Origin of the sequence: Ferroacidibacillus organovorans, assembly GCF_001642725.1 — a bacterium.
GTDB lineage: Bacteria > Bacillota > Bacilli > Alicyclobacillales > SLC66 > Ferroacidibacillus > Ferroacidibacillus organovorans.
This window is the reverse complement of sequence record NZ_LSUQ01000008.1, coordinates 1-57,671: the sequence shown is the minus strand read 5'-3', so window position 1 is coordinate 57,671 and position 57,671 is coordinate 1. Positions and strand designations below refer to the sequence as shown.

The 57,671-nt window shown below is 47.6% G+C and carries 54 protein-coding genes, 4 pseudogenes and 2 riboswitches (1 of these 60 running past the window's edge); of the genes and pseudogenes, 33 read left to right on the top strand and 25 right to left on the bottom strand.

Annotation, left to right across the window (positions count from 1 at the left end; translation table 11 throughout):
• Together AYW79_RS04485 and AYW79_RS04480 are read left to right on the top strand one after the other, a co-directional pair.
• Window positions 1-677, top strand: partial view of a hypothetical protein gene (locus AYW79_RS04485; RefSeq protein ID WP_067562183.1) — the 3' portion only. 412 nt of this gene lie to the left of the window's left edge; the window shows 677 of its 1,089 coding nt (coding positions 413-1,089); its start codon lies off the left edge, out of view; the stop codon is at window positions 675-677.
• 102 nt (window positions 678-779) lie between these two features.
• Window positions 780-1,457, top strand: a complete 678-nt coding sequence (locus AYW79_RS04480) for a PspA/IM30 family protein (RefSeq protein WP_067562181.1) — start codon at window positions 780-782, stop codon at window positions 1,455-1,457.
• A 1,102-nt stretch (window positions 1,458-2,559) separates the two neighbouring features.
• Here AYW79_RS04480 and AYW79_RS04470 read toward each other — a convergent pair.
• The 3 genes from AYW79_RS04470 to AYW79_RS15800 are packed head-to-tail and all read right to left on the bottom strand — an operon-like array spanning window position 2,560 to window position 4,565.
• Window positions 2,560-3,690 carry an IS91 family transposase gene (locus tag AYW79_RS04470; protein ID WP_067562176.1) on the bottom strand — a complete coding sequence of 377 codons (1,131 nt, stop codon included), beginning with the start codon at window positions 3,688-3,690 and terminating at the stop codon, window positions 2,560-2,562.
• On the bottom strand, window positions 3,683-4,234 hold the full coding sequence (locus tag AYW79_RS15805) for a tyrosine-type recombinase/integrase (RefSeq protein ID WP_197461009.1): 552 nt from the start codon (window positions 4,232-4,234) through the stop codon (window positions 3,683-3,685). Before AYW79_RS15805 ends, AYW79_RS04470 begins: the two co-directional genes overlap by 8 nt.
• 1 nt (window position 4,235) lies before the next feature.
• Entirely contained in the window at window positions 4,236-4,565 is a 330-nt protein-coding gene (locus tag AYW79_RS15800) for a site-specific integrase (RefSeq protein WP_197461010.1), read from the bottom strand.
• A 201-nt stretch (window positions 4,566-4,766) separates the two neighbouring features.
• On the opposite strand from AYW79_RS15800, the gene AYW79_RS04460 reads away from it, so the two are divergent.
• Together AYW79_RS04460 and AYW79_RS04455 are read left to right on the top strand one after the other, a co-directional pair.
• Window positions 4,767-6,107 carry an IS1380 family transposase gene (locus tag AYW79_RS04460; protein ID WP_269449071.1) on the top strand — a complete coding sequence of 447 codons (1,341 nt, stop codon included), beginning with the start codon at window positions 4,767-4,769 and terminating at the stop codon, window positions 6,105-6,107.
• Window positions 6,108-6,519: 412 nt separating this feature from the next.
• Window positions 6,520-7,569 carry a gluzincin family metallopeptidase gene (locus AYW79_RS04455; protein WP_156481898.1) on the top strand — a complete coding sequence of 350 codons (1,050 nt, stop codon included), beginning with the start codon at window positions 6,520-6,522 and terminating at the stop codon, window positions 7,567-7,569.
• 167 nt (window positions 7,570-7,736) lie between these two features.
• Here AYW79_RS04455 and AYW79_RS16360 read toward each other — a convergent pair whose 3' ends face one another.
• Window positions 7,737-8,084 carry a C40 family peptidase gene (locus AYW79_RS16360; RefSeq protein WP_082806773.1) on the bottom strand — a complete coding sequence of 116 codons (348 nt, stop codon included), beginning with the start codon at window positions 8,082-8,084 and terminating at the stop codon, window positions 7,737-7,739.
• A gap of 406 nt (window positions 8,085-8,490) precedes the next feature.
• Here AYW79_RS16360 and AYW79_RS15150 point away from each other — a divergent pair, with 406 nt between their 5' ends.
• The 5 genes and pseudogenes from AYW79_RS15150 to AYW79_RS04435 form a co-directional block, all read left to right on the top strand.
• Complete coding sequence (locus AYW79_RS15150; RefSeq protein ID WP_082806774.1) at window positions 8,491-8,916, top strand: Fur family transcriptional regulator; 426 nt, start codon at window positions 8,491-8,493, stop codon at window positions 8,914-8,916.
• Window positions 8,904-9,773 (top strand): hypothetical protein, encoded by an 870-nt coding sequence (locus AYW79_RS04450; RefSeq protein WP_067562171.1) that lies wholly within the window; start codon window positions 8,904-8,906, stop codon window positions 9,771-9,773. Before AYW79_RS15150 ends, AYW79_RS04450 begins: the two co-directional genes overlap by 13 nt.
• 156 nt (window positions 9,774-9,929) lie before the next feature.
• A pseudogene (locus tag AYW79_RS04445) lies at window positions 9,930-10,390 on the top strand (Tn3 family transposase); the annotation flags it as partial.
• A 312-nt stretch (window positions 10,391-10,702) separates the two neighbouring features.
• Entirely contained in the window at window positions 10,703-11,107 is a 405-nt protein-coding gene (locus AYW79_RS04440; RefSeq protein ID WP_067562165.1) for an NAD(P)/FAD-dependent oxidoreductase, read from the top strand.
• Between the two features lie 647 nt (window positions 11,108-11,754).
• Window positions 11,755-12,186 (top strand): annotated as a pseudogene (locus tag AYW79_RS04435) (IS1595 family transposase); the annotation flags it as partial.
• 1,057 nt (window positions 12,187-13,243) lie between these two features.
• Here the strand turns inward: AYW79_RS04435 and AYW79_RS04425 are convergent.
• The 6 genes from AYW79_RS04425 to AYW79_RS04400 form a co-directional block, all read right to left on the bottom strand.
• A complete protein-coding gene (locus tag AYW79_RS04425) occupies window positions 13,244-13,432 on the bottom strand; it encodes a hypothetical protein (protein WP_067562157.1) in 189 nt (62 codons plus the stop codon).
• A 289-nt stretch (window positions 13,433-13,721) separates the two neighbouring features.
• Window positions 13,722-14,450 (bottom strand): C40 family peptidase, encoded by a 729-nt coding sequence (locus tag AYW79_RS04420; RefSeq protein ID WP_067562154.1) that lies wholly within the window; start codon window positions 14,448-14,450, stop codon window positions 13,722-13,724.
• Between the two features lies 1 nt (window position 14,451).
• A riboswitch (cyclic di-AMP (ydaO/yuaA leader) is annotated at window positions 14,452-14,585 on the bottom strand.
• Between the two features lie 353 nt (window positions 14,586-14,938).
• The gene (locus tag AYW79_RS04415) at window positions 14,939-15,682 is read right to left on the bottom strand and encodes a hypothetical protein (protein ID WP_067562151.1); all 744 of its coding nucleotides are present in this window, start codon (window positions 15,680-15,682) and stop codon (window positions 14,939-14,941) included.
• Window positions 15,682-16,233 (bottom strand): TlpA family protein disulfide reductase, encoded by a 552-nt coding sequence (locus tag AYW79_RS04410; RefSeq protein ID WP_067953270.1) that lies wholly within the window; start codon window positions 16,231-16,233, stop codon window positions 15,682-15,684. The genes AYW79_RS04415 and AYW79_RS04410 overlap by 1 nt, the downstream gene beginning before the upstream one ends.
• A 12-nt stretch (window positions 16,234-16,245) precedes the next feature.
• A complete protein-coding gene (locus AYW79_RS04405; RefSeq protein WP_439097678.1) occupies window positions 16,246-16,938 on the bottom strand; it encodes a cytochrome c biogenesis CcdA family protein in 693 nt (230 codons plus the stop codon).
• Between the two features lie 34 nt (window positions 16,939-16,972).
• Window positions 16,973-17,509 carry a TlpA family protein disulfide reductase gene (locus AYW79_RS04400; RefSeq protein ID WP_067562146.1) on the bottom strand — a complete coding sequence of 179 codons (537 nt, stop codon included), beginning with the start codon at window positions 17,507-17,509 and terminating at the stop codon, window positions 16,973-16,975.
• A 216-nt stretch (window positions 17,510-17,725) separates the two neighbouring features.
• Between AYW79_RS04400 and lgt the strand changes: the two genes are divergently transcribed.
• Complete coding sequence (lgt, locus tag AYW79_RS04395; protein ID WP_067562143.1) at window positions 17,726-18,520, top strand: prolipoprotein diacylglyceryl transferase; 795 nt, start codon at window positions 17,726-17,728, stop codon at window positions 18,518-18,520.
• A gap of 42 nt (window positions 18,521-18,562) precedes the next feature.
• Complete coding sequence (locus AYW79_RS04390; protein ID WP_067562140.1) at window positions 18,563-18,802, top strand: hypothetical protein; 240 nt, start codon at window positions 18,563-18,565, stop codon at window positions 18,800-18,802.
• A gap of 160 nt (window positions 18,803-18,962) precedes the next feature.
• Here AYW79_RS04390 and AYW79_RS04385 read toward each other — a convergent pair whose 3' ends face one another.
• Complete coding sequence (locus tag AYW79_RS04385) at window positions 18,963-19,763, bottom strand: COG4705 family protein (protein WP_067562138.1); 801 nt, start codon at window positions 19,761-19,763, stop codon at window positions 18,963-18,965.
• Between the two features lie 236 nt (window positions 19,764-19,999).
• Between AYW79_RS04385 and AYW79_RS04380 the strand changes: the two genes are divergently transcribed.
• Both AYW79_RS04380 and AYW79_RS04375 read left to right on the top strand, forming a co-directional pair.
• A complete protein-coding gene (locus AYW79_RS04380; RefSeq protein WP_082806775.1) occupies window positions 20,000-20,422 on the top strand; it encodes a Fur family transcriptional regulator in 423 nt (140 codons plus the stop codon).
• A 32-nt stretch (window positions 20,423-20,454) separates the two neighbouring features.
• The gene (locus AYW79_RS04375; RefSeq protein WP_067562134.1) at window positions 20,455-21,279 is read left to right on the top strand and encodes a hypothetical protein; all 825 of its coding nucleotides are present in this window, start codon (window positions 20,455-20,457) and stop codon (window positions 21,277-21,279) included.
• Window positions 21,280-21,344: 65 nt separating this feature from the next.
• Here the strand turns inward: AYW79_RS04375 and AYW79_RS16460 are convergent, their stop codons facing one another.
• Window positions 21,345-21,677 carry a four-helix bundle copper-binding protein gene (locus AYW79_RS16460; protein WP_472341753.1) on the bottom strand — a complete coding sequence of 111 codons (333 nt, stop codon included), beginning with the start codon at window positions 21,675-21,677 and terminating at the stop codon, window positions 21,345-21,347.
• 214 nt (window positions 21,678-21,891) lie between these two features.
• Between AYW79_RS16460 and AYW79_RS04370 the strand changes: the two genes are divergently transcribed.
• The 7 genes from AYW79_RS04370 to AYW79_RS04340 all read left to right on the top strand — a co-directional run bounded on the left by AYW79_RS04370 (window position 21,892) and on the right by AYW79_RS04340 (window position 27,673).
• Window positions 21,892-23,370 (top strand): IS5 family transposase, encoded by a 1,479-nt coding sequence (locus AYW79_RS04370; protein ID WP_067562291.1) that lies wholly within the window; start codon window positions 21,892-21,894, stop codon window positions 23,368-23,370.
• A gap of 111 nt (window positions 23,371-23,481) precedes the next feature.
• Entirely contained in the window at window positions 23,482-23,928 is a 447-nt protein-coding gene (locus AYW79_RS04365; protein WP_067562131.1) for a hypothetical protein, read from the top strand.
• Between the two features lie 43 nt (window positions 23,929-23,971).
• Window positions 23,972-24,496 carry a hypothetical protein gene (locus AYW79_RS04360; RefSeq protein WP_067562128.1) on the top strand — a complete coding sequence of 175 codons (525 nt, stop codon included), beginning with the start codon at window positions 23,972-23,974 and terminating at the stop codon, window positions 24,494-24,496.
• Window positions 24,497-24,535: 39 nt separating this feature from the next.
• Window positions 24,536-24,766 carry a hypothetical protein gene (locus tag AYW79_RS15450; protein WP_156481900.1) on the top strand — a complete coding sequence of 77 codons (231 nt, stop codon included), beginning with the start codon at window positions 24,536-24,538 and terminating at the stop codon, window positions 24,764-24,766.
• 284 nt (window positions 24,767-25,050) lie between these two features.
• Window positions 25,051-26,250 carry a multicopper oxidase family protein gene (locus AYW79_RS04350; RefSeq protein WP_067562123.1) on the top strand — a complete coding sequence of 400 codons (1,200 nt, stop codon included), beginning with the start codon at window positions 25,051-25,053 and terminating at the stop codon, window positions 26,248-26,250.
• A gap of 117 nt (window positions 26,251-26,367) precedes the next feature.
• Window positions 26,368-27,084 (top strand): DUF4396 domain-containing protein, encoded by a 717-nt coding sequence (locus tag AYW79_RS04345; RefSeq protein ID WP_197461014.1) that lies wholly within the window; start codon window positions 26,368-26,370, stop codon window positions 27,082-27,084.
• Window positions 27,085-27,262: 178 nt separating this feature from the next.
• On the top strand, window positions 27,263-27,673 hold the full coding sequence (locus tag AYW79_RS04340) for a hypothetical protein (RefSeq protein ID WP_067562117.1): 411 nt from the start codon (window positions 27,263-27,265) through the stop codon (window positions 27,671-27,673).
• A gap of 18 nt (window positions 27,674-27,691) precedes the next feature.
• On the opposite strand, the gene AYW79_RS04335 is transcribed toward AYW79_RS04340, so the two are convergent.
• The gene (locus AYW79_RS04335) at window positions 27,692-28,693 is read right to left on the bottom strand and encodes a multicopper oxidase family protein (protein ID WP_067562115.1); all 1,002 of its coding nucleotides are present in this window, start codon (window positions 28,691-28,693) and stop codon (window positions 27,692-27,694) included.
• Window positions 28,694-28,852: 159 nt separating this feature from the next.
• Here AYW79_RS04335 and AYW79_RS04330 point away from each other — a divergent pair, with 159 nt between their 5' ends.
• The 3 genes from AYW79_RS04330 to AYW79_RS04320 all read left to right on the top strand — a co-directional run bounded on the left by AYW79_RS04330 (window position 28,853) and on the right by AYW79_RS04320 (window position 31,826).
• Window positions 28,853-29,143 (top strand): metal-sensitive transcriptional regulator, encoded by a 291-nt coding sequence (locus AYW79_RS04330; RefSeq protein ID WP_067562113.1) that lies wholly within the window; start codon window positions 28,853-28,855, stop codon window positions 29,141-29,143.
• A 24-nt stretch (window positions 29,144-29,167) separates the two neighbouring features.
• A complete protein-coding gene (locus AYW79_RS04325; RefSeq protein WP_067562110.1) occupies window positions 29,168-31,546 on the top strand; it encodes a heavy metal translocating P-type ATPase in 2,379 nt (792 codons plus the stop codon).
• 73 nt (window positions 31,547-31,619) lie between these two features.
• Complete coding sequence (locus tag AYW79_RS04320) at window positions 31,620-31,826, top strand: heavy-metal-associated domain-containing protein (RefSeq protein WP_067562108.1); 207 nt, start codon at window positions 31,620-31,622, stop codon at window positions 31,824-31,826.
• A 44-nt stretch (window positions 31,827-31,870) separates the two neighbouring features.
• Here the strand turns inward: AYW79_RS04320 and AYW79_RS04315 are convergent, their stop codons facing one another.
• On the bottom strand, window positions 31,871-32,452 hold the full coding sequence (locus tag AYW79_RS04315; protein ID WP_067562105.1) for a TlpA family protein disulfide reductase: 582 nt from the start codon (window positions 32,450-32,452) through the stop codon (window positions 31,871-31,873).
• A gap of 89 nt (window positions 32,453-32,541) precedes the next feature.
• On the opposite strand from AYW79_RS04315, the gene AYW79_RS04310 reads away from it, so the two are divergent.
• On the top strand, window positions 32,542-33,168 hold the full coding sequence (locus AYW79_RS04310; RefSeq protein ID WP_067562103.1) for a GNAT family N-acetyltransferase: 627 nt from the start codon (window positions 32,542-32,544) through the stop codon (window positions 33,166-33,168).
• 48 nt (window positions 33,169-33,216) lie between these two features.
• Here AYW79_RS04310 and AYW79_RS04305 read toward each other — a convergent pair whose 3' ends face one another.
• Entirely contained in the window at window positions 33,217-34,035 is an 819-nt protein-coding gene (locus AYW79_RS04305; RefSeq protein ID WP_231877882.1) for a C40 family peptidase, read from the bottom strand.
• Window positions 34,034-34,156, bottom strand: a riboswitch (cyclic di-AMP (ydaO/yuaA leader). It overlaps the preceding gene by 2 nt.
• 114 nt (window positions 34,157-34,270) lie before the next feature.
• Between AYW79_RS04305 and AYW79_RS04300 the strand changes: the two genes are divergently transcribed.
• Complete coding sequence (locus AYW79_RS04300; protein ID WP_231877883.1) at window positions 34,271-35,239, top strand: YIEGIA domain-containing protein; 969 nt, start codon at window positions 34,271-34,273, stop codon at window positions 35,237-35,239.
• Window positions 35,232-35,435 (top strand): capping complex subunit for YIEGIA, encoded by a 204-nt coding sequence (locus AYW79_RS04295; RefSeq protein ID WP_067562100.1) that lies wholly within the window; start codon window positions 35,232-35,234, stop codon window positions 35,433-35,435. Before AYW79_RS04300 ends, AYW79_RS04295 begins: the two co-directional genes overlap by 8 nt.
• 23 nt (window positions 35,436-35,458) lie before the next feature.
• Here the strand turns inward: AYW79_RS04295 and AYW79_RS04290 are convergent, their stop codons facing one another.
• From AYW79_RS04290 to AYW79_RS04275, 3 genes and pseudogenes are all read right to left on the bottom strand, one after another.
• The gene (locus AYW79_RS04290; protein ID WP_067562098.1) at window positions 35,459-36,241 is read right to left on the bottom strand and encodes a YwmB family TATA-box binding protein; all 783 of its coding nucleotides are present in this window, start codon (window positions 36,239-36,241) and stop codon (window positions 35,459-35,461) included.
• Window positions 36,242-38,166: 1,925 nt separating this feature from the next.
• A complete protein-coding gene (locus AYW79_RS04285) occupies window positions 38,167-38,835 on the bottom strand; it encodes a Bax inhibitor-1/YccA family protein (RefSeq protein WP_067562095.1) in 669 nt (222 codons plus the stop codon).
• 1,673 nt (window positions 38,836-40,508) lie between these two features.
• Window positions 40,509-41,321, bottom strand: a pseudogene (locus AYW79_RS04275) (cation diffusion facilitator family transporter); the annotation flags it as partial.
• A 503-nt stretch (window positions 41,322-41,824) separates the two neighbouring features.
• Between AYW79_RS04275 and AYW79_RS16050 the strand changes: the two are divergent.
• The 3 genes from AYW79_RS16050 (at window position 41,825) to AYW79_RS16455 (ending at window position 42,498) form a co-directional block, all read left to right on the top strand.
• Window positions 41,825-42,022, top strand: coding sequence for a hypothetical protein (locus AYW79_RS16050; RefSeq protein WP_067562089.1), 198 nt, complete (start codon window positions 41,825-41,827; stop codon window positions 42,020-42,022).
• Window positions 42,010-42,090, top strand: coding sequence for an SHOCT domain-containing protein (locus tag AYW79_RS16355; RefSeq protein WP_418251479.1), 81 nt, complete (start codon window positions 42,010-42,012; stop codon window positions 42,088-42,090). Before AYW79_RS16050 ends, AYW79_RS16355 begins: the two co-directional genes overlap by 13 nt.
• A 201-nt stretch (window positions 42,091-42,291) precedes the next feature.
• Complete coding sequence (locus tag AYW79_RS16455) at window positions 42,292-42,498, top strand: four-helix bundle copper-binding protein (protein WP_335583212.1); 207 nt, start codon at window positions 42,292-42,294, stop codon at window positions 42,496-42,498.
• A 44-nt stretch (window positions 42,499-42,542) separates the two neighbouring features.
• On the opposite strand, the gene AYW79_RS04265 is transcribed toward AYW79_RS16455, so the two are convergent.
• The gene (locus AYW79_RS04265) at window positions 42,543-43,037 is read right to left on the bottom strand and encodes a DUF2938 family protein (RefSeq protein WP_067562086.1); all 495 of its coding nucleotides are present in this window, start codon (window positions 43,035-43,037) and stop codon (window positions 42,543-42,545) included.
• 80 nt (window positions 43,038-43,117) lie between these two features.
• Window positions 43,118-43,549 (bottom strand): MarR family winged helix-turn-helix transcriptional regulator, encoded by a 432-nt coding sequence (locus tag AYW79_RS04260; RefSeq protein WP_067562083.1) that lies wholly within the window; start codon window positions 43,547-43,549, stop codon window positions 43,118-43,120.
• Window positions 43,550-43,982: 433 nt separating this feature from the next.
• Here AYW79_RS04260 and AYW79_RS15125 point away from each other — a divergent pair.
• Window positions 43,983-44,153: pseudogene (locus tag AYW79_RS15125) on the top strand (DUF255 domain-containing protein); the annotation flags it as partial.
• A gap of 294 nt (window positions 44,154-44,447) precedes the next feature.
• Here AYW79_RS15125 and qatD read toward each other — a convergent pair.
• The 5 genes from qatD to AYW79_RS04235 all read right to left on the bottom strand — a co-directional run bounded on the left by qatD (window position 44,448) and on the right by AYW79_RS04235 (window position 50,361).
• Window positions 44,448-45,179 carry a Qat anti-phage system TatD family nuclease QatD gene (gene qatD / locus AYW79_RS16350; protein WP_067562081.1) on the bottom strand — a complete coding sequence of 244 codons (732 nt, stop codon included), beginning with the start codon at window positions 45,177-45,179 and terminating at the stop codon, window positions 44,448-44,450.
• Complete coding sequence (gene qatC, locus AYW79_RS04250; RefSeq protein WP_082806780.1) at window positions 45,176-46,465, bottom strand: Qat anti-phage system QueC-like protein QatC; 1,290 nt, start codon at window positions 46,463-46,465, stop codon at window positions 45,176-45,178. The genes qatD and qatC overlap by 4 nt, the downstream gene beginning before the upstream one ends.
• Window positions 46,462-47,298: a Qat anti-phage system associated protein QatB gene (gene qatB, locus AYW79_RS04245; protein ID WP_067562079.1), complete on the bottom strand. Its 837-nt coding sequence runs from the start codon at window positions 47,296-47,298 to the stop codon at window positions 46,462-46,464. The genes qatC and qatB overlap by 4 nt, the downstream gene beginning before the upstream one ends.
• Window positions 47,285-49,132: a KAP family P-loop NTPase fold protein gene (locus AYW79_RS04240; protein WP_067562076.1), complete on the bottom strand. Its 1,848-nt coding sequence runs from the start codon at window positions 49,130-49,132 to the stop codon at window positions 47,285-47,287. Before AYW79_RS04240 ends, qatB begins: the two co-directional genes overlap by 14 nt.
• A gap of 155 nt (window positions 49,133-49,287) precedes the next feature.
• Window positions 49,288-50,361, bottom strand: a complete 1,074-nt coding sequence (locus AYW79_RS04235; RefSeq protein ID WP_067562073.1) for a helix-turn-helix domain-containing protein — start codon at window positions 50,359-50,361, stop codon at window positions 49,288-49,290.
• Between the two features lie 333 nt (window positions 50,362-50,694).
• Between AYW79_RS04235 and AYW79_RS04230 the strand changes: the two genes are divergently transcribed.
• The 3 genes from AYW79_RS04230 to AYW79_RS04220 all read left to right on the top strand — a co-directional run.
• A complete protein-coding gene (locus AYW79_RS04230) occupies window positions 50,695-51,126 on the top strand; it encodes a hypothetical protein (RefSeq protein WP_067562071.1) in 432 nt (143 codons plus the stop codon).
• A gap of 875 nt (window positions 51,127-52,001) precedes the next feature.
• Window positions 52,002-54,767 (top strand): DrmE family protein, encoded by a 2,766-nt coding sequence (locus tag AYW79_RS04225; protein ID WP_067562068.1) that lies wholly within the window; start codon window positions 52,002-52,004, stop codon window positions 54,765-54,767.
• On the top strand, window positions 54,760-57,671 hold a 2,912-nt coding region (locus tag AYW79_RS04220; protein ID WP_067562065.1), incomplete at its 3' end, for a DEAD/DEAH box helicase family protein. The genes AYW79_RS04225 and AYW79_RS04220, both read left to right, overlap by 8 nt.

Here is a 57,671-nt window from a genome sequence, read left to right as displayed (position 1 = left end):
GCCGCGCAACAGATGAGATGGAATCAATGTTTAAAGAAAGAATGGAACATGCCCGACTAAGAGCAGATTTATACAAGGAAGCAATTTTGCTGTATGAGGAAGCACGTACACGAAGAGGTACCGGTGACGCGACTGTTGGTTCCATCCTCGGGGGACGTCATGTTCCCCGGAGCAGTCATGAGGAGGCGGAAACGCAGTACTGGACTACCTTATCCAGTTATTTGCTCATCGCACAAGGACTTGAAGACCCCTCACTGTTGAAAAACGCATCGCCATCGGGTCAGTATGCTTACTCCAAACTTGACGCAAATGATGTTTGGAAGGTGACCTCTCCGATTGCCATCCGTGAGATTCGCCAAGATGGCGAATGGGACGAGGCCGAACGCGACTTAGAAGAACACTGGAGACAACATCAAGTCACAAATGTCGAGCGGGAGTATGTATCTACCACGGAACAACTCATATCCCGTGGTGAAATACATGAGGATGGCTATTGGGCAAGTTGTCCATTTCAAGCCGTATATCGAGTGACCAAGGGTCCAGTACATGTCTTGAACCATACCATCCCAACGGGGCACGTTTTTGTATGGGACTATGGCGAAGATGGAGAGCCTGGCCGATTCATCACGCAAGCTTCCTTTGGGCGTGCTGATTCTCGTCAGTATTGTGACGATTAGTCAGACCCGAGGCTTTGTTTTGCATTCTCCACACTTTCTCCATGAATTTGTAGTACGTTGTCTGTGGGTTCAATTAAAAAACCGAAAGGGAGATGAACCAATATGTCATTGATAGCGAGAATGAAAGATCTTGTTCGGGCCAACATAAATGACATCATCAGTAAGGCAGAGGATCCCGAAAAGAGTCTAAACCTTTATATTGAGGACGCAACGGATCATTTACGCCAATTCTCTGTCGAGGTGAATCGATTCGAAGCTGAGCGTATCATGATTGAAAAGCAAATTCATGAATGCGAGGCTGCCATTGACGATTGGCACAAACAGGCGAAACTTGCCCTGCAGCAGAACCGAGAAGATTTGGCACACAAAGCGCTCGAACATGAGCAAAAGGAAAAGAATCGTCTTGAAAAACTAAAGCCTGAGTTAGAAGATGCCGGTCAAACTTCCGCTCAGATGAGAGAACAGTATCAGTTGCTACAGGATAAACTAGAAGAAGCCAAGGAAAGGCGCGATGACCTGGTTCGTCGTAATCGTCGGGCTGTTGCGCAGAAAGGCGCGGCGGACGTAATTAGCGGGATAGGTAAGGACGACCCGTTGTCCAAGTTTGATCGGATGGAGGAAAAGGTCGAACGTCGGGAGGCGGAGGGTCAAGCTGCTTATGCGTCGATGACGTCCTCTTTGTCCTATGAAATGAATGAATTGAAAAAGTCGCACGCGAATGCGGAAGTGGAGGACGCTTTGGCCAAATTGAAAGAGGAAATGAACGCGGAATCGAAATAAAGGTGAAAAGCATGAGCCCCGCCTACCTACCCTATGGCGGGGTTTTGTCACTTTAGGAAAGACGACAGGCTTCAAGATCCTCGGAGAATTTGTTGACGGGAAAGGGTGACGTGCAAACAAGTAAATGTAAATGTAATGCCATGTATGAGCCCTGGTTCGAAGGTCTGGTAGAAGACGAGCCTTCCGTTGAGCGGGATTCCAGGAAGCTCTCGTTGCAACAGCAACCGAACGCCCTGAAAGTCTGGGGAACGCATATCTCTTGCTTTTTCTAATACGAATGACGACCACTGTAAGACGAACGATGCTTTACTACCCTGCGAGAATTTCTCTGGGCGCCATGGATCACATTGTCTTGAAGCGATAAACTGTAACGCAGTGCCAAGAGATGGATAGCATAGGTGAGAATCAGTTGGTCGTCGGGTGCAGCGGAGAGAAAAGAAGCGTTATCACCACCCGTCTGCAAACTGGATAAAATTTCAACTGATGCGATTAATATGGGGGCAACAGACCTCTTATGTGCGGGTTTGTGTACGCGTGAACTGAGGCATTGAAGTCGCTGATTTGACTCCTACTCGGATATCAAGACTCCTAAAATGCCATATTTTTAGACAGAAAACAGGGGACACTGCGAAAAGCTATGAATGGGGGGTATTATGTACATCGACTGGATGACATTAACACTTGCGGGGATTTTACTGTACTCCATTATTTCGGGTGTCTTGCATCGGTTTGCTACAGAACTCGTTTATGTCGTGAGTCGGTTCATTTCTACGGCGGTTGGAATTGGGGCTCTATGGTTTACATGGGTAATTAGCATCCAATTCACGAATTATATAACTCAAAATAATGAATAGAGAATTATCGAAAATCGAGTAAAAAGAGGTGGCATTCCGTGAAGGAACGCCGATTTTGGATAATTCTATTGGACTAAACTGCGGTCGCCCGCCACTATGGGGAAAGAAACAGGCTCATGGTGTCTTGATAAACCGATGTTACAGGTTCAGAGAAGAGCTAATTGGCGGGAAACAGGCGGTGATTGGCCGCATGATATGGCAAGCGGATACAGTTTCCCCCTCCCCAATCAAGAGGCGCTCGACCAAGGCTATGCAATTCCTTGTTCTGGTGAAGCTCTGAGATGACCAATACCGCAGCAAGGACAAACGGTGAAATCTCTGCCAGTGAGCTTCTCCAAGAATTCCAGAGCGGACAGCTTGGGGAGTGGAGTTGTTCTTACGGCGGTCTTCGTAAGTCGTTTACACAGTTTCAGCTTGGTTGCTTTATTTCTGGGACTGAGTAGCCCGTAGTGCCGAATCCTCGTAAATCCGGTAGGTAACACGTGAATCAAAAAACGACGGATGAATTCATCTGCGGTCAGACTCATCTCCTTCTGTTGGTTGTCATCCTTGTAGTCCCGCCACTTGAACGTCACCATTCCCGCTTCCAAATTGACAATCCGGTGATTGGAAATAGCCACGCGGTGAGTGTAGCGTCCAAGGTATTCCACAACGTGTCCAGCGTTTTTGAAGGGCGGTTTGCAGTAGACCACCCATTCTTTTTGGTATAGAGAAGACATCCAATCCTGAAACTGGCTCTGCTCTTGCAAGTGCACGATGGAGCCGTAAAATTCAAGCTTCGCCTCTTTCAAATAATGCAGGAACTTGCCTCTGAATTTCCGAGACAGCACCTTCACCGGGATGAAAAACTTCTTTCGCGAGTTCACCCACCTGCCATTGGAAGTCAGTCCGCCGCCGGGCACAATGCAGTGCAGATGCGGATGATGCATCAGGTTCTGCCCCCATGTATGGAGGACTCCTGTGAAACCAATTTGTGCACCCAAATATTTGGGGTCAGCGGCGAGTTCGGACAGCGTTTCGGCCGCTGCCTTGAAGAGAAGGCCGTAGATAGTCTTGGGATTTTGATACGCAACGGAATTTAGTAGGTCAGGCAGAGTAAACACCACATGAAAATATCCAACATTGAGCAAGTCGTCTTTTCGAGCCTCAATCCAACGTTCCTTGGTGAGCGTTTGGCATTTGGGACAATGACGATTACGACACGAATTGTAAGAGACCCGCACGAATCCGCATTCGTCACATTCATCCACATGTCCACCTAACGCAGCAGTTCTACAGTTTCGAATCGCGCGGATCACTTTCTGCTGGTCAGGTGGAAGACGGTGTTTGACTTGATACGCTTCTCCATGCTGCGCAAAGATGTCTTGTAATTCAGGCATGTGAAGAAACCTCAAACTCAGTGCCTGTGGAATGACTGTCCAGCGGACTTACGATACCAGAAGGCATATTCGCTAGATGCAAATAGATTGTCGTGGACTGAACACTGGCATGTCCCAGCAATGATTTGATCTGTAGCAATGTGGCCCCATCTTCCAGTAGGTGTGTGGCGAAGGAGTGTCTTAGAGCGTGGATGGACGCTTGTTTGGCGATGTGAGCTCTTTGGACCGCTTTATTGAAAGCATCGCCGATGGCGTCAGGGGTAATATGGGTCACGTTGTACGTGCCAAGAAACAGCCATCCCTCGGGGTGCTTTGGCCGGTATTCCTTCCAGTACTTGCGCAAAACGTTTAGGCAGGCGTCTGACAGTAAAGTGTAGCGGTCTTTGCCACCTTTACCGTTTTGCACAAACAAACGCATGTTTTTTGAATCAATGTGCTGGATTTTGAGGGCTGCGGCCTCGCTGACCCGTAGCCCTGAGCTATAGACCACCATCAACATGGCCTTGTGTTTGATGTTGTGGCAACTCTCCAAAATAGAGTTCACTTCATCCCTGGTACACTTCAGGCAGGGTCTTGTGTTTTTTCTGACGAGGAATTTGGAGGTAATTCAGCGTACGATTCAAGGTCACAGCAAAGAGAAAACGAATCGCAGCGCTGTAGACGTTTACGGTTCCGGGCGACACCTTCTTTTCATGGATTAAATGTAGCAGAAATCGGCGGATATCTTCTGTATTCAGTTGTTCTATCGGTCGGTGGCCACTAAACTCCAGAAAAATCCGTGCATGCATGGTATAGCTCTCTAGTGTATTCTGCGATAACCCCCGAAGCCGAATATCTTCTGCCAACCGTTTTAACACTTGTCTTTGTTCGTTCATTTCGCATTCTCCTCAAGATTCATTTGCAGTCGAAAAAGGGCTGCATAGCGCGAATCTTAAGGGAATCTCTGGTGCGAGGAAAGTAACCCTGAATCCGTGACACGAGTATTTGAAAAGCTTCGAAATTAATAGAATGATGAAGTAAAATAGAGAGAACGGGAGATATTCCGGGTTATCTAAATTCACCAATGAGGTGATCTCTTGCGCTTCATCATTGAGCAATCTGACGAGACCATGACAACGCATTCAGGCCTGTCCCTTGTCGGACTACTGCTGGATAAAACGAATCTTGGATCGCGTTTGAATCAAACGACCGTGCCCGGGGTGGGTACGCCAGACATCTCCAATCGTGATGTCGCCTACTCATACCTTGGTTTGCTCTGCCAGGGAAAGAGCGACTTCGACCACATCGAGCCGTTTCGTGAGGACGAATTCTTTTTTGCTGCCTTGCAAATTGGCACTGTTCCATCCAGCCCTACGCTGCGCCAACGCTTCGATATGGCCGCCCCAATCTCTGACTGGAAACCTATCATTCTGGAGGAGTCAGCCAATCTCCTGCATGATTTCGGCGTCAGCGTCTCGCCCGTTCACTTAGGACGAGATAAAGAACGTTCGTACGTCCCACTGGATATCGACGTCTCGCCATTTGACAACTCGGGGACCAAAAAACAGGGTGTGTCCAGAACCTACAAGGGCCACGACGGGTACGCCCCGATCTTTGCGTATCTCGGCCATGAGGGTTACGGTGTACACGTCAATCTGCGGGAGGGCAGCACGCATTGTCAAAAGGGCACTGCAAAGTTTCTGGCCGAGAGTATTCGCTATGCGAAGCGCATCACCTCTTTGCCACTTTTACTTCGCATGGATGCCGGGAATGACAGTGTAGATAACCTGGTAGTCTGTCGATCCGAGGGCACGTACGCCGACTTCATCATCAAGCGGAATCTACGGCGTGAGAGTTCAGACGTGTGGCTACTCACTGCCCAGCGTCAAGGCATGTGTTGCGAATCTCGCCCGGGTAAGAAAATCTACCGCGGTTCGATTCTGTCGTCGATGAAGGGACTCAGCAAGCCCGTCCGAATGGTCTTCGAAGTCATTGAGCGTACCATCGATAAGAACGGTCAGATGCTTCTCGTACCCGAGATTGAGGTCGACGTCTATTTGACATCCCTGCCGGATGCGGCTTCAGTGGTGATTGACTTGTACCACGCCCATGGCACAATGGAGCAATTCCATAGTGAACTGAAAACAGATCTCGACGTGGAGCGGCTTCCATCTGGGAAATTTGATACCAATGACCTCGTACTTCATTTTGCTGTACTGGCCTACAATCTCCTGCGCATGATTGGGCAGGAGAGCCTGAAACGAGAGGACGCTCCCCTGAAAAATACGGTGCAGCGTCGCAGGATTCGAACTGTGATCCAAAATCTTATCACGCTGGCCGCCAAGGTGACTACACATGCCCGACGTAGGTATCTTAGATTAGGTAGGCGCAACCCCTGGTTCACTGTGTTCCGTCGTTTGTACTTGGCATTCGGTTGAGAGCTTCATCCCATGCTTCCCCATATCCTGGTAGGCATCGCGCCAGGATTCGTTCGAGTTGGCATTCGGGGCGCCGCCGTCGTTAGAACTCACTGTTCAACTGAAAACAATGACATGCGTTAGTGATCAAAGAGATTAAGAACCGATGTCACGGATTCAGGGTAACTTCAACAGGCACCAGTTAATGGAGGGGACGGTTTTTTACCACCGCGTAGCGGTTTAGTCCAAAAACCATTATCCACTATGGGGAGAACGTGCAGTTCAACTTTGGCAGGGAATTCCAGGGATAGTCCGCACAATAGTATTTTTCATTATTTATTTAGTGATATCGGAGACTTCAAACCATGCACTGCAAAAGTTGACCATATTTATCCCGCGCCAATTACCTGCCTCAATTGGGCGCAGTCGATTGTTGGGCGCCTTGATTGGTTCGGTTGTTGGGGCGGTTCGCGCAGTTGTTTTCGGTGGACTGGTGTTCCTGGTGTTACAACTTGTTTCCATTACTCCGTTGGCCGATATTGTCGAAAAATCCGCTCCCTACCGAATGTTGCAAACCCATGTCTATACACCGTTGAAGAATTGGGTGGCATTGAGTTTATCGAAGCAACCGCAGTTACATAAACAACTGAACAAAGTCGCGGAGCAATGGACACAATTAGGGAAATTCATGGATCCCAATATAACACGTCTGTATAACATCAATCAACTGCCTAATGTAAATCAAGGAAGGACCGTGCATCTTCCAAACGGGGTAAGTATTGCGGCTGGAGACGATCAGGTATCAGAAAGAGAATTGAAACTGGGGGCGAGTATTTTAACACAAGTGTCAGTCTCTATTCTTAAGGAAAATTTAGGCGTTACTCCACAGAATACGAATATTGCCCTGTTTTCTTCAAAGCAAAGTTACGCGGCTGCCTTAGCAATGGCGGGTGTGGGTTCTCAAGACATATTGAGCATGGCTGCAAAAACGGGCGGAATTACAGCTGGTTCTGATATATGGATTAACTGGGCCGCTCTACAGAGCAACTCAGATTTAGCCAATATTTTTACACACGAAGTAACACATGCTGTGTTCAATCAAGAAGGAATAAGCGATTCAGTCCCAACATGGGTGAATGAGGGGACTGCTTGGTTTGATGGTATGGATGCACAAAGGAAGGTCAGTTCAGTGGAGGCTGATCAGATTATACATGCAAATAATGAACAACTGCGGCGGGCTGCACAAAGTGGGCAATTGCTTCCACTCTCCGCCTCGGAAAGGGACATCCTCAATGCATCTTATAATGTGGAATGGGAAGATTACCGCGCTGTTCATGAACTCGTCCAGAGGTACGGGCTAACTAAATATCGGGAATTTATAGAAGGGGCAAAGAATGGGACGGAGAAGAGCTTTCTATCTAATTTTGGAATATCAATGCAGACCTATACGAAGAACTTTGAAGCAGAAATATCACAACGGTAAGTATGATGCCGTGCATGAGGGGCTCTACTGCTGTTCAGATAAGTCTATCCATCTTAGTGGTGAAGATTTATTCAATTGAAGGGAACCACCGGTTTTCCCTCGCCATGGCCTGTCTTCGCACCGACTAACGTCGATATTCGGCCGGCATGAGCCTTATAATAACACCGTTACACAGAATCCGTGATTCGCTTGGCACCAACAAAATAGACCCTCCAGTATGGATTGCTAACGTCCGTAACGCTTACAGCTCTGCCACCAGAATGGACAAAATGGACGTTTCCGATGTAAATGCCGACATGTGATGCGCCAGGTCCGTTCGCATCAAAGAATATCAGAACGCCGGGCAACAAGACGCCACTCCAGGAATAAGGTACGCCTTGAAACTGAGTAGCGTATCTTGCATTGCTATCTCCAAGAACAGCATCAGAAAGACCACTGCTCAAGGATTCGCTGCGCCCGCTTAACGTGGTTGATCGGGTAGTGGTCGTCGAACTACGTGATGTAATCCAACCCATAATTAATCGTTGCCCAATATGGGGTACCGCCAACAAAATAACGCAAAACCCACGCTAAGACAATTTATGGAGTTTGGAAGTTGTCTTTTGAACTCTAAGCATCTTGCTGATGGTGCGAAATATGAAGAAAACGCGGTCATATGTATACCTTCGTATATTCATTCGCATCTATGTGATAGCCGATATTGCACTATCGCACCCGTAAATGCAACAAGGACCCCGCAACGGATACTCCCTCGTTTCGCCAGTAAGTACTCCTCGATGCTACGCTGATAAGACGTGAAATCTTGCGTCTTAACCCGATCACCGGAAATATTGAAAATCATTTTCTATATTGACGACATCAATATTTCCGCTTATATTGTTATAGAAAATTACTTTCTATAAATGAACAAGGTGTGGTCTTATGGATAAATTGCAAATTAAAGAGCTATTAAACGGTCAGAAATTTCGTTTAACTAGCGAACGCGAGAGCCTTTTGGACGTGTTTGCTTCATCATCTTCGATGTTGACCCCAAGTCAGCTATATGAATTGGCGGATAAACACGATATAAATATTGGCCTAACAACAGTTTACAGATTGCTCGAAGTGCTTACCAAGGTGGGTGTCGCGACACCATTTCTTGTAGACGGAACGATTTTTTATGCCTATTGCGGGTGTGAACATCATCATCATTTCGTTTGTCTGTCCTGCCACAGGGTAATGGATATTCAAGGTAGCTGTCCCTCGTTTGATGTGCCTGACAACTTCCGTGTAAGCAGTCATCGTTCCGACTTGTATGGAACGTGTTCTGACTGCCAGACTGCAAACGATGCGGGGTGCACTCATTGAACTTTTGGTACGATCCCCACCACATTACGTGGTTAATTGATTTAGTTACGGTTTTTCTCATGGGTATTGTTCACGGTATTACGCCGGATGAGCACACCTGGCCCATTACATTCAGCTACTCCATTGGAAGTTACAGTACGCGTGGTGGAATGCGAGCCGGTTTGTTTTTCTCACTTGCCTTCACGTTGCAGCGGGCTATCGCATCCGAATTAGCGTACTTCGCTTTAGCTGGGTTTCTCATGCGACAAGGTGTTGAGCAGATTGTGTACGTCATTGTCGGCGTTGTCATGCTGCTGTCAGGGTACTTCATACTTTATAGAAATAAAACGCTGCATCTGTTTCCGTGGTTAGAACGGCTGACGCCGTCGCTTCCAACTGATAAAGAAGTGGTGCCCGTAAAACTAGCATTGATTCATGGATTTATCGCAGGATGGGGAACAGGTGCGTTCGCAACCATCATATACACCGTAATTTCGCCTCGTATGCCAAGTGCATGGGTGGCATTCTTACCTGGACTACTATATGGACTTGGCACTTTATTGATGCAGATTGTGATTGGGGCCGTGTTTGGGCGATGGATTGAGAGTAGGAAGCTGGGGGACAAAGCCAAAGCGTTTATAGGACGATTCGTTGCCGGGAACACGCTGCTCATTGGAGGTATATTGTTTGCTGCAGCAGGGGCTATTGAATTGTTAGATCCGAAACTGGCAGACTGGGCTCTTCCGACAGGGTTGCACATCTACAACCTTGATTCAATCAACGTTGCCTTATTATTAATTATTTTGGTTGTAGGTGGTGCCGGTGGTTACTCAATCTGGCGAGCCATGAGACAAGTTAGTAAAGTATCAGACCTGTAGTGTTTCTTTGAGAAGACATATCCTTGATGGTATGTCTTTTCTTACTTGAAAGGGACGCCAGCAATTATGGGACATCGTTGTGTCCTCCGGTTTCTTACTGAACTCATGTCCGTTTGCTCCACAAGAAGAGCAGCGAACACACCGCATAATCATGAGGAACTCGGTTCATACTCGCGGCAAAACAGTTTAGCTACTGCACTTCGTGAGATGGGCGGATCGAAAAGACGATTTTCATTTTGGATTACGTTTCAAGCGAATCCATGAGACGAAGAATTCACCGAGGGCTAAATAAAGGTGAGGCGATGAATGCATTGGCCAGAGCCATCTTCTTCGGGAAGCATGGGGAACTACGTGAGAGAGCCCTACAGGATCAGCTCCAACGCGCGAGCGCATTAAATATCTTGATTAATGCGATTAGCGTCTGGAATACCCTCTATTTGACTAAGGCCACAGAATTCCAAACGAAGAAAGGGGTACTTCACGAAGAACTGCTAAATCACATTTCCCCATTAGGATGGGAGCACATCAATTTTCTTGGAGAGTACACTTTCAATACAAATCCACCGACTACCGAGAATGCGTTGAGACCGCTTAGAACCCGAGAGAAAGATGCTTAGAGTAGAAAAACCGTATGTTTTATTCCATAAATTGTCTTAGCGTGGGTTTTGCGTCATTTTGTTAGCGGTGCCCCTATCATGCCAACGATTCGAGACGGCATGTTGAAGGGCGGTAATCGATAGCCAAGTTGTGCCGGTGACACGCCCACACTGAACGGGATTTTGAACAACTCACGGAATGACAGAGCTCATGTTCCCTTAGTAATCAGCCTCATCCTACCGTGTGAGTCACAGCCATATAAGAGTCGGATATAATGAACGGAGAGTCCAGACATTTGAACGATTCAGATCAAGGAGGTGTGTTGTATAAATGTGCAAAGTAAAAATCTTGCCGTCTGCAATTTTTGTAAAGGCGCTGAATCCGAAGGTCTTGAAGCTGCAAGAGAGTTGGATAAGGCAATCGCAGGTATGTCTGTCCCGTTCCCGATGAGAGTGGGGTATTCTGGTTGCCCCAACGCATGTGGAGAATCATTGTCTAAGGACATCGGTATTGTAAAAATAAAAGACACATTCAATGTATATGTCGGTGGTGAGACGAAAACATTGAATGCCTCGTCAGGGAAATTAATAATGGAAAAAGTCACTAGCGATTTGTTACCAGGCGTTGTGAATCAAATCGTTAAGGTTTATCAGAAGAACGGAAGGAAGCGGGAGCGGTTTTCCCACTTTTTGAAACGCTTTGGGTTGGATGCTCTACGAAATGAATTGGCAATATGAAAATCAACTACACTGGGGGATGTCACATCCCCGGTGAGCCACTAAGTTTTGATTATTCGCACCTTAGTTCTGGCGGTCATTGCAGAAACGGATTCGACAGCCGTATTGCGGATATATAGTGTAGTCAGACCGAATTTTTACTGACGTGTGGCGTAATGCATTGGGACTTGCCAGGTAGGCAAGCTAAACCAATTACCTTGTTGCCAATTTGGCAGCCAATTGCAATCGCCACCAAAATACGGGGATGTATCTCCCGGCTGAGGTCTTATCATAATCGACAAATGTGAAGAAAGTATGCGCTTGAATCAAAGTTCGCGCGAGCTATACAACTTTGGAGATTTTGCTGAGGACGGACGCATCGGCACCATATTTGCACATTGCGTCACAGTCGCATCTAAGATCGGAAAAGACGATGTAGGACAGCATTTCGAGTGTTTGTTGGAATGACGGACGCAGAAGTTGAGCCTTGATTTCTTTCTCACGTTTATCAGGAGCGACCAGAAATAACTGAAATTTCACAGTGTCCAAAGATAGGGACAAATCATGTAAACGTAATATTCCCGAACGTGGCTATTCCGTTAGCTCAGCTTGGTAGTGTTGCGAACGTACGTTTGGTATAATGGTCTTATCTTCCATGGAAACGAGAGATGACCATGAAGCAGTCATATTTAACACTTCGCACATTCCAACAGAAGTTCAAATCGGATGATGAGTGCCGTCAGCACCTTTTTTCAATACGCTTTCCTAACGGATTTCGCTGTCCGAGTTGCGGACACGATAAGTATTATTTGATTTCAGAACGAGTCTTGTTTCAATGTACGGCATGTCGTCATCAATCATCGCTCATAGCTGGAACCATTCTACACAAAACTCGCACACCACTGCGCATTTGGTTCTGGGCGCTATTTCTCGTGGCGCACGACAAGCGTGGTATATCTGCGCTGGCGCTTGCACGAGAATTGGATGTGAGCTACAAAACAGCGTGGCTCATGTTACACAAAATCCGCTACGCTATGGGTTCACGAGATGAACAGTACGTGTTGTCTGGCATCGTCGAGATGGATGAAACCTACTTTGGTGGTCCTGGTATGGTGGCCCGTAAAACTGGACAACACCTGATAGGAGGACAGTTGAGTTGCGCTAAGCCTATGAAAAAACAGTATACACTCAAATTCAAACCCTTGTTGTTCAGGAAATACTAAATGAAAAGAAAACCATGGCACAGATTGCTTCGCAGTACGGTGTCCATCCCCGTGCAGTTGAGCCAATGGCAGAAGGTTGCCTCGGAGAACTTCATCAGACTATTTGTGGACGGGCACAAGGCACCAAGGAACAAAAGGTACAGGAGCAAAAAGTCGAACGAATTGCCAAGGTTGGGAAGCTAGCCGCTCAGCTCGAGTGGCTCAAAAATTTGGTATCGACCCGGAGCGGCGTCGAACGCCTTGCATGGTAGAGCATGGAATCGAAAGATCGCACTGACGACGCAGACCTAACTCCTTCTCTTAATCGCTCAAGCTTTTATCACAAGCCGGCTTAGCTGTCTGCTGGTGGGGTGAGCCTGAAGCAATATCGATTAAGTGTACACGGCGCATCCTGGCCACGGCAGTCGCAGAGCCGCACATCAACTTCGCCATAAGGGATGGGATATCAACCGTAAACGTTTGCAGAGTTGCATGGGGGGGAATGCGGAAAGGGATTGATGTGGCGAGAAAGCTAGATGAGACCATTGCTAAGAAACCTCTCCCAATTTCCGCTGAGAGTGGGGTATTCAGGTTGTCCAAACGCCTGTGGGAAGTCTCTGGCCAAAGATATTAGTGTAGTGAGAAATCAAAAACAAATTTAATTTATGTCGGCGGTGAAAGGACAACATTGATGGCCACGACAGGAGAGTTGTTGTTCGGCGGTTCTGGAGGAATCGTTGCCTGGTGTCGTTAAACCAACTGTCAAGGTTTATCACAAGCAAAAGAAAAGGGAGCACTCTTCACATTTTTTCCGGTGCTATACCGTCAATACCCTACGAGAAGAGTGTGCCCCTAACCCAAGGATAGAGGCTAACATACGGAGGAACGAGGCCGCCTTTTTAGTGGCTACCTCGTTTTTCGCATACGACAGTTTTACGATGGCCCTCGTACCCGGTTACTTTGTCGAATTTGTTTGATTACCCATATCCATTGTGCCATTGGTCATATTCATCGTCCCATTGCTCATGTCCATGTTACCCATGCCACCGCCCGAATTGCCGGTATCGCCACCGCCCGATCCACATCCTGCAAGGGCAAAAACAATCAGCGTTCCGGCAATCGCTACGCGTTTCTTTCCGTTCATGTGAAATCACTCCTCACAATGTTCCTGTTTGGGTGTTTGAAGGGGGTTCATGTTTTTTCTGCCTAGCTACGATTCGAATGCATCTTGAAAAAATCTGACATAAGGAGAAACCTACCAGTCGAGTTCTAGTATAAACGGCCATTATGAAAAAAATATGAAGTCGAAGCCGTATGGCTCAATGATTGTGATTACACAGATGAACAGACTAAGGGGGACCTTCGAGGTCCCCTGAGTAAAAAGGTCAGCATGGTGCCGACCCACATTGATATCGAAGTGTAGTGCGGCATAGTTACACAGAGTTGGTAACCCGTTTGGCACCAATGTAATGTGCTCTCCAGTAGGAATTGTTCATACTTGCAATTTGTACGTGACTACCGCCTGAGTGAATAAACTGGCCATTCCCGACATAAATGCCTACATGGGACGCTCCAGGTCCGTTTGTGTCATAGAAAACTAAATCGCCTGGCGACAAATCATTGAGGGAGACAGACTGACCTTGTTGGAATTGACTGTAACTGGTTCGCTCCAGTTGAACACCGGAATGACCAAACGTGAATTGGACTAGCCCTGAACAGTCAAACCCGCTCGGTGACTCGCCACCCCACGAATAAGGCACTCCCTGAAACTGAGTTGCGTACCTCGCAATGGTTTCCCCGAGAACTGCACTGGAAAGATTGCTGTTGATGGATTCACTGCGGCTGCTCAGTGTGGTCGACGAATTCGTGCGGGATTTGGCGGAGGTATTCCACCCCACAATCAGGCGCTGACCAATATGTAGGATTTGAGTGGAGCGAATACGGTTCCACTGTGTCAAATTACGGACCGTTGTATGATGTTCCCTTGCAAGACCATACAATGTGTTACCACGTTGTACAGTCACGTATTGCGGTGTAGAACGGTTATTGACGGCTGCGGCATAGGTAGTCTGGTTACTTTGCTTGGTGTGTGCGAATGCCATAGATGGAAGTGACACAGTAAACATTGCGGCTACGACAGCCGATACTACTGCTTTGCGCATGGATAAGCCCCTTTGTATCCTACGAGGTTAGTTGTCGGGCTCGGGATGTGGCTTATCGCTCCCTACTACCATCAGGTAGATTCGCCCCTATAAATACGTCCCCCGTCTCTAGATAGAGTTCGGATTTTCATTTGATACAGATTCGTGTGGTGAGAGAAAATTTCCTCCCTTCTATGTCGAATTATGATATATTATGCAACAAACTTTTGAAGAAAATATGAAGATCCTGTCGACATGCGCCGTATGCATCGCTGAGGAGCCAAGTTCAACCAGACAAAAAATCGATAGAGTTGGATTAGCAGGGTACAAAGTGATGGAAATCAGAAATGAGACAAACAAGAAGTTGGTAACACGAAGGTCAAATCACATTCTGAAAGTGCTATTCAGTGGGCGAGAGTACGTGGAAATGGTTTGGAAAGCTCAAGAATGAGAGACAGATTAGAGCAGTCTCCCATTCTTGATTGGCAACGTACCGATGTGTGGTAAACTTACTTCTCATCAGATTTCGTGTCCAATTTCGAAACTCCTTCAATACCATCGTTCGTCGATGCCCGATTAAGGTCAATTGTTTGGACGCTTCCGGATGCTACAAAATCCTGTCTTGCTTCGGCGTAAACTGCAATCAGCAGGATGATGACGAATATCCATTGTGGCGTCGTAAAAAGGAACATCCGGTTAATATGTGGGACGTAGGCTGAAGTCAACAGTAGTACGAGGCTATATGCACCCCAAATCCATTGGGGTCGATCCGACCACTTAACTCGCCTTGTTCGAACAAACCAAATCAAAACGGCAGACCAGATGATCCGAAAGATATCTTCCATTCGAAACGGGTTCAGGTCCGTGTACGCCTGATATGCGAAAAACAACAGGCTTCCAAAACAGATGGCTTCCGCCAGTACGGCCAAGCAGTGTGGATCAAGATGTTTTGCACGCCAAAATGAAAACAAGGCATAGAGCACCGAGGCAGCTAGTCCAACTAGCCATCCACTGGATGAGGCACCACTGAGCAAAGACAAGAGATCTGCTTGCAGATTGGCGCTCGGATGTAGGATAAGGCCCGAAAACCGACTGAACAAAATGTACAAGAGTACAATAGTGAAGATTTTATCTCGCACAAACTGGTTCTCCGGGTTCTTTGGCACAAGGTATCGGAGATACAGGGATGCCGCGATGCCACCCAGAATCAAGGCTATCCACAGTGATGGAATTCTTTGCAAGATGGATAACATTATTTTGAAATCGCCTCCAAATCAGCGTTTAATGTGCCAGGGGAAAGAGCACCAACGACTTTATCTTCAATCAGCCCCGACTTGTTCACAAAAAATGAAGTGGGAAATGCAATAATCTGATATTTCTGTGCTACAGCACCTGTGGTGTCTAGTGGAACTTGCCATGTCATTCCGAACTCTTGCGTAAAGGCTTCGATGGCTGGCATGCTGTCCTCTGATGTCACGTTGACACTGAGAAACACGACTTTGTTGCCATACTTTTTGTAGGCCTGCTCAATGTCGGGTGCTTCCAGCCTGCAATACGTACACCAGGAAGTCCAGAAGTTGATAAAAATCGGTTTTCCGGTGAGGTTTGCAGAGGAAATCGTTTTGTCTGAACCTAAGACTGGCAAGGTAAACGGGGGCATGCGATATCCAATCTGCGGTGCGGCTGTCAATGTTCCCGTGGACGCAGCGGTCATGCTCCGATTTCCACCTGCCCAGGCTGTGAAAAAAATTGAGCCCAATACGACTACACTAATGAGTGACCATTTAAATCGTTTATTCACCATGCATTTGGCCTCCTAGAATCCGGTAAACCCACCATAGAGGCGGATGAGCAAGATCGTGATGCGGGATAACATGTTGGTCAAAAGCAGAACACCCATGACAATCATGATATAACCGCCAATTTTGGACAGCAGTGCCCCATACTTGGTCAATTTTCGTACAGAACCCAACGATGCTCCGAGAATGAGAAATGGTATGGCAAAACCGACGATGTACGCCATAATGAGCGAGACTCCATAGGCGCTTTGGCTTGCGCTGAGTACGAGCACAGCACCCAGAATTGGACCAATGCAAGGCGACCATCCGGCGGCGAAACTTATGCCAACAAGAACGGATCCGAAGTATCCCGTTTTCTTACCCTTATATTCCCACCTTTTCTCCATCATCAGCCATTTGGGTGTTAATAGGCCACTGAGTGCCAATCCCATGATGATAACAACCACACCACCGACGATCCGGATGACGTTTCGGTAGCCAACAAACACCTGTCCGACTAAGGTGGCGGATAGACCCAGAGCAAAGAAGATGATCGAGAAGCCAAGGATGAAGAACAGGGTGTGCGTGACCGCTTTCATACGATGGTTCAAGGTATGTGTTTCGGTCGGACTGAATGTGACCCCTGAGATATACGAGATGTATGATGGATAAAGTGGCAGACAGCAGGGAGACAGAAAAGACAACACACCTGCAATAAACGAAAGTAACAAGGTTGGATGTGTTCCGAGCAGCGTAAGCCCTCCTCTAAGGGTTCTTCATACCCGCCTCTTTGGCGTATTGAACCATCTGCGCTTCTGTCAGTGGGCCGATAATATGTTTGACAATCCGGCCGTTTGATGAAATCAAGAACGTTTCAGGTTGACCTGTCACCCCGTAAGGAGGGGACCAATGATCGGTCGAACTTAATAGCACCGTCATCTCTGACGGGATGTGGTATTTGCTCACATAGTTTCGAACCAAAACGCTATCGTCGCCCCGGTCAATTAGGACGACATGTATCCGTTTGCCATACTGTTTGGCAAAGGCAATCAGGTCTGGCGTCTCCTGAATGCAAGGTGGACACCATGGCGTGAAAAAGTTTAGAAAGACCGGGTCGCCTTGTAGGTTTTTCAGTTCGAAGCTTTGCCCGGTTACTGTAACGGCCTTTATGTCTGGCGTAATGTCACCAATCTTAGCGGGTGTTACATATTTTCCATACTGCCATAGATAGTATCCTAAAATTCCGGCCACGATTGCAGCAACGCTAAAAATAATGATATTGCGACGAGGAACCTTGTGCATTTTAACGAACTCCCGTATGTGGATGGCATGTGAAAATTAGCATGGATACCCGCACGAATAGCGTTCCCTTTACGGTACAAATAGGATGACAAGTGCGTCAAATGTCATCAAATTTTCATAATACATAACCGGGGTATCGTACCGTGCTACGTCTATGATAAGCTTAATGCGGATGAATGGCAAGCCTACGGCCTAGGGGAAAGTGAGGGATATTGATTGCATCAGTATTGGTTCTGGATAGGGAACTTTCCTGTGCGAGCGTACAGCACGATTTTTGCAGCGGCATTTTTGTTTGGACTTGGGGCGGCCGTGTATTTTGCAAAGGCTGATAAGAAGCCGGAGTATGTTCCTCACTTGTGGAATTTGGCACCTTGGTTACTGATTGGAGGTTTGGTTGGTTCCCGGTTCTGGCAGGTTTTCTTCTTTGACTGGCAGTACTACTCGAAACACCTGGGTCAAATCATCGCCATTTGGCATGGAGGGCTGTCTATTCAAGGTGGTGTTGCGGGTGCATTAGTCGTTGGTATCTGGTATATTCGCCGACACAAACTATCCTTTTGGACAATGGCAGATATCGTCGCTCCAGCCCTTTTGCTCGCGCAAAGCATCGGACGTGACGCCAATTTGATGAATGGAGACGCATTCGGTAGCCCAACGCATCTTGGCTATGGCTTGTTGTACCCCAAATCAACACTCGCGTATCAGACCTATGGCAACCAACCTCTCTGGCCTGCAGAGGTGTGGGAGGGACAAGCCGATATCATATTGTTTGCCCTGATGTTGGTACTGAAGCAACGCAGGTGGCCGAAAGGGTTCCTGTTTATGTTTTATCTGGTCGGTTATAATTTTGTCCGGTTTTTGTTGGAAATGCTGAGAGGGGACTCTCCTAGATTTTTATTTCACTGGGATGCGGCGCAGTGGACCTCAATGCCAGTTGTGATTGCAGGTGTGGTGATTACCATTCTACTCTTCGTATTTGATCGCAAAAAACCGATAACATCAGACACTTGAAACCCCACGGCCGCGTTACATTACGACGACAGGATGGGTGTGATGTTGAGTAACCTCCTTCGAATCGCCAAACGGTATCGACAGGCGGCGTGGCGAATCCCGGGTTACATGCTTGGCACAATCGCCGGGTACTGGATGATAACGCATTACCGCGACTCGTTCTTCGTTTATATGACCACCTTGTCAGTTGTAAGTCTGACGGCGAACTGGATCGTAAGTCGGCTACTGCGTATGCATCAGGGCACGCGCGTGGATAGTACGGACAACAAAGGGGCTGGGTGACTTATGCTGCGGGTTGCGTTTTGAAGGACAAAAAAGAATTCGCAGTCCAAATGACATGTGAATTAACACATGATTTCACGAAGTATCAAAACAGACACAAAGAAATAGCGTGCCAATCAGTTGATTTGGCACGCTATTTTGTCGAGTGGTATCGAGTACACTATCTTTCGAACCCCAACCTGGCTGTTTCGCGTTGGACATCCCTACGAGTGACGGTCAAATAACCAACGAAGATAATGATAAGTGCTGTCAACACCATAGCCACGATCCCATCGCCGTATCCGAGGCCCGTAATACTCTTTGGCTTCCCGAACCAATCAGCAAACGAAGCCCCAAGTGGACGGGTCATGATATAAGCGAACCAGAAGGCGAAAATCGAATTGAACCTGAACAGTGAATATCCTAGTGCAGGAAGCAGGAACAGCACCGCAAACAGAATGCCTGATGCGAAGAAGCCAAGATGCAATGTCATAGCCGTCATATCACTGATAGCAGTTCCCAACGCAAAGGTTGCGAGCACCGCCGACCAATAAAACACCTCACGTCGTCGAGTGTTGATACTGTGGATAGAAAGCGTCTTCTCCACCTTGTACCAAATCGTAAACGCCACGATCATGAATATGGCAAAGACGATGGTCGAGATTAAATATGATACTCCCAAGACAACGTGGGTCACATCAGCAACCATCGTGCCGAAAATTGCAACCATGACGACAAATAACCAATAGATCCACGCCACGTACTTGCGAATGGTAAACTGTAGAACGAACGCGATAACAAAACCAAGGAAGCCAAGAATGACCGCCATATATGGATTGATGTGATAAACCAGATAATCCGATGTCGATTCACCCATAGCGGTCGTCAGCAACTTCACAATCCAGAAGTATATTGTTACTTCTGGAACCTTGGTTAATGGACGTATGCCTCGGATTCGGTTGACGGAATAGGATTGATTCATAGATGTTTTGGTCCCCCTACATGAACGCACTTGATAAATCACCTTTATAGCCTATCACATCTTCATGGTGGAAAATCGTTGAGAAGTATCGTGAACGTTCTCCTCGATCTAGCTGTTTAAGTCGAAATATTATAGTATCCCACTTACATCATAATCAAACTGTCGCAGGTTTTATTGACAAGACGAGATAGCAAACCGTACAATCCATTATTGAAAATGATTTTCAATAAGAAGGCATGATGATAACGAATATTCGATCATTGTTGCATGAGCAAAACTATCGCCTCACTCAAGAGCGCAAAGCACTGCTCGGTTTATTTTCACATGCGAACAAAGCACGAACGCCGATTCAGCTTCACCAAGCAGCGTTGGGCGCAGGAGTAGGGATTGGCCTAACCACAGTATATCGGATGCTCGAAGTCTTGACTAAAATTGGGTTGGTCTCGCCGTTCTTGCTTGATGGTGCGGTGTACTACACCTACTGCACGCACTCGCATCATCATCATTTTATCTGTCTTGACTGCCACCGGGTAAATGACCTTTTTGATTGTCAGCAGGAACTTAGCACTCCGGATGGCTGTGTGGTCGAGTACCACAAACTTGATTTGTTCGGTACATGTGCGACGTTTACCAGAGAGAGGTTCGGTGAGTTCAATTGATAAACTTGTGGAATCCCTAACATGTATCCCTCATGATGGATTTAATGACCGCTCTGTTTCTTGGCATGATTCACGGGATTACACCGGATGAACATACTTGGCCGATCACGTTCAGTTATGCCATCGGCAGTTACAGCACTAAAGGAGGGATGCGCGCGGGGTTTTACTTCTCGGCTGCGTTCACAGCGCAAAGGGCGATTGTTTCCCAGTTGGCTTATTTTGCACTCGCGGGTTTTTTAATGAAACCCGGAGAAGAAACGATTATTTATTTCTTGGTTGGACTGGTGATGGCGCTTTATGGGTATTATGTCCTGAACCGAGGCAAGTCTTTTCGTTTCTTACCATGGGTAGAACGATTGCTTCCCGCTGTATCTGACAATGGGAAACCCATACCTGTGAATTTGGCATTGCTACATGGATTCGTGGCCGGTTGGGGTATAGGCGCAATGGCAACCATTCTTTATACCGTGATTGCTCCTACCATGCCAACTCCCTGGCTCGGTTTTATGCCAGGCTTTTTGTATGGAGCAGGGAGCACGATTATGCAAGTGATCATTGGTGCCGCATTTGGCCGGTGGATGGAGCAGAGAAATTTGGGGGACAAGGCAAAGGCATTTATTGGCCGTTATGTTGCAGGAAATACGCTCCTTTATGGAGGGATTTTATTTGTTTTTATTGCAATTATTGCGTTCTGGCTGCCGGGGCTGATGGATTGGGGGATTGCAACAGGGGTACATATTCACAACCTAGATACTATCAACGTCGCTTTGCTTCTGGTCATTGTCATTATGGCTGGTATTGGCGGTTCTTCCATATGGCGAGCGTTGTTGAAAGTAAAAGAGAAGGGCGCAAGTTAAGGAATTGATTATTCACCAATGAGTGTAGAAACCAACAGTAGGAGGCAAACGCCTCCTACTGTCCTTTATGCAGACATCTTATGACATTCGGTTGCACAATTGCGGCATGCTTCAGCACAGCTTTGGCAAGTGGGGTTGTCGTGTTTTGCACATTCTGCGGCGCACGCTTCGCAAATCGTCGCACACAGCCCACATAACTGTTTTGCAAACTGACTGTCTCTGGACATAAACTGCGCAGATAACTCGCAGATATTGGCGCAATCTCGACACAGTTCCATGCATTTACCCATGTGTGACGCATCCGGCATTCTGCAACAGTTTGTTGCACACTTCTCGCACTCGGCACCGCAAGCCTTACATGCGTCAATGCAGGCCTGATATTTCTCGGTAGACACCATGTTCATTTGCATCGCCACAACGTACTACCCCTTTCCAAAATGGGATGTTCGCCCATAAGGTGTCCAAACTAAGGCAAGTTCATGCAGTTAATTGGGGCCTGCTGAATGAATAGAAAACCCTTTAACAACAAGGGTTTCGAGTGTGTTTTGTCGAATTGAAGTGTATGGATTTTGGTCGGAACGGACAAAAAACCGTGCACTTGGAGGAAGGACATTGTACGCGAATCATCAGGATCAACAGATACTGCCTGGCGACTTCTTTCTACCGTTTGGTGGTCGACTCAGTGAAGATAATCGTTGGGTCCAGCTCGCCTATCTCATTCCGTGGCGTCGCGTGGAACAGGAATACAGCAAGCACTTTAGCAAGGACCTTCGAGGCGGACGTGCAATGTCTGTTCGGATGGCGCTTGGCGCACTCATCATTCAGGAACGTGAAGGTTTTTCCGACCGTCACTTGGTCCAACACATCACAGAAAACCCGTATCTGCAGTACTTCCTCGGTCTTGAGGCATATCAGGAAGAACCACCTTTTGATCCTTCTCTTCTAACGTACTTTCGTAAACGGCTCGGACCCGACGCCATTAACCAAGTGAATGAGTGGATTGTGCAGGCCGCACGTCATGAAGAAGAGAGCGGAGACGACGATGAGCCCAAGGGCAATCCACCTAACCCCTCCGAAGAAGAGGGCCGGTCAAAAGACGAGTCTCAAGCACCATGCACGCATCAAGGAAAGCTCATTCTTGATGCAACGTGTGCACCAGCGGATATTGCATATCCGACTGACTTGGCACTGCTGAACACCGCGCGCGAGAAGCTCGAAGATATCATCGATATCCTGCATGCGCCACATGTGGGTGGCATGAAGAAACCGAGAGACCGTCGCCGCCAAGCGCGTCGTGACTATCTGAGAACAGCGAAGAACCGGAAGCCAAGCCGCTCAGAGATTCGCAAGGCGATTGGACGGCAGTTGCGCTATGTTGCGCGGGATTTGAGATTCATCGAACAATTGGGGCAACACACGCCACTCACAGCGCTCTCGAAGAAACAGTATCGAGATCTCTTGGTCATTCATGAGTTGCATCGCCAGCAGCGAGAGATGTATCGGTCTCGTAGTCATCGGGTGGATGACAGAATCGTAAGCATCGCGCAGCCAGATGTTCGACCCATTGTACGTGGGAAGGCCAAAGCGAATGTGGAGTTCGGTGCAAAAGTTGCAATCAGCGTCGTGGACGGATACGCCATGATGGAGAGGACAAGCTGGGACAGCTTCAATGAGGGTACGACACTCATCGAGTCGGTGGAACGATATGTGGAGCGCTTCGGATGCTACCCTGAAGCGATTCTGGCGGACAAAATCTACCGAACCCGAGAAAATCTTAGGTACTGCAAGGAACACGGGATTCGGTTGAGCGGTCCGAAACTCGGGCGACCACCTAAACACGTGGATCCAGAACAAAAGAAACAAGAATACCAAGACATGAGCGAGCGCAACGCAGTGGAAGGGAAATTCGGCGAAGCCAAGCGTAGCTATGGGCTTGGACTGATTCGAGCAAGGCTTCGTCAGACGAGTGAGACCGTGATAGCTCTGCAACTACTGGTGATGAATCTGGAGAAGAGGCTGCGGCTTCTTTTTTGGCTCCTCTTCGGAGAATTACTTGGAACGTATTTTGGGGCCATATGGTCTACTGTGTAAATCATTCAGCAGGCCCTAATTGACACTTATACGATGCCGAGGTAGGGTAGATTAAAAGATTTTTTAACACAGTGAGTGCAGTCCAGGTTCGGGGAGGGACAGGGTAGGCTGATGAAACGCGGGATGAGATTTGGCAGTAGAATGAGCGGTATCCTTGGTATTGTCGGTTGTATCGTTTGTATGGGATCCATGATCTTGGCGGCAATAGGTGTCGCGGGTGCGGTTGTTTCGGGATCGATGTCGGCTATGTCTATGTCCGGTATGGGAATGAATAGTATGTCTGGGTCGTCACCCGGATGGCTTGAGACGATCCTCAAATTCGGCCCCGTTATTTTGGTAGTTTCCGTTTTGTTGGTCACAGTTTCAATTGGTATCCGCCGCAGAAGATTTATCATTCCGGCCCTTGTTGGTGGTGTCATCATGTACTTGGGCATGTATATGACGATCAACATACCACTAATGGTGATTTCGACTGTTGTGGGATTTGTCTTGTGGGGTGTGCTATACGTCAAATCGATGCCGAGGAATATGAAAAGCGGAGTGGCGACACGAGTGTAAAAGTTCGGAAGTCTGTTGCAATACACGATATTGAGGTGAAGAAATGACTAAAGGAACGGCCATTTTTTCGGCGATTGTAGCGGCTGTGGTGGTCGCATTTTTTCTTGTGCTGTATGGGTACAATCAAAAGCATCCAGCGGGAAGTGAAGCTGGTGGAGGATTCCCCACGGTTGATGGCATATCTTGTGACAGTACTGAACATTTCCAAGTGAGGTTACACACACATTTATACATCATTGATAATGGGAAACAGACGACTATTCCGTCGCAAATCGGGATACACAATAGCGGTTCCTGTTTGTACTGGATCCACACCCATGATACCACTGGTGTCATTCATGTGGAGGCACCGTCCCAGCGTAACTTTACATTGGGACAGTTTCTTGACATCTGGCAGCAATATCCGAAAGCAATCTTCGGTAAGTCAGTGAAGGTGTACGTGAACGGTCAGCTATTCAAAGGAGATCTCAGGTCGATCAAGCTCAAGAATCAAGAAAACATTGTGATTGAAATCGGTTCAAAGTTTGTCTCACCCCCATCGTATCAAATCCCGGCGAACATGCCTTAAACGAAGATCACAAAAGGTCGGCCGCAAAGGGCCGACCTTTTGTACTTAATCGTGCCAAATTCGACCGTGGTGCCCACCATGGTGCTCTTTGTGTCCGCCGTGGTGCTCTTCGTGTCCGCCGTGGTGCTCTTCGTGTCCGCCGTGGTGCTCTTCGTGTCCGCCGTGGTGCTCTTCATGCCCACCATGGTGCTCTCCGTGCCCGCCATGGTGCTCTCCGTGCCCACCATGGTGCCCGCCTCCGAACAATTCTCTCAGTATGCTCAAGTGTAGTCAGCTCCTTTGTTCTCGCATTGACAGCAACGCTTAAAGTTCATTATATACCTCGTCTGTTTGGACCAATCCTTGAAGTCATCTTGTCACATAAATGTTGAACGTCTGTTTCGGTATCAAGTGAATCCCGAAATGCGCTCACGTAGGGATATACGGTGGCCCCCTTTATTTGTTTCCAGATTGGACTGCGTTGTGACAAAAACATGAAACATTAGACTTAAGGATAACATATCACTTGAACTAAGTACAGTACCCCCGTATAGTATTAGTTGGAGGTGAGATACTTGAAGAAGAATCGCTTACGTACTCTTATCGTTGGGATTTTGGTCGTGGCTGTCGCAGCCATTGGATGGGGAGTTTGGAATACACAAGGCGCGGTTGCTTCTGCCGCAACAAGTGAGGCGAAGGTGGTAACACCCGATACACCGCAGGCACAATACACGTTTGAAAATGGTGTGAAAGTGTTTCACTTGGTTGCTGAATCGGTGAAGCAGGAAGTTTCAAAGGGTGTATTTATGAACGCATGGGGATATAACGGAAGCACCCCCGGTCCCACGATCGTTGTTCACGAGGGCGATAGGGTTAAAATTGTGGTGAGCAACCATTTGAAAGTGCCAACCAGTGTTCATTGGCACGGACTCATTGTACCCAACAACATGGACGGTGTTCCCGGAATAGAACCAGGGCCGGCCATTCAACCGGGAAAGAGTTATGCATATGAATTCACCGTCAAACAAGTAGGTACATTCATGTACCATTCACATGTTCAGCCTTCCACGCAAGAGATGATGGGGCTCGACGGTATGTTCATTTCTCTACCGAAGAATGGCGGTAAAATTGACGGACAGACAGTCAATCGAGATTATACAATTCTTCTGCAAGAATGGCAGTTACAGAAGCCGGGTAGCATGGGCGGAATGAGTATGCCGGCGTACGGCGAGGGCCAGGTGCCAGCCGGAACGTACGATGTCAATCCGGAAGGTATGAACTGGAATACATTCACCTTCAATGGAAAGCAGTTCCCTGCAACGACACCGATGGAAGTGAAAAAAGGCGAAAAGGTTCTCGTGAGAATTGGCAATCTGAGTATGCAAAGCCATCCGCTACACTTACACGGACATAACTTTTTGGTTGTTGCTAAGGATGGCAACCCTTTACCGAAATCGGCGCAGTATCTGGCCAACACCATCAATGTGGGTGTTGGGGAAACGTATGACATTGAGTTCACAGCGAACAATCCAGGAACGTGGGTTTTCCATTGCCATTTGCCACATCATACAGCGGGACTTAACGGTCAAGAAGGTGGCATGCTGACTGTGTTCCATTATCAGGGGACTCCTTGGCCGCCATTTTTCAATCAGGATGGGCAACCAAAAACGTCTTCAAGCTCTAATTCTTCCGAGGGAAACACTGACGCATCGTCTTCAATGAACAATTCCATGGGCGGAATGAATATGGCGTCGACCACAATGAACGGGACCTGATCGGCGCACAACTCAGGTGGCGGGCGATTCGCTTGCCACCTTTTCGCCGATAAGGTGTTAAAGTAGGAATGATTGCCGATAATAACAGTCGTACAGTTCAGCGAGAGAGGTGAAAGAGTGAATATAGTTGCTACTTTGTGGGGCGTTCTCTCAATCGTCAGTGTGATTTGGCTCATATATGATCTGCGTCATCAACCTGAGATTATGAACATGATGAAAGTGGCATGGGTACTGATCACACTTTACCTTGGCGTTCTTGGGCTTTTAATCTACATCACGAGTTGTCGAGAGCCAGAACCAGGTACACATGACAAGTTTGTTGCGCCCATGTGGAAACAGGCGACAGGTTCTGTGATTCACTGTGTCGCAGGAGATGCCTTAGGCATTGTGGCGGCTGCCGCTGTCACCTCATCACTTGGCACCCCCATGTATGTCGACATGGGGGTAGAATACATTGTGGGTTTTTTGGTTGGTTGGCTTTTGTTTCAAACCATCCCGATTATGCACATGAACCAGATTACCTTTCGAGCCGCTGTTCGTACGGGCTTCTGGGCTGAACTTTTATCGCTGACGTTCATGGTGGTGGGCATGTTCCCGACGATGTATTTCCTAATGCGCGGGTGGTCTGTGATGTCCCCGTGGTCACCGACATTCTGGTTGGTCATGTCTATTAGCATTTTGGTTGGTTCCATTGTGACCTATCCAATCAACTGGTGGATGGTCGCAAGGGGAATGAAGCATGGTATGGGCAGTTCACACATGATGGGCCATGGAGGTTCTCATCTAGAGCGTAATCACCAGGAAGCACATCATTCTGGACATGCCCATGAATGAGTGGCTACATGTAAAGGAGAACTGGTGGGGTATACGATAGATGATAATCGTTCACCAAAGTGAAGAGCAGTCCATTACAGGTCGACGTTTCTTCTCAAATATATAGGCAAGCCTGACGCAGTGTGTGCATATATACCTATATAGGGTATTGTACAAACACTTGCTGGAGTGATGAATTTTGTTGTTGGTTACGAGCTTCTTTGGATCAATCATTGGTTTTTTTGCCTGTTACAAAATCGTGGCAAAAATGCACCATGTCAACAAATCGTTACAAATGCGGATTTGCATGCTGAACAGCATGTCTTTGGCGTTCATTTTTGCTATGCTTATCGAATTGACCACAGGCAGCAAAAGCCTCGCCATCATTATTCCGGTTGCTACAGTTTGTTTGCCTATGGTTTTGATGATGAAGCCGTTTAGCGTACTTGATATGACTGAATCCTGCATAGCAACCCTGATGAGTGTTTCTATGAGCGTAATGCTCATTGGGATGATTGATTCTACCGTGATTTGGGTCATTCAGTGCGTTCTTGTCGCGATTGAAGTGATGCTGTATCTCACGGTGGTTCGGCGCGCTCAATTTCGATGACCAGGCTCTTGATCTCGGTCATAATGTACTTCGCCGGCTATAATTCAACGTCGTAAACATACCACCCACGTCTGTCTTGTGATCGTTCGTTGTGTGATGTGGCTTGTGACAATGAAACGCCCATATGCCGGGATTATTGGCCTGGAACTCGATATCCCATGTCTCACCGGGGGCGACATTGATCGTATTTTTGAACCATGGAATCGGGAGCGTCGATCCGTCTCCAGCGATAACCTGAAACTCATGTCCATGCAAGTGCATGGGATGTGAGTCCATACTCAGGTTTCCTAAGCGAATTCGAACCTTTTCACCGTATCGCACACGAAGGGGCGTGGTGTCAGGAAATGATTTACCATTCATGGTGAAGTAATTGTAGTCCATACTCATCGGGTCGATGTCAAGGGCTTTTCCGCTAGGCAGTTGCTCGGTGGCTTTCTCCATTGTTGACTGCATGTCGCTCTTCGTCGTCATGGATGTTTTCCCCATTCCCATTCCACTCATACCCATGTCCGCTCCTGTTTTCACCGCCCATTCCTGCAAGAGGATGATGTACTCCCGGTTTACCATTTGCCGTTCCGGCAAAGACACAATCATCCCAGCGAGACCCATCATTTCTTGCTGAGCGTCCATTGTATGTGCATGGTACATAAAAGTTCCAGCTTGACGGATAACAAAGTCATATACGTACGTCTCACCTGGTTTTACGACAGGACCAGCTTCGATTCCCGGAACGCCATCCACAGTGTTCGGTACGATGAGGCCGTGCCAGTGAATGGATGTCTCTTCTGGTAAACGATTGGTAAAAGCAACTTGGATTCGGTCTCCTTGAGAAACAACCATGACAGGACCGGGTGTAGACCCGTTATATCCCCACGCGTTGATGGTCACACCGTTCGTCAAGGTTTGTTGAACGGGTTCCGCAATCAGATGAAAATGCTTGAACCCTTGAACCATTTGACACGGAAGAAATCCGATATCCGGGGCCACCAACTTGGTTGTACCCACTCTTCTACTGTGCATGGCAAATGCCCCCTCTCGTCAAGGGCAGAATATGCACAGCCGAAAGTGTTTGGCCGCCCAAATCAGCAATCATGAGTCCGGTTAATGGTCTCACATGCGACATGTTGACTTGCGTACCCTACAGGGGTATTGTATAAATGAAGCTGAGGGGATGATTTTATGGAACAGTCAACGCACGGATATGCTTCACAAAGTGCAAAACTCTTGGGCCGATTAAAACGTATCGAGGGTCAGGTTCGAGGCGTTCATAAGATGGTTGAAGAGGATCGATACTGCGTGGACATCCTCGTTCAGTTGGCCGCGATAAAGAGCGCCACTCACCAAGTTGCCTTGTCAATTCTTGAATCGCATACGCGAGGATGCGTCAAAGATGCACTGGCAGCAAATGCTGACAGTACCGAGAAAATCGACGAATTGATGGAAATCATTCGGCAATTCACAAAAGCATGACAGAAAAACTAGGGGGTGAGCTGAATGCCAGAAGTAGCAGAAGTCACGTTGCCGATTGAAGGGATGACGTGTGCCGCGTGTGCAGCACGTATCGAAAAAAACGTTTCCAAGATGCCTGGGGTAAAAGAAATCAATGTCAATCTCGCTTCTGAGCGAGCACGGGTGGTTCTGGACGGTGAAACGACGTGGCGCGACGTGGTAGAGAAGATTGAAAAGACTGGCTATGGTGTTCCGATTCGGGAGGTCGACCTGAACATCACAGGCATGACCTGTGCTGCATGTGCCGCTCGTATTGAAAAAGTGGTCGGCAGGGTAGATGCAGTCAAAACAGTCAATGTGAACTTGGCTTCAGAGAAAGCGCATATATCCTATGTATCTGGCGTGATTCAAGAAGCGGACATCATTAAGGCAGTTGAAAAGGCCGGGTATGGTGCGACTTTGGCATCAAAACAAGTGGCAGAAGAGGAGAAACTCCGGAAACAGCGCGTATACAAACGAGAACTGGCGAAGTTCTGGTTCTCCGTTGTGTTGACCTTGCCACTCGTGGCACAGATGCTGTACATGCTTACCGGCAAGATGGCCTTTATGCCCAATTGGTTCAGCCTTGTCCTTGCCACACCTGTCCAGTTTTACGTTGGGTGGCGGTTTTATAAGGGAGCATATCATTCCCTTCGGGGCGGGGCGGCCAACATGGACGTGTTGGTCGCGCTTGGCACATCCGTGGCTTACGTTTATAGTGTGGTGCTTACATTCATGGGGAGTTCGAACATTTACTTTGACTCCTCAGCGACGGTCATTACGTTGATTTTCATGGGTAAACTGCTGGAGGCCAGGGCCAAGGCAAAATCCAGCTCGGCCTTGGAGGCCTTGGCGAAGCTCGGCGCTAAAGTCGCCCATGTGTTGCATGACGGTCAGGAAAGTGATGTACCAGTGGAACAACTGCGAGTCGGGGACATCGTGAAGGTTCGCCCTGGTGAGAAGGTCCCGACCGACGGGGTGATTACCGAGGGCAATACCTCAGTGGATGAATCTTTTCTCACTGGAGAGCCCTTGCCTGTGGAGAAGCAGGTGGGGGAACCGGTGGTCGGGGCTTCGGTCAACCAAACACGAGCCTTTACCATGGAAGTGACAAAGGTCGGAGCAGACACCGCACTGGCGCAAGTCATTCGTTTGGTTGACCAAGCGCAGGGTTCGAAGGCACCTGTGCAGAGACTCGCAGATAAGATTTCTGGCATTTTTGTACCGATCGTGCTTGCGATTGCACTGCTCACGCTGCTGCTTTGGGGGATATTTGGTGGATGGTCGCATGGGCTGTTTGCGGCCGTCGCGGTGCTGGTCATCGCTTGTCCGTGTTCCCTGGGATTGGCCACACCGACTGCGATCATGGTTGGCACAGGCCTTGGTGCTGAATCCGGGATTCTCATCAAAGGCGGTGAGCATCTCGAATTGGCTCATAAAATCAACACCGTAATCTTTGATAAAACCGGCACCATCACATCAGGGAAGCCGACGGTGACGGATCTCTGGACGGGTGAAGGGGTTTCTGAAACAGAATTGCTTCGGTTGGCTGCGGCCCTCGAATCGCAAAGCGAGCACCCGCTCGGTGCGGCCGTCGTACAGTACGCGGAAGAAAAAGGGATTGGCGCGCAAACAGTTTCGCATGTCGAAGCGATACCAGGAAAGGGGATTGAAGGTCGGGTTGACGGTCAAAAGATTCGAATTGGGAATCGCCGTTGGCTGACTGAGCAGGGTGTTGAACGCATTCCAGACGATGTCTTGTCCGTATTTGAAGAAGCCGGTAAGACAGCCGTCATGGTTGCCGATGCAAATCGGGTAATGGGCGTCGTGGCGATTGCCGACATCCTCAAAGAGGATGCAAATAGTACTGTTCGTGAATTGCAGAACATGGGCATCGAAGTATGGATGATTACCGGCGACAACGAACGAACAGCGAAGGCTGTCGCTGCACAGGTAGGGATCACCAACGTGATCGCCGGGGTACTACCGGCCGACAAAGCATCAAAAGTGGAGTCTCTACGCAAGGATGGTCGGATTGTCGCCATGGTTGGGGACGGCATCAACGACGCTCCAGCTTTGGCAGCGGCTGATGTTGGTATCGCGATGGGGACAGGTGCCGATGTGGCGATTGAAGCTGCCGACATTGCGCTGATGAATGCACGAACACATGGTGTGGTCGATGCCATTCATCTATCCAAAGCAACAATGAAGAAGATTCGTCAGAATCTGTTCTGGGCGTTCTTCTATAACGTGCTTGGCATCCCGCTTGCCGCCGCTGGGGTATTGAGTCCTGTCATTGCTGGGGCGGCGATGGCGCTGAGTTCCGTAAGTGTCATTTCAAACAGCTTGTTACTTCGTCGCCTGCGCCTGGGGAGGGGGGTGTAGCCAGGAATCATTGGCGTAATACAAGATAAGCCGGGATTTCAAAACGACCATCATACAAAGGGAGATGAAAGATATGGCAACGGCAACGATTACAGTAAAAGGTATGACCTGCGGCGGATGCGTGAGTTCGGTGACGAAAGCACTCACTGGAGTGGAAGGCGTACAAGAAGCAAAGGTTGATCTCGACGGGGCAAAGGCAACCGTGACCTTCGACGAGGGTAAGACCAGTGTGGCATCTCTAAAGGAAGCCGTCGAAGACGCTGGCTACGATACAAACTGAACTATGGATGTAAAATTGGCGGGAGGGGCAACCTTCCCTCCGTTTTAGTGTACCGCGATCCCGTTCTTGGCCTGGGTGATAAGCTGCTCGATTTGATCTTTTGTGAGTAGCCCTAGATGAATATTTACAAGCGTTCCGTTCGGATCGAGGACAAATGTCGTTGGATACCCGATAATTTGATAGTTATGTGCGAATGTTCCTTTTAAGTCAAGGAGCACGGGGTACGATATGCCATATTTCTGAACGAAAGTCGTTGCAGCCGAAACGGAGTCATCACTTGTCATGTTGACGCCAACAAATTGGACTTGACCAGCATATTTTTTGGACATTGCGATCAAATCAGGCGTTTCCTGCTGACATGGATAGCACCAAGAAGCCCAAGCGTTGATCAATAAAATCTTCTTCTTGGCTAAAAGTTGCTGAAGGCTAACAGTGGATTTCTCATTCAACGTTTGTAACGAGAATTTTGGTGCCATTTTTCCAACCAAGGGACTTTTGGAAATGGGTTGACTGGTAGAGACATTTGTAGTTTGGTTTGCGGCAGTGTTTGTTGCCGCTGATACAGCAGTCCCACATCCAGCGAGGAACAATGCCGTGGCTAGAAGTGGCAATAGTAATTTTTTCATAATTCCCACTTCCTTTTGCTGTTCTATGGCTTCAGCATAAGCGTTTCAATTCTACCATGCAACCAAAACCTAAAAGAGGGTGGCGGGACATGTTACATAATGTGAGAATGACTGTGGCGGAAATTGTGCTGCGAAGTATTGAACAGAGAGACCTGTCCGTTCTTTTTCAAAGGTTCTTTGCGGATGAATACGCTACTTGGCGTGACTTAGATGGAGCAAAGGATCCGATTGGGGAAATCACTTTTGATGGGTATATGGAGCGTATGCAATCGCATTTGGATAGCCAGAGCTTTGAACGTTGGTTGTTAATCGAGATCGGTGAGACGATCACCGGGATGGTACTGTATGATTGGGAATCCAGGTTGACTCAGACCATCGAAGTGGGCATCGCAATTTTTGAACCCGAAATGTGGAACAAAGGGTATGGGACGAATGCCCTTGCACTCTGGATAAACTTTATATTCCGCCAATTGTCACCGATGACGATATGTTTGACCACCAAATCGGCCAATCACCGAATGATTCGATGTGCACAGAAGCTGGGGTTGGAAAAGGATGGTGCCCCGTGTCCGCATCACATCAACGGAGAAGAGCGGGTTCGAATGACTATATCATTTGACGATTGGATAAAAACCAGTTGGAGTGGCATCTCATCCACAAAAAACATAGATAAATCGTGTCTTGACAGGTCGCATGGGCTCATCTGGAAAGCGTAGCTCCTGGTCGGCATAGCTAAGACAGAGTGGCCAACGGGCCACCCTGTGTCAGAACATACGCTTCACAATAGTAATGTGCTTGTACCAGTAGGAGCCAGGATGTAACGGCAGGTACCCAACCTTTTTCAGTCCGCCGCCTTCCTGAATCATTTGCCCATTGCCCACATAAATTCCTACGTGACCGCCTTTATCCATGATCACCAGGTCGCCCGGACGCATGTCCTTGATAGGAACCGGTTTGCCGACGCTATGGTACTGCACTTGAGATGCACCGCTCATTTTATATCCTAACGCGTGGTGATACACGTACGCAGTGTAGTTGGAGCAATCAAATCCGTATTGTCCCCTATCTTCGTTGTGACCCCAAATGTATGGTGTACCCAATTTGCTTTTGGCAACTTGCAGTACTGCATCGACTTTAGTCTGATAGCTTGCATACAGTGATGCAAGCGGGTGAACACTAGGATCATACTGGACGTCAGGGGGTAGCTGGCTGGAAGTGGTCGCGGATCCCGCAGTTGATGCAGATGCTTGTCCACTTGTTGTTGTGGCGGATGTTCCTTCACTCAAACTGGTTGTCCAGCGGGTATTCCTTGTGATGTACCCAGTTCGGCCCTTGCTATCTTTCACGTGCCACCAAGCTTGCGTGCTGCCCGACAAGGTTTGTAGAGAACTCCCCGTCGATTCTAGTGCAATTCGGTGTGAATCTAAATGCGGAGCTGAAATGAGATACGCCGCCCGAGTTACCTCAACGGTACTACGTGTGGTCGCGGCCTGGGCGATCGTTGCAAAACTCCCCAAAGCCATTAGGCCTGTGACTCCGGACAGAATCAAACGAGTCATCAGCTTAGAACGCTGTTTACTCATGGTGTCCCCCTTATGCCTCCGAGGTTAGTTGACGGGTTCGGGCAGGGATTGCCCTAGTGCAAGCACATTCACCCCAAGAGTTGTCCCCCGTACCTTTATCAGGATTCGGCGTTGTTGTGTGTATCGCCTAAACCCTATCACGTTGCTATCAGACTTGCATTGGCGAAATAGTGGAATCGGAGGATGGGCATTCCAAGCTTGATCCTCTTCACGCTGGGTGAGTGGAGTTTTTGGCATGTTGTTGTCATTTGTGGGAATACTGTCTTACAAGAATTCTGGAAGGATGCGTCAAGTGCGTTCACAATTACTTTCCACTCCACATCTCGTTGAAATTATCACGGCGATCATCTGCGGGACATTGAGCCGCATTGCCACGCTCCGGGAAGACTATCGGCAATATCCAACGTTTCCAAATGGATATCTGAACCAGGCGGTTTTAGGTTTTGTGGCGGCATTATTAGGAGCGGTGATGGTTCCAGCAGTCATAACGGGGAACTTTACGGCTGTGACATTTCTGGCCCTCGCCATTCGACAGTTCCAAGCAGTTCGCCAATTGGAGCAGAAGAGTTTGCTCTTGTTGGAAGATGTCGAGTATACGCACCGAGGACACGCCTACATTGATGGGATTGCAAAAACGTTTGAAGCCAGAAACTACTCCGCACTTAGTGTAGCACTCGTCATCGGCGTGATTATGGAAGTGATGGAACATAACTCTCCGTTATCACGAGTTATCGCAGGAATTGCTGGTGGGATCTGTGTGTTCGTCCTATTGTCTCGCATGACGAAAGGTCAGATTATCGCTGATTTAGCGGACGTGACAGTCGCACAGATCCATATTCGCAATCATGAGTTGTACGTTGACGACATGTTTGTATCCAATAGAGTTGGCATCGAACGGGGCCAGGAAATGCTCACAACGGAAGGGATGGCGGTGATTGTAAAACCGAAGCACCAGCACTTCAGAGTGACCCTTGACAACTTTGGACAACGGCAGGCGATCTTGTTCGAGTTGACACGAGGACTTGGCGTTAAGAGATATCATTACATGAGGAAAAACTATGATGATGGGCGTATCGCTTTTGCCATTGTGCCAATTATTCGCGACGAAGAAAGAATGATTCAAATTGTAAGGCATACCCCGGTTCTTGAGACTTCCAAAAAGACGCATTCTCCGCTTCGAAACTGGGTGAACCGGCATGAGTAATCCGAATCAGATTTACGCTCTTATTGGTACATTGTCACATTCCATTGAACAAATAAATCCTGGAAATGCAATTTTCATTCGAGCAAAGGATGAGCAGGAGCAAGAGGTTTTGATGCGGGAAATTGCATTGGCCGTTGTTGGCGATGTGGTCAAACTGAGCAACGGCTTGTATTTGATATTGGCCGCGATCCGCTGACATACGGCTGGATCTCATTTTGCTCAGTAATTGTCAGTGATAAACGGAACACCAACATAAACATTCGTATTTCTTTGGTTCGAATCATAGTGGAGTGCAACCTGTAAATTCATCTTGTTTTGACGGGTTACGATGTATAAAGAGTCCTCGGGAGAATATGCAGATACACTGGTTATGTCCTTGGTTTGAAGGGCCTCTACTCGGTGAGCGTCTACACTTGTGAGAGCGTGTGCAACCACCTTGGCAGTCTGGGTTTGAGTCAACTCACTAGGAAGTGTGCCATGGATGTAAGCATCAATTTGTGGGGTAATGTGCGATTCGGACAAGGCGTTTACAATGGAGTTCATCCGTAACGGCAACGACTTCAGGGAGTCGGTATTAGATACCGCTCGAATCACTACTGTTGTGTCATTTTGCAGGTCTAAATGGCCCATAGCAGTATGATTCAAGCTGCTCACAACGACCAAAACCTCCATTTGTGGCCACTTTCCACTTAATTCGAAGAGATGCTCCCCTTCTTTAATTTGCGCTTTCCCCCGTAAATCCGTAAGTCCCAATCTGCTCGCGACATCAATGGCTAGACGTTGGGTAGTTGCTGACGGCAAGTAACTGTGATTGACTGTGCTGAAATCATGTATTACAAATCCCGTGGCATGCGCGTTGGTCACTTGAAAGGCTTTTTCCAGATAGCTAGCTTCCCGACTCGCCGACACTGTTTGAGAATTGGAATTGGCCGTGGCATATGCAGAATGTACAAATAAGGTTCCAAGTAGCATAAACGAGACGATCCATAGTAACCGTTTCAAGTTTGGTTCCTCCCGTGAGAGTAAATATTCGTTTCAGTAAAGCGTTTCCACAGATCAATGAAAACGTGTGACTCAATATCTAACCAATCTGCCTTCTTAATGACGGTATGAAGGCTTATATCGCCATTGAATGGCTTCTAGTGACCATTCGCAATTCGTCCAGGTAGATCCCTTTCGTAGTTCATCCTTGCAGGTCATAAGAATGTGTCATAGAACCGTGCGGTGTATCTTCGAAAAACGATTTCGATGATATTCAGATTTTCGCATGCCATAGTGACCAGCTAAGCCTTCGTTTTTCGGCGTCATTGATTTTGACTCGGCTTACGATCATGCTTCCCCGTGGATGACATTGCACTGCGTCCATCCGCACTACATGTAGAATCGTCGTTCGACTGACCTGGCAGACAGATTCCGAGAGCGGGAGTGGCAGATGTGTTCTGACTCCTTTCTTTCTTCGTTTGATGGGCAGACTCTCAGCTTTATTCCACGATAGAAACGCTTAAACATATTGACAACCCTCATATCTACACACCGTATCGTCACCTTACCACCTCTAAATTGCACTTACTGTCGATTTAGGGGGGTGTTCGACTAGTCTAATTACGAGTGAAAATTATTTTCGGATTTTAACAATGAGAACACACCTGACATACTGCTCAACTTGTTGAGCACAGCACGTAAACTCTCATTTGTCTTTGTAACTATTGGGTTGCGACTAGCATATCGATGGGCGAGAGAATCCCTCCTCGGAACTGCGAGGGCAAAATCTACCGCGACAGGGATGTTGAGATAGAGGGGGAACGCCGTCTTGATCCTCCCGGACAGACAGCCGCAGTGCATACGGTGAATCTTGACTCGCTTCAGGGTAGAAGTGCATGGAGAAGGGACACGAACTTATAAAACTAAAACACGTTACGCAAGACATGCGAAATTCCTTGATAAGTTTGAACTGAAAGGACGTCTTCGGGGATCAGTACTCCGTTATGTTGATGCACAATTCCTAGCACTAGAGCGGGAGTCTGGGAACCTAAACATTACAAAGACATGTCAACTCCTCGATTTGTAAGTTTAGCATAGGAACCCCTAATCGCACACAAGTTCACGCTAACGGGAAGGAGCGAGTAAAGTTGAAGTGATGGTAATGCATCATCATAAAAACAAGTGGATCCATACTTTTACTCACGTGGTCAAAATGAGTAGTGCCAGTATGATCTGTGGCCACTTTATTCTGACTTGTTTCCCAAAGTGAGCACCAAGGGGAGCACCAACGATTATGGTCCAGATCAGAATGAGGACGGGCCAAGCAAGACATCCCCTGCCCACAGATTCCTCGCCATTATCCCAATTGGAAATAATCGTGATAGCCACTGAGGACGCAATGGTGACTCGAATGAGGATGTGTTAGCGTTAAACAACCAACATAAGCGTCACAAGAAGAAATGCTCCTGCAGTTCCAACGCTACTAGAAAAGAACTCTAGGTTATCCACCAAAAAGGTAGCCAATGGCCGATTGAAATCGATATCGTCCAAGGGAATGTCTATTGGCTACTGGCCTAGAGATGAACATCATGGTTCTGGCGATCGTTGTTAAATGAGGACTTTGCAGAATTCATCAGATTCCTATCTGGTGTGGTTCTAATTCCAGCCACACCAGATAGGGTGTAGGACACGAACCAAATCGGTATTATGCAAAATCCTGAAATAGGAATACAAAATACCAACAGGCCAGAAATCCTCGCGGCAAGTACGGTGGGGATTGAATGTTCTGACCTTGCTACCCCTCCATTAACAGTGCAAAGGCTGTGCTTTGACGGTTACCAAAGCGCATAAAAGAATCACTGGTCACCCAGTGATTCGTCCGTCAAAGTGAACTGTTACTCGCATTACGATGAGATGATGTCCGGCTCATCCGTGTTCCAACTGATTTAATTCCTACGTCCGCCACCACCGCCGAAGATGGACAGGAGGAACAGGAAGATGTTGATGAAATCCAGATACAACGTCAACGATCCCATCACTGAATAGCGTTGATAAAATGAGTTATTTCGAATTCGCTGCGTGTCCCATGCAGTCAATAATGTGAACACCACGACACCCGCGTAGGAAATGAACCAGTTCATCCCCGACGAGTGTAGAAACATGTTCGCGAGCGACGCAATGAGGATTCCGATGAGCCCCATAAACGCAATGCTACCGATGCGCGTCAAATCAGTCTTTGTCACGGCTCCAAAGATGCTCATCACACCAAACGACAACGCCGCCACCCCGAATGCCAAAGCGACAGTTGCACCCGTATAGTGAAAGACAATCGGCGTTAGAACAACACCATTCAGAGCCGCGTAAACAATGAACCACAACGTCGCCGTTCCAGGCCGCATCTTGGTAACCCGTGCCGAGAGCCAAAAGACGATGCCAATTTCAACAAGAAACAGAACCCAGAATCCACGCACGGCAACGGTCGCCAGCATCGGTGAGCCGAGCGTTATAATCGACATCGCGGCCGTGATCATAAGTGCTAGAAACATCCACCCGTAGACTTTGCTCATGTATCCCGACCGAACAACATCCTGTCGGTGAGTGTAGTATTTCTCCATGTAAACCACCTCGTTTGTACTGGTTACAGTCCTAGTGTATACCGAAATCGTCAGTTTGTCGCGTAAATCTGCCCCATGACGAAATGGTTAACATATACCGTCTTGTCCATTTCATACTATACTTCTTGCGCCGGTATTGGGTTACCGGAACTTGCGGTTGATATGGCATTTATGAGTAGATCCACTATGTTGACCTCGTAAACGAGATCTTGGGCTGCGGCTAATATCACTCAGTTTAAAGAAGCATCTGATGTGTAAAATGCGACCAGTGACCACGGGTATATGGCCAACAATAAAGTAGAGGAAGGGTGTATGGAACTATTCAACATTGTCTATTGCATAGCCTGTGGTCAGCTACGTGAGGCAACGGATCTACATAAGGTTTTTCAGATGGGTTTTCGTCAGAGCGACGGAGTAGATTATATAAGGCAACATGCCGTTCAGAACCGTTCTAGAGTTCGTCTGACGCTGTTTGAAACACACTATGTCACTGTATTGGAAGGTACCCCGGTATACGATGGACGGCTGAGAATTGCCACGGATTACGGTATTTAGACGGTTGATATGGCGTGGTTGGCGAACGACAAACTGGTGTAGGGAGTCCGCTTACCCGGACTCCTTGTGACGCACACTTTTTGCACAGTTCTCAAGGTGTATCGCTAGACGTTTTTACGGGGTGTGGTGATGGTCATTGACCGATTTCGAGGAAAAGGATATGCGGGCCACTGCGTATAAGATATTCCCATCGAATCATGTTGGGGGTTGTCGAAACTTCATGCTAATTGCCATCCCTCACAGTTTATGCATGGAGTTAAGTTGCATTATTGCACTGTCTGTCATAGTTAAAGCAATTACCACACTAAGTCTTCGCGAAAACGAAAATCCTCGAAAACAAGAGGTGACAACTAAAAGAAGGACCAATCGAACATCTGAACTTTCCCTGCAAAACGTCCAGACGTAGAAATCCTTCAGAGTCCTATATTGAAACTGACGTTGACCGAATTTGAACGCCTACCGGCTCTGTATTTTCGGGATCACGGTTACGATGTTGAAGACCCCAGAATCGGTGGGAACGATGGCGGGATTTGGTCATCACCGCCAAACGAACCAAGGAGCGTACCGAAGGGCAGGCAAAGCACTGGACAGACCGTTACGTTGGGCCGAATATCATCCACGAGTAGCATTCAATACGATTGAACACTAAGCCGACTTGTCGATATGCAGTGCTTGTCACGTCATCTGACATATCACCGTAAGTAAGGAAAAAGGCACAAGTTATCGAGTTTTAGCATGGGGCAACGCTTGAACAACGGTTGGAGAGGTGGGATAAGGGGCAGGGGGAGCGAGGGCGCAAGAGAGGCATAGGTTCAAAATAGTCAAAGGGAGTGGATCACCATCCTATTCCACGTCACCGCCAGACACAGTGCTGATCAGTGTGCGATGTATAACGAGGAAGTCAGAACTGCTATGCAAGAATTCGTGCCGACAATCTCGTAACATTGTGAGGAGCTGGGCGTGAAAGTCCATTTTGCAGTGAACGGTGCGCCTGATCACGTTTTCCATCTGCTCGTCGAGTCGGATAACTACGCCGCATTGTGACAGCTTCTTGGCTCTGTGCCGATGAGACAGGAGTTTGGTGTTCGACCTGTGCGATCGCTGAACTTTGAGCAGAGTTAGAATGAAAAAATAGGCCACACGGCCCTCTTGCAGTGCTGGTGATTATGCTCAGACTCTTCATCTGTACAAAGCACTGAATCCTCGTGAGGATGTTCGCCATTTTCTGTTTGAACCGTGATGTGGCCGATATTTTTGTGCGCCAGTTCATATTCCAGTTTTCGTAGAATGTTCTGGCTTTCCCTGATGGTCATTCCACCATCCAGAATCGCGTGGCACGACAGAGCGTTCCTCCCGCTCGTGATGCTCCATACATGGACATCGTGTACGTCCTGAATCCCACTGACACTGCGGATCGTTTTCAAAATGTTATCGATCTCGATTCCTTTTGGTGTTCCTTCCATGAGGATACCAACCGTCTGTTTCACGATCCGCCACGCACCGAAGGCAATGAGAATTGCGACAAGGATACTCAATATCGGGTCAATCACGTACCAATGCGCGAACAGGATTATAATTCCGCCGACAATGACACCAGCGGAAGCCTCCGCATCTCTAAGCATGTGCAGGACGGCACTCTTCACGTTCAGGTTTTCCTCATGGAGCATTCCAAGACCCAGATATAAACTTATGAGCAGTCCGAGACCTGCACTAATGAACATCTAAGTTGTCGTGACATGCTCTGGATGCTGAAATCTGCTGTACGCTTCCCAGAGGATAATGAGCGTAATGGCTATGAGCGTAATTCCGTTAATCAGGGCGGCTAGAATGCCTGAACGGTGATACCCAAAAGTCATCTTTTCACTCGGTGGTTTTTCAGATTGCTTCAGCGCGAACCATGATAGTGCGATTGCCGCAATTTCCGTCAGAACGTGGCCTGCATCTTACAAGAGTGCAAGACTGTGCGACAATATGCCACCCATGACTTCGACGACGAGTATCAGCGGTGTCAGAAAAAATGCCTTATTCATTTGACCAGTGGGCGCATGAGAGTGAAACACTCCACCGTGGTCATGGTCATGGTCATGGTCATGGTGAACGGGCGGCAATCCCGGCACCTATCGCCACTATCGGTACTCAGATTGGTAGTAAAGCACTTCGGGCCGATGGCTCATGTAGCATCGTGTGTGCGTACATGGCTGGACTCTAATTGTCGGATTGGTTCTTACCGCTTTGGTTGGCTGGTGGTGGCTGAATGCGTTGGCGGGTTTGGTATTGGTGTACTTCGTGATAAAAGAGGGCATTGAAGCAATTCAAGAAGCACGCGGCGTCGAGGACGCTTGCGGCTGTTGCCATTGATTAAGTGTTTTTTCACAATCGACAAAATGGGATGGCTGTATACTTAGGAGTACAGGTGTGGGGAGGTGTTTTAACCATGATGAACTGGGGAAATGGAGGAATGCAGCACATGATGGGCATGATGGGGTTCATGGGCATTGGAATGCTGATGTGGCTTGTCCTCGTTGCAGCAGTTAGTGGTCTTGTCGCTTATTTTGTTATTCGTGCTACTCGCCGTACTTCGGCGTTTTCTGGATTTCAGTCCTCGCATATAGAGAAGCGTTGGACATTTTGAGGGAACGGTATGCGAAAGGCGAAATTAACTGGGAAACCTTTGAACGGATGAAGAACGACCTGAATTGACAGTTGGATGTTTCCGCTTTTGGTGGGCACATTGGCCATAATTATAAATTCTCTAAAAGGAGTGATTTTGTCATGGCAATGACCACTACGATTAAGTTCCAAGCTTGCATAGAGGGATGTCATCGTTGTCACGAGGCCTGTGAAAATTGCGTGACTAACTGTTGCCGCATGGATATGTCCGGGATGCGAAAGTGCATCTAAATGTGTCGCGATTGTGCGGACATCTGTAGAATGGCAGAGTCTTTCATGACGAGAGACAGCCAGTTCGCGAAACAGGTCTGCCAGCTTTGTGCAACGATTTGCGATGCCTGTGTGGCGGAATGCTCGAAGCATCTGAATGAACATTTTCAGGCATGTGCGACAGAATGCAAGAAGTGCGCGGACGAGTGTCATAAAATGAGTGCGTAAATGCGGGAGGGAGGCCGTGTGTGGCCTCCCTGTTTTGTGGGTGCCTAAAGTCTAATGAACGCTAGAATATTGAACCAGACTGCGATGCCAAGACCAAAAAAGAGATGATTGTATATGCTGGTTCGCATTATCTTAGCTTCTTTTGGCCCCTTGAGTCCAAACCATCCGAATCCGAAAGAAGGCATCATTAGAAACCAAGCGAGCACGCAGGTCAGCAAGCCGTATATCAGGCCGACCGCTAGATTTTTCGTACTGAAAGGATCAAGTGGAATCAAGGTAATGAATATCACACCCAATGCTACACCGATCAGGTAGTGGGTGATAACTCCGAGTTGACATTCATATGGTTTTGCTTCAGAACGTCGAATGTCATTATGTTTGAACTTACCGAAGAAAAAATAAGCGATCCATCTTCCAATGAATCTGGTGCTAGGCTTGACTACTACGCCCAATTTTCCGCCGAGAACACTTGCTATATCCATCAGTAATGTTCCGGAAATGCCAGCTAATGCACCGTTCAAAGTTAGTATGTAGCTCATTTTACCGCCTCTTTTCATTGTGTATAGCAATAATTGATAAAGTCAACTATATGACAAAGTAAAAAAACATAAAACATTTTTCAAGAAAAAGTTTCCGTAATTGCTTTAGAGAGGACGTGAACGCATCTTAGAACATTTTCACGTTCATCCAAAGGTATAGCATTCCACACCTGCTCTACTCGCTCGTCGATTACCCTAGATACACTTTCTCTTGTCTTTACCCCTGCAGGAGTTAAGGACAGAACGACATAGCGGCGATCTTTCGGATCGGGATATCGACTTACGAGAGCACGTTCCACGAGTGATTGTACATGGCGACTAAGGCTGCTGGATTCAATGAGTAAGCAGTTGGACAAATCCATGAGGGAAAATCCATCATGCTTACCGAGTTCGTAGATGATTTGGCTTTGAATGACCGATAAATCATCGCATTCAGCACTGTCCTTATTCAACATACCAACATGCCGAAAAAGAGACTGCATGAATTCGCGGATTTCAGCTACAGGTTGCATTAGAACACCGCCTCCAGAGTAAATGATAAAAATAATAATTGATAAAATCAAGCATTATAAGTGAAGGGAAATCTTCTCGACTCTATTGTTGCAACCAGAACAGCCTTCCCACCCGCCATTTCACGCGACATCAAAACGTCGAAGATAGATCCAAAATAGACGACCTGTCTTCGCAATATCTTAAGGGTTTTTTCCTCTGAGCGGATGTATGTGGATTCTATTCGTTGGAGTTAGAGTCCTTTTGTGGGCGGATTCTTTGGGTCTACATTCCGTTCGATGGAGTCTGTTGGAGGGGTTATATCTGCCTGCAAAACCTGTGCTGTATAGGAGTCTATGGATATTTCCGTCCTGCCAGATTATTTTGTACTTACGAGTAGATATCCCATTGTCAGTGTATACTGAAGGGAAATGAATCCAGAGGTGAAAAATGCGTATGACTAACAATTCGCAGAGTCACAAATTCACAAACCGCCTCATCCACGAAAAATCCCCATACCTCCTGCAACACGCCCACAATCCGGTCGACTGGTACCCTTGGTGCGACGAAGCGTTCCGCATCGCCCGCAGGTTCAACCGGCCAATCCTTTTGTCCATAGGCTACTCGTAGCCCTGCGGGGCTACGAGTGGCAATATACGGGAATGGAGTAATATATGGACCTGTCACTGATGCCGAGTCCATATATTACTCCATTGGAGGAAGATGGAGGGAAAGCAGGAAATCTCGGATTCGGAGTCGTTGAGCGGCACCAGCATCTTTCTACGATGAAGCAATCTGTTCGTTGTTCCATCTCGCGGAATACAATCATTCTTCCTCGAACCGAACCCCATACGATCAGACTGACAGGGTAAGGGTAAGGTCAGCCGGCCTCACTATGGAGGGACGCACTCGCCGCGCAAGCTAAAACTCATGATGGCCAATTAAGGTCACGAAGTTCTCAGTCAGTAACTCGTCCACGGTTTCAAATGCAACGGACCAAAGATTCGATAACTCTCTGTAAACCATCGCTGTATGCCACGGGAGTAAAGGTTGACCGTTATGTTCGGCGAATGGACCATCGGATTCAGGGATTACCCGCGATCGTGGTATTCGAGTAACGAGGTCTTTGCCCTTGGCTGTAAATAGCATGGGTGGGCCGACACTAAACCAGCACCCCATATCAATGGCACGTTGGAGATCACGAGTACTTCCGGAAAACCAATGAAGAATGGGTATACCCGCATCTGCGAAGTTTTCAATGCAATCGAGTACTGTTGGTGCGGCTCGGCGGCTGTGAATTGACATTATTCGACCGCCTGCCTTGACACACGAGTCGAGGATATGGTTGAACACGGTTAACTGCTTGTTCCAATGTTGACGATAGTTCTTAGACCCATCAAGGCCAATCTCCCCAATGTAAGGAACTCGAGGTAGGAGTTCGTCGAAAAGTTCAAGTTCTCCGTATCGTTCATTGGCCAACTGAGGGTGTAGGCCAAGCGCAGTTTTCGTCCGCCTTTGTGCTATGGCGTTTGTTCCGTTCCACGCACTGGGAGTAGTCGTTACGGACAGTACGTTTAAGCCACGGGATGCACATTCCTTGGCTATGAGAGATGGTTCGGGATAGAGATCAAGATGACAATGTAAGTCGATCATGCTACTCCCACCGTCTTCAGAAATGCAGCTAACTCATCCAGCCCTCGTTGAACCATACTTTTATACGGATCGGCTTGGTGTAAAATAGCCGAACTTAGTGCTGGACCAGCCCAATTTTCCAGACCAACTGATTGGACAGACTGAACAGCCATTGCTGCCGCCCGGACATCATCGTACTCGGCATGATTCCTGTCAGGTATAGATAGATCTTCGTAGACATAATCAGTATGGTCGTCAATATCCCACTTATGAAAGGCTGCTCTTCTAATGAGGCATGGTACGCAACGACCGCAGTGTTTATAACCATTCCGCGCATAACGACCGCAACTTGTGCTTTCGTGAGCGTGCTGGTGTAAAAGGGATTGGTCCTTACAACCGAGGAGCATTTCACCCTTCGTGATAAATTGATAAGGGTTCGCGATCGTGACTCTTAGCTCTGCATTGGAGAGGAGTTCTTGAAATAGTTGGAGGAAGTACGGATGAGTGGTTCTAGTACTTAGGCTACCAAGGCGTGATACGGTTAGCGGTGGATTAATAGAGATAAACCCATTTTCGCAGATATATAGGTTTACGTTTGCATCTTCTTCGTACCGTTTCAGAGCCGTGGCCAGAAGTACTCCATAGGCAAGGAAGGCTAGGGAACGTGGGCGTTGAGACCGCTCGTGTGGTCCTCGACATTTGGCGTTGTGATTCAGTTGAAGGTGTGCTAGGCCACCGCCAATCCTGGAGGCGAATAGCCTCTGTTGGTTCGTATCACCTTGGGCAACTTGGCTGACAGCATACGGGTGTTTATCTAGTGCTACGAGGTCAATGGCACCGATTAGACTATCAAGACCGCCAGAAAGGAGTACGATACAATCCTGATCTGGCTTAAAAATTTGGCTCGCAGGTAGTAATGGAAGACTGCATTTCACGAAAGAAAGTTTCCACACGTCGGTAGTCAAAAACTGCAACTGTTCTTCGAGAAGTTTTTGTTGACTCATCCAGAATTCAGGATCACTTACGGAGACACACAATTCAATCTCCCTAGTCCAACCATCGGGACTCTCACTTCGAAGTACATGCATGTCCGCAGTGATAACAGAAAGCACGATAGATAAAAGATCCCAGGCACGCGGTGCTGGATTTAAGCGGTTACGTTGAACGATATGTTGAATAGCAGCACCTACGGATGCTTGAGTCAATTCGGACCTACGCCCATACAGAACGATTTCAAGGTCGTTGTGATCGTTAGAAAGATCGGCTGCAAACAGGTTATTCTCTGGCACGGCAATAATCCTCTTCATTGAACATACTCCTCAAAGACGCCAAAGGTTTCTTTTAGCACATTACGAACTACGTCAACTATACGCTGAGATCCGAGTGATTGGCCAGATGCTCTCGTGGCACGGAAGCGTGCGGAAACAATCTCCTTAATATAATCCTTGATATCCTTCAACCTTGAAAGTGCCGTCGACGGGTTAGGTGCCTTGTCTTGCACCGCCTTTCCTACATCGAGTACGAATCGGTCATAGATATCAAGGGCTACGTACCGCTCAATAATGAACATACGTTGAACTTCAGACAGTTCTACCGGATTTGCTTCTGGGAATCGATCGAGCATCTCAGACATAGAATTGCGTATCGCATGTCGGCTGGCCTCGGAGTCCTGTGTGCCGTCTACTGGTCGTACGGCTTCAACCAGTGCATCCATTACCTCAGCAGCTGAGCGGCCGGTAAGGATTGCCGCGTCGAACTCTCTCCCAGATATCGTGAATTGTCCTGTAGACAATGATGAAAGAGCAGTGTACAAGGCAGCGGCTGTTCGCGCTGTGTTCTCCATGCGGCGCGATGCAGTTCCGGCACCGCCTAGTCCTTTATGGACATATTGTCCCAGTCCTCGACGCATATTGTCACGAGAGCCGGTTTGGGCGAACCTGCCCAAATTTGTACGGGCTGATCTGAAACGTGCTATTGGGGCAAGATCGTCTGCACGGGGATCCGGATTGGTTAGTGTTAACCCGTCGTGATCCTCTGGATTCGGGTTGTCTCCGTCGGACGGAGGGGTCGGATCCGGCACCCAGGGAGGAACAAGAGGAACACCGGATCCTGGTCCCATAGAGGATTTAGAGGTGCCCACGTGTACCCACCTCCCGTTCTATCGCTTGTTTGACTGGTCCAGAGACATTTGTCGATTGCCAACTGCTGAAGACACTCGGTGCCCAAGATTGATCACCGATCTTGGGCACAATACTTGGCTTGATTTGACCAGGTGGTCGATCACGTAAAAATGCCGCCAATCTTGCACCTTGGCTCGGGTCCGCAGTCACAAGTGCGAGACACGCATTTAGTATCGGCGGCGTGCCCCACTCTTGTACTTCTCGGGAACGTTCCAATACGCGATCCATGATGATGCCCAAATCACGTCGCGGGAGGTGAGCCAACCGTTCCTGCATTTCTGCTGCCATATCCGGATGTTCTAGTATTGCCGCTAACACCTCGACCCCTTCGGAGGACATTTGGTCTTCTGGTGTAATTAGTGGAGCATGTTCTCTGCTTACATACAGTACGCCGCGTAGGTCAATGTCTGCTATGCGTGGGGTGATGGTCAGCCATTCCCGGATAAATTGATCATCCCAAGGCTGGCTAAGTTGCAGTTCATCACCGGCTAATGCTCTTCGCTCCCAGTCACCCAATAGTCGGGCCTTACCTTCATTATCATTATTAATGGAGCTAATCAGGACGTTATAGGCATCAGGAGACGCACAACGTTCGAAGAGAAGCATTTTTGCCAATACCGCTTCATCTATACTTATGTTTCGTGATTTAGCCATTGCCATGCGGATCGATAGAGTATTCATGAATCGCTTAATGAGACGGGGATTCCCCAATATCTGCGACGCGGTAGTCATGAGTGGCGCAAGTCGCTCAGCGGTATCCAATCGCGATTCTAGTTCGTCAGGTAAGTTGCTATAAATGGATTCAATGAATGCTCGATCAACTCGCTTGCCTTTCCAAGTCTCCGTGAGTTGATTACACACTTTGGTACGTATTTCTTCCTTGTCCGTGTCTGGAATGCTACTGTTTTCGATGAACAGCAGCATCATATACGCACGAACCTCTTGAGTACCTAAGGGTGGCACGCGAATGGGCACTTGAATGAGCTTGTCGAAGTAATTGACAACTGCTGACTCATTCACATTCGCAAAGTGGCTGCGAACCGCGTGTTTTATCATAGTGTCGTCAGCGGCAATTACGAATGCGGTGTCTTTCATGAAGAGAAACAAGCGAATGGCTTCAAGGGTGGAGATCGTTGTTGGCGGAAGGCAACGGTCAAGGTCGTCAATGAGTACTACTAATTTTACTGCCAATTCAGCAAGTGTTCTCTGAAAATAATCTCGTATTGCGTTAATCTCTTTGGGAGGGGAGAAGTTACTTTCGGGTCTAAGCAGTCCGTGAATGTCTTCACCCGTATTATACATTACTTCATTCACTTGCCCTATTGTTTGAGCGTCGGCTTTTCCGGCTAACACTTTTGCTCCAATTTGATATATTTCTCCTGCCAGCCCAACGGGAGGTAACCCTAAGCCGAGGGACATGGCTAGTCCGCCTGCGAATTTCGCGACCCTGAGCCAGTTTACTCGCTTGAGTAGTTCTTTTACTTCGTCAAGCGCCGTTTGCCGACTCTGAGCTTCCTCGTCGAGCTTATTGGCGATTACTTCGAGCAAGGCAGCTCGCGCGTCGTCATATCCCTGATAAAGCCAAGCGTTGAATTCGACAAATACAAAACGATCACCGTGCCGCTCAAGAGCTTGACGGATGAATTTTAGCATGGAAGATTTACCAACACCCCATGCTCCTGAAACACCTATAGAAATCGGTCGACCTTGAGCTTGTACGATAATTTCTGCCACTGTGTCGGTGACATCAGTGAAATTAAGAAAATCACGATCCGTTTCATTGTCGTGCCACACGGTTCTCGCCGTCCTTCAAGGGAACGATACTGTCAATGTCGAAATTCTAACACAGTGAAAAGGGAATATAAAAAAGATAGATTTATCACCAGATAAGGCAGGAACAGGCCAGGATTCTCTGCACTTTCTGCTTGCGAAAAACAGCTTAGATCACATTATTTGAGCTGAAGAAATGTTACAGCGAATCCGAATGCAGGGTCGAACAATGTTTCTTCATATATTTTGAACGACTTGGGAGGATTTTTCACCCATGCTTTGCAGGACACGAATCCTTTTTTTATTTGTTTTGAACTAGGGGGGTTATGCATAAGTTCGAAAGCCAATGACCCGTCTTGAAGATGATCCACAATCGGATAAGGAAATCCAGCTTCGTATTTTCGATTGATGCTGATACCGTTTGCTGTCACAAACGCTGATGTCTTACCGTGAGATTGCTGATATTTTTGGCCAATCACCACCAGGGAGCTTCCAAAGCGTTCCTCAGCAAGCCATTCAAAACCTTCTATCCCAGTGTTTATGGATTTCAACTCGCGTTTCAAGAGCCCCGTGGGAACCAACAATTCACCAGCAAATTCTCTTGCCTCGATTGCAAACATATTTTCTTCCTCTAAAGACCGTTTGTACCTTTCTCTGTAGAATGTACTCTTTACATGCCACGGAATGACGACGTGTCCTAATAACAGAGCAACCGTGAACTTTTGTCGAGGTTTATACCCCTTGCTTAAAACGATAATTGGCTTCTCGCCACCTTTATACAGAGCACCTTCATACTCCAATTCATTTTGTGACTCCACGATTTCTACGCCTATTTGGGTAGCCAGTTGAAACGGATCGATGGGTGGTTCATTGATTCGATAGTGTCGTAAAAGGTACTGTGCATGCTCAACAGCAGTCTCGAGAAACGGAAGGTCGAAATATCGTTTCGTACCCGTTAGAAAATGTATGTAATCAACTAACTGCTTCTTCTGACCCGCTTCAAGTGACCGGATCATAGATGCAATCAATTTAGTGTTTGGGTCTTCAAATGCTTGCATATCACCGCCGACAAGGTATTCCAGCGGTACGTCCAGTTCAACACTGATCTTTTGCAGCAAGCCATACGATGGATTCCTTTTGCCTGTTTCTATTTGACTGATAAATGCAGCGCTAACACCTACCAAGGTTCCCAGGCTTTCTTGAGATAGACCTTTTCCCTTCCGCTTTTCTTCGATCCGTGAGCCTAGTGACATACATCCGTCTCCTCAAAATCACCGTTTTTAATCATTTTACCACAATCGACCGATAACTTGTAGTTACTTTTTTCACTAGCATATAGTTAAAAATTTGACAAACGAAATGGGCGGTAATAGAATATGGACAGCAATCATACGTCGGACAGAAAAGGAGAGCAGTATGACACCTCAAAAGAAGGATGCAGTGGTTGGAGCGACAGTGGGCGGTGCAGCAGGTGGCTTCATCGGAGCTATGATTGCTGGACAAGTCGGTGCGTTAGTTGGTGCAGCGTTATCGTCTTACGTCAGCCACGAAGTGGCCAGATCATTGAAGAATAGGGGGTAAGGCTTGTGGCTCAACGTATCGATGTGAATACAGTATTGGCGGATGATTGGAAGTTTACTTGGGGTGGGCAATCCTTGACGATTGAACCAACACCACAGGCTAAGTGCAAGCATACCTATCAGATTCAAGGTGACCCTCACTTCTACATGGACGGCCAGATTCAATTCGATTTTCCGCAAGCCAATTGTACATTCATTTTCACTGATGGCGCCGTCTTGGTGGCTCAGGCACCTGCAAGCAACCAGGCCATTCGGGACTGTCACATCTTTGATGACGAGGGGCAACACTTCGCCCTTGGTCAGGCCGGAGCGTTCGATGAGCAGATTGGCTGGCTGTTCGTTCAACAGAACAGCGGAGAGTTCTACTGCACGGCTAACACCCCGATCACGAATAACGTGGGCCAGATTGTTATTCACCCCAAATATAAAGATGCCTGAAGAAGACGAGCGGCAAGGACCTCCAAGTGCTTGCCGCTCTACCAATCTGGTAGGCGAACTATATGGCTGCGAATGACAGTGAAGGAACCCCAGTCTGGCACCTTTGCAGGAGGATCCATCTCACTCGGGACATGCCTTTCAGCGAGAGGAGTGACAGCCTGCATGGCCAAACGGAGGGCCCCATGTACAAGATTCGCGACGTTCTTCGCCTGTTTCACGATGCTGCTTTAAGTGAGCGTGCCACTGGGCGAAGCCTCGGTATGTCCCGAAGCGGCGTGAGCAAAATTCATCGGTCGGTTTCAAGCGGCAGACATCCCTTAGCCGCTTCCCGCCCACCTGGATGACCGGCAACTCGAAACGGCTTGGTACGACAAGCTGCAGAGCCGCCCCGCTGCCCGGCCTGAGCCCGACTTTGCATCCGTTCACCAGGAACTGCGCCATAAAGGCGTAACACTGCAACTTCTACGGATGGAGTACAAAGAGCGTGAACTACAGGGGAAATCGTCAGGTATATTATGTAGCATGTTCCGGGTTGATTCTGGAACACGCTGAAACACAAATCCAAACGCTTAAGGACGGGACTCAACCAATGAGTATGAACATCACCAGCGGAGCCGAGCAAATGTTGTAAAGACAACGGAGTATCTTCTGAAGGTTTTCCAGTTCTTGTGTCGAACCCTTGTAGAGATACTGCTCACTCCTACGGTAAAGTCTCGTGGAGAGAATCTCGGTTTAATAGGATAAGGTTTCGGGTTAGCGTAACTGTTCTTTCAGGACATTGAATGATGATCAGTAAGGACGGTACCGAACGCGTTCGATATTGAAGGAGTTTTTCATCCTTCCTCCGTCCAAAGATGATTTTAAGGAGCGTAACCATGACGGGAAACGCTTATCGATTCGATAGATCCAAAGCCGTACAAAACATTCAACCACCGCCGCTTTTGCACCGTGAGCACCGCGGTGACTGGGCAAATATTGTGGATTTCTCGCAGCTTGACTTCGGGAGAGGGATGTTGACTCACCCTAAGTACTGTATAAGAGAAAGTTTGCTCAGCCATGACACAAGTTTGCCTCCTATCGATTCTCCGGTGTCGCTAACCGGCCTCGATAATTTTGTATTAACATTTTCCCTGAAAGCCTATCTTAAATCGCGAGTGGTTCCGCACGCTGGTAACTGGGTTTTGGGTTTACCACCATACTCTCACAGTTATGCACTTCTATTGGCTTACCACTTAATAATGAGCCATGTAAGTTCTTCTTTGGCAAACTACGAATTTGGCCGATTTGAACCAGAGACGGGTGTTTTAATCGTCACTGATAATATTGAGGTCGCATCAAGTATTTGGCGCGCCAACGTAAACGGTGCCTTTCTACACGACTACATACCAGTTTTCTCGTTGGAGGCCGGAGAATTCAGGCCGTTGCAAAACGGGAGTACTTCAAAGTCTAGAACGTCTCGAGATATGGTGGACGGTTCGCTACCATGGCTGGGCTTGTTTCGCGCGTATCGTCATGAGCTTCCTCAAAGGCTAACCCAAAAGCCTGCGGTCATGATATTGGATTTACTCCCATTTAGACATCGCAAGCGATTCGTAGAAATACTAGCATGGGCCAATCAAATGGCTGACCACGTAATTGCGATTACTCCCCGGTACGATGATACTTTCAAAGTCGGGGTACACCAGTTTCCCTATGTGCTCCCTGTAGATTTGCATAGTATTAATGTTTTGGACGACATGGTGGATCTGGGTTTGGACGATGCTGAGGTTGACCCTGTTACGGCATCTTTAAGCCTACAGGGCTCGTTACCTTTTTTGTTAGACAGGAATCCAGATTTGCATATGTGCCGTTTCGATTTCGGAGATGGGTTCGAAGCATTGCTGAAGACCACTTTTGGCCTAATCAGTCGGATCAATAGCACTTTTCCCAAAAGACCGAGATCCGTTGAATTTTTATATTGGGTGCTTCTTGATTTGCTGTCGTTAACAGTACCGGTAGAGTGGTACGAGCGAACGAAGAGGGCACAAGGTGAAAAAACACTTCTTGACCGTATTGAATCTGCGAAGAAAATATGGTCAGACGATCCTGAGGAAAGAGCCATCATTCGATTTTTGGTGCCTGAGTTGGTTGGCCATGTTGAGCAAATCTATCAAATACTTCGTAACCACAAATCCAGTGCACGGGGTGAAGTGCTTGAGAATACCCTAATGGAACAATTGGGGGGCAATCGTCGCGCAATAGTGGTGGTAGGAGATGACGCAAATGCTTCAGAATTGAAATTTTGGTTGCGGTCTAGAGGGAGATTTTCATTGAATGACCTCAAAGACATTAGCGTCCTGACTCAGAGTACGCTAGCCAAGGAACAACTGAGAACGATTTATCAAAAGCCTGCTGAAATCCCAAGAACTTGGCTCCTCTCTGGTGTTTGGCGTCGGAAATATGTTGGTTCCTTTTACATCCCTAAGGGTTCAAGCCTGTTCATGGTCTCCGCGACGTATGAGGAAGCTATAGCACGTCAACAGTTAACGCAGAGATTTGAAGTCGACAATCAGGTTATTGAGGCGATGTTTAATTCCTTATCCGAGTTGTTTTCACTCGATTCTACGACCGGAACTTCCACGTCTTTATCAGGTGGTCTTAACATCGACACAAAGACGTATTCGGTCTCTCCCGTTGGACGAGAGTTCAAATCTGCTGAGTCAAGAACGAACCCACACTTGAGTCTATCTCCGATAATTGGCGTAGAAGTGCTGAGAGAACTTGTTTTGTCCGATCATGAAGATGCCATCGAAGATCAGCACACAAGAAGCCCACTCGCTTTTTCGAATGAAAGCGATACATTGGATGAAAGTGTATCTTGCTTACGATTAAAGTCGACATCGTTAAGCAACAACAACGCGTACAATTTTTTTATCGCGGATGGGCTACCTTTAAGGGTGATCAAGGCCGGAGGCAATGAGGTAGAGGAAATGACCCCACTCGAAATTCAAGCTGGATATATATGGGTTCGCGTTAAACAATCCGAGCGTCACGAGTTATTTCAGGCAGTGTTGGAATCAGCCTCAAACACGATGACTATGATGTGGTTACAAAACAACCTAGATGAGTGGAAAGAGATGCTCCGGAGTGTTTGGGCGAAGTTTTCCCAAGGTTCATATTCGCGAAAAAACACTTATGAGAAAATCGCCGCTAATGTACGAGCGGCCGGTGGGACGGGAGTACACTGGCTGACCGTCAAGACTTGGATGACGGGTGAGGTTACGTCTGTTAGGGATGAAGTGAATGTTCGTGCAATTGCACAGCTTACAGAAGATGAACGATTTATTGGAAGGGACAGACAGATCTATGCTGCTATGAGAAGGCTATGGACCATACATATTCAGCTTGGTAAACAGCTTGGAAAGCTAATCATCCAACAAGCAACGCGTGGATTAGAGAGCATTCCAGGAGAATCATGGATTGACCTTGGTGAAGGGATACGAATCCCGGTGGATGATGTTATTGAAGTAATTGATTTACACAGGATTCAATTGGTGGAGCGGGATAAGGTGTACGAAGTGCAATCGAGATTCACTAATTTCGGATTTTCGGATTCCGAAATCGATACTCTGTTGTCAAGGGGGTTAATTAAACATGGATAACAAGCCGTCCGCTACGGATGAAATTGCGCTGGTTAATCATCTGCACCAGGTGGTATGCGATGGTTTATTAGGACGTAATTCACCAGAGATAATTGGCGAAGAGCCAAAACGCCGCATTTTTGCAGGCGTTTTGTTTCCGTCTGACGATTTTATACGCCGTTTACCTGAGGAGAACACGCTAAACGTCGACCCTCAACCACAATACCTTAGTATCGCACGAAATGTTAATCAAGGAATCGAGTTCTTGGTTCATCCCGAAAATGGTGTTGTCAGTCTTCTGATATCGGGTGTTTTCACTCTCTTCGTAAGGGTTTTTCCAACTTACGAGGAGCAACTTCCATATTTGGAGCACTTGATGAAACAGGCGCCTGCGAACGAGGTTGAATTGCTTGAGTCGGGGGATGATGCGGCTGACGAGGAGCCTATAGAAATGGGCAATACCGATGAGGACGTTATTCCGGAGCATCAAAAGGGACTTGTATTGCTGGAAAAGTACCGGCGCGTGGACGTTAGGTTTAACGGTATCAAAGTGAAAGTTGACTGCGGTATTTCGGAATCGCAGACGATAGATCTGTTGGAAGTAATTAATGCGGCGACTAGTGGTTGCCAATCTTGGGGCGATGTATTCTGCGTAAAACCAGAGCTTATTCAACATACCGGGGCTGTTCCCATGGAACATATTCCACACAGTGAGATGGAATTCGTATCCTATCTTCATCAAGTCAAGACTGACAGTAGTATGTTTCCAAATTGGAATGCCTCCATTAATATAGACCCACGTGAATATCGTGACAGACAAGGGCAGATTTTGAATCGGATTTCTGTTACTTTGATCAATGTGACGCCAACCTCCCCTCCGAATTCTGGGGTACCTGTAACGGGACACCCCTCAGAGTTTTTTGATTGTCAGATGAACGTTACGTTGATAGACGGTCAGCATGTTCCCTATGAATTTGACGGGGCACCTGATGATTACCGGACGGACAAAAGGTTTGATGTCCGTGGTGTAAATTGCGTCGGCGTTCGGGATCAGTCATCGTCTGGTGTGGTCCTACGAACAGAGACAATTCCAGCCTACTTTCAGACTCACTACCGGACCCGTGAGGATTATTCAGTCTTGTTTGATGACTTGACAGTGCCAGGCCAAGTAATCAAAAATTTATCTAAAATTTCGCAAGACATGAAAGCATATAGAGAGGCATGGACCACCTTTATCCTGAACAAGGGGGATATCGATCAGCCTCTTCGTACAGATGCTGAGGTCACCAGTTGCAAAAGAGACTTAGAGGAATTTGAAGCGGAAATTGCTTCATTCGATCTCGGAATTTATGCACTGGAACGTGACTCGCGCTTGATGCGTGCATTCACAATGATGAATGAAGTGTTTGCGCGAGCAGGTGCAGGTAGATATGTTTCATGGCGGCTGTTCCAGATTGTCTTTATCGTACGTATACTCCCCAGCTTGTTGGCGCGTGAAGTACTGGATTCGGATCCGAGAAGGGATGAGATCATTTCATCAAACGAGTTTGCCGACGTGCTGTGGTTCCCGACTGGTGGCGGTAAAACAGAGGCCTATCTAGGCGTAATTACGACCTCTTTATTTTACGACCGACTGCGAGGGAAGAAAGTTGGGTGCTCAGCGTGGATACGGTTTCCTCTCCGCATGTTGTCTAAACAGCAACTGGACCGATTGGCACGGATATTGATTTATGCGGAAGAATACCGTGAACAATGCGCGGAACTCTCTGGAGATGTTTTTTCGATCGGTTTCTTTGCTGGTAGTGGCAACACAGATAACTTTTTGTCCAAAAAGTCCAAAGATCGTTATTTCTCATCCGAGCGGTCGAAGCAAAAAAGGATGTTGTTACATCGTTGCCCGCATTGCGGCATGAAGCTGAATCTCGAGTTTAATGAGCGCCAGTGGCTAATAGAGCACAGATGTGTCAATCCAGGTTGTTTTGTGGCAAAGAGCCCCATGTTACAAGGTGTTGTCCCAGTTTATACGACGGATTCCGAAATTTATCGATTTGTTCCGTCCGTCATTTGCGGTACCGTTGACAAGTTATCGATACTGAGTCGGTATAGGGAATTTTCACACTTATTTGGCCAAGTTAACGGAAGGTGCTCAAAGCACGGATATTTTTCGGATCGGTGTATCGTTGGGGCGTACGATGAATGGAAATCATGCGATGAAAAAGCGAAAAGCACCAAGACATACCAGGAGATTGTTCGAAATCTACGGGAGCCCTTCTACGATCCTGTCCCTGCTTTACTTATTCAGGATGAGCTTCACCTTTTGAAAGAGGAACTAGGTGCCCTTGACGGGCATTATGAAGGAGCACTACAGGAATTCTCAAGGATTTTTGGCCACAAGCCCTCTCACTTACCGAAAGTGATTGCAGCAACTGCAACAATCGAAGCGTATGAACGGCATATTAATCATTTGTACGTACGAAGAGCTCGACGATATCCTTCTGCGGGATACAAACCCGGAGAGTCGTTCTATGCAACTAGTAAACCAACTATGGACCGACGGTTATACCTTGGGATTCTGCCTCATACAAAGGCACTGGATGAAGTGATTAATCGCTGCTTACTTCTATATAATCTCGAGATCATGAGACTGTATCAAGATGCTCATGCTTGGTCTCGGTTTAAGTCCAGTACACTCGTTGATCGTGAAGCATTTTTAAGTCTTCTAACTATGTACGACCTGTCATCAGTGTACGTCAATCAAAAGGGTATGGCCCGTGATGTCAGTCGCCGTCTCATGGAGTCAACTGACCTTGAGTTGCGGAAACTTTGGAAAGGCAGTGAGCCTTTCGAATATCACGCTCAGGTATTAACGGGCGACAACGATATGGATGGTAAGCGTAAAATAGCCCCCACGTTAATGAAACGCAG

Excerpts from the sequence above, each read along its gene's own strand:
- AYW79_RS04480 (WP_067562181.1), top strand. The coding sequence starts at position 780 with ATGTCATTGATAGCGAGAATGAAAGATCTTGTTCGGGCCAACATAAAT.
- AYW79_RS04470 (WP_067562176.1), bottom strand. The coding sequence starts at position 3,690 with ATGCCTGAATTACAAGACATCTTTGCGCAGCATGGAGAAGCGTATCAA.
- AYW79_RS15800 (WP_197461010.1), bottom strand. The coding sequence starts at position 4,565 with ATGAACGAACAAAGACAAGTGTTAAAACGGTTGGCAGAAGATATTCGG.
- AYW79_RS16360 (WP_082806773.1), bottom strand. The coding sequence starts at position 8,084 with ATGGGTTGGATTACATCACGTAGTTCGACGACCACTACCCGATCAACC.
- AYW79_RS15150 (WP_082806774.1), top strand. The coding sequence starts at position 8,491 with ATGGATAAATTGCAAATTAAAGAGCTATTAAACGGTCAGAAATTTCGT.
- AYW79_RS04425 (WP_067562157.1), bottom strand. The coding sequence starts at position 13,432 with ATGAACGGAAAGAAACGCGTAGCGATTGCCGGAACGCTGATTGTTTTT.
- AYW79_RS04420 (WP_067562154.1), bottom strand. The coding sequence starts at position 14,450 with ATGCGCAAAGCAGTAGTATCGGCTGTCGTAGCCGCAATGTTTACTGTG.
- AYW79_RS04415 (WP_067562151.1), bottom strand. The coding sequence starts at position 15,682 with ATGTTATCCATCTTGCAAAGAATTCCATCACTGTGGATAGCCTTGATT.
- AYW79_RS04410 (WP_067953270.1), bottom strand. The coding sequence starts at position 16,233 with ATGGTGAATAAACGATTTAAATGGTCACTCATTAGTGTAGTCGTATTG.
- AYW79_RS04400 (WP_067562146.1), bottom strand. The coding sequence starts at position 17,509 with ATGCACAAGGTTCCTCGTCGCAATATCATTATTTTTAGCGTTGCTGCA.
- AYW79_RS04390 (WP_067562140.1), top strand. The coding sequence starts at position 18,563 with ATGTTGAGTAACCTCCTTCGAATCGCCAAACGGTATCGACAGGCGGCG.
- AYW79_RS04385 (WP_067562138.1), bottom strand. The coding sequence starts at position 19,763 with ATGAATCAATCCTATTCCGTCAACCGAATCCGAGGCATACGTCCATTA.
- AYW79_RS04380 (WP_082806775.1), top strand. The coding sequence starts at position 20,000 with ATGATGATAACGAATATTCGATCATTGTTGCATGAGCAAAACTATCGC.
- AYW79_RS04375 (WP_067562134.1), top strand. The coding sequence starts at position 20,455 with ATGATGGATTTAATGACCGCTCTGTTTCTTGGCATGATTCACGGGATT.
- AYW79_RS16460 (WP_472341753.1), bottom strand. The coding sequence starts at position 21,677 with ATGGTGTCTACCGAGAAATATCAGGCCTGCATTGACGCATGTAAGGCT.
- AYW79_RS04365 (WP_067562131.1), top strand. The coding sequence starts at position 23,482 with ATGAAACGCGGGATGAGATTTGGCAGTAGAATGAGCGGTATCCTTGGT.
- AYW79_RS04360 (WP_067562128.1), top strand. The coding sequence starts at position 23,972 with ATGACTAAAGGAACGGCCATTTTTTCGGCGATTGTAGCGGCTGTGGTG.
- AYW79_RS04335 (WP_067562115.1), bottom strand. The coding sequence starts at position 28,693 with ATGCACAGTAGAAGAGTGGGTACAACCAAGTTGGTGGCCCCGGATATC.
- AYW79_RS04330 (WP_067562113.1), top strand. The coding sequence starts at position 28,853 with ATGGAACAGTCAACGCACGGATATGCTTCACAAAGTGCAAAACTCTTG.
- AYW79_RS04325 (WP_067562110.1), top strand. The coding sequence starts at position 29,168 with ATGCCAGAAGTAGCAGAAGTCACGTTGCCGATTGAAGGGATGACGTGT.
- AYW79_RS04320 (WP_067562108.1), top strand. The coding sequence starts at position 31,620 with ATGGCAACGGCAACGATTACAGTAAAAGGTATGACCTGCGGCGGATGC.
- AYW79_RS04315 (WP_067562105.1), bottom strand. The coding sequence starts at position 32,452 with ATGAAAAAATTACTATTGCCACTTCTAGCCACGGCATTGTTCCTCGCT.
- AYW79_RS04310 (WP_067562103.1), top strand. The coding sequence starts at position 32,542 with ATGTTACATAATGTGAGAATGACTGTGGCGGAAATTGTGCTGCGAAGT.
- AYW79_RS04305 (WP_231877882.1), bottom strand. The coding sequence starts at position 34,035 with ATGAGTAAACAGCGTTCTAAGCTGATGACTCGTTTGATTCTGTCCGGA.
- AYW79_RS04300 (WP_231877883.1), top strand. The coding sequence starts at position 34,271 with ATGTTGTTGTCATTTGTGGGAATACTGTCTTACAAGAATTCTGGAAGG.
- AYW79_RS04295 (WP_067562100.1), top strand. The coding sequence starts at position 35,232 with ATGAGTAATCCGAATCAGATTTACGCTCTTATTGGTACATTGTCACAT.
- AYW79_RS04285 (WP_067562095.1), bottom strand. The coding sequence starts at position 38,835 with ATGGAGAAATACTACACTCACCGACAGGATGTTGTTCGGTCGGGATAC.
- AYW79_RS16050 (WP_067562089.1), top strand. The coding sequence starts at position 41,825 with ATGATGAACTGGGGAAATGGAGGAATGCAGCACATGATGGGCATGATG.
- AYW79_RS16455 (WP_335583212.1), top strand. The coding sequence starts at position 42,292 with ATGTGTCGCGATTGTGCGGACATCTGTAGAATGGCAGAGTCTTTCATG.
- AYW79_RS04265 (WP_067562086.1), bottom strand. The coding sequence starts at position 43,037 with ATGAGCTACATACTAACTTTGAACGGTGCATTAGCTGGCATTTCCGGA.
- AYW79_RS04260 (WP_067562083.1), bottom strand. The coding sequence starts at position 43,549 with ATGCAACCTGTAGCTGAAATCCGCGAATTCATGCAGTCTCTTTTTCGG.
- qatD (WP_067562081.1), bottom strand. The coding sequence starts at position 45,179 with ATGATCGACTTACATTGTCATCTTGATCTCTATCCCGAACCATCTCTC.
- qatC (WP_082806780.1), bottom strand. The coding sequence starts at position 46,465 with ATGAAGAGGATTATTGCCGTGCCAGAGAATAACCTGTTTGCAGCCGAT.
- AYW79_RS04235 (WP_067562073.1), bottom strand. The coding sequence starts at position 50,361 with ATGTCACTAGGCTCACGGATCGAAGAAAAGCGGAAGGGAAAAGGTCTA.
- AYW79_RS04225 (WP_067562068.1), top strand. The coding sequence starts at position 52,002 with ATGACGGGAAACGCTTATCGATTCGATAGATCCAAAGCCGTACAAAAC.